This is a genomic window from Cupriavidus sp., from assembly GCF_057315035.1.
Window position 1 is genome coordinate 1 of sequence record NZ_DBHKYV010000040.1, and the last position, 57,146, is coordinate 57,146.

Below are 57,146 nucleotides of genomic sequence, written 5' to 3' on the forward strand. Positions count from 1 at the left end.
TCACGGCCTGCATGCGCAAGGTTCTGACGATCCTGAACACCATGGTCAAGACTGGTGAGCGGTGGGAGAACAGACTGCCCACCTGATCCGGCGCTATTGCGCGCCCGGCGGCGGCGCACCACAAGCCCTGGTTATGCCCTTGGTGGTCTCCCCTCTCCCGCACGGCGGGAGAGGGGCGGGGGAGAGGGCTGGCGGTGCAAGCCGAGACAGGTCGCAATTTGAACCTCATGCCCTCACCCCCAACCCCTCTCCCGCGCTGCGGGAGAGGGGAGCTGGTCACGACCCTGTCAAGCGTCGGCTGACCGTGAGCCGCACGAAGTCGTTGACACGGTTGCTCTCCCGCGCTGCGGGAGAGGGGAGCAAAACAATGCCTTAGCGAATCACTACGCCGCGTGAATTGATGATCGTCATCTCGACGAATTTCGAACCGACGTGGTTGTCCGGACCGAACTGGACGATAAAGCCGCCGAGGTCGACGTTGCGCATGCTTTCCATCGCCGCCACGAAGCGCTCACGCGTGAGGTCCTTGCCGCTACGGCGCAGCCCTTCCACAAAGGCCTTGGCGGCGATAAAGCCTTCGATGCTGGCGTAGTCGAATTCATTCTGCTTGCCGGCTGCCTGCAGCAGGCGCAGGTATTCACGCACCACCGGCAGCGTGGCGTTGCCCGGATGCGGCATCACCTGCGAGATGATCACGCCGCTGCCTTGCGGACCCACTTCCCTGGCCAGCGCCTGCGTGCCCACAAACGACACGTTGTAGAACTGTCCGCTATAGCCGCGGCGCAGTGCTTCCTTCACGAATGCACCAACGGTGCGGTACGCGCTGATCAGGACCACGGCATCGGGCTTGGCCTTCATCGCGCCCTGCATTGCGTCGCCGATTTCCACCGTGTTGCGGATCACGTTTTCCTGCGCCACGAGCTTCACGCCGCTGTCGGCCGGCAGGGCCTTGATTGCGTGTTCGATGCCTTCGATGCCGGCGCGGCCGTAGGCATCGTCGTTGTAGACCACCGCGACGCGCTTGAGGCCCGTGGTGTGGATCTGGCGCACGATGGCGGCCGTTTCCTGGTCATAGCCCGCGCGTACGTGAAACACGTAGCGGCTGTGCGGTTCGCGCAGCGATTGGGCACCCGTGAATGGTGCAAAGAACGGCACGCGTGCCTGGTTCACCAGCGGCATGACCGCCTGGCTGGTTGGTGTACCCACATAGCCGAACAGCGCGAAGACGCGATCTTCCTCGATCAGCTTTTTGGTGTTCTTGATGGCATCGTCTGGTTCGTAGGCGTCATCGAGCGCCTTCAGTTCGATCTTGCGGCCCAGCACGCCGCCCTGGCTGTTGATGTAGTCGAAGTAAAGGCGCGCCCCGGCATTCATCTGCTTGCCCAGTACTGCCGTGGGGCCGCTTAGCGCTGCCGACTGTCCCAGCAGGATGGTGTCGTTAGTGACGCCGGCCTCGGCGGCCGTGGTGTTGGCGGCGAAGGCGGCGCCAGGTACGCCGCAAGCCACGATGGCGGATGCCATCAGCAGGCCGACGACACGCCGGCGCTTGACCCCAGATGTGAAACCCATGTGAATCCCCGTCAAAAATCCGTAAAACGTTTCTTGTTTCTTGTTGCTTCTGTGCTGCTTTCGGACCCCGCATCCCCTGTCCGGTCTTGTGCCGGTAAGGGATCCCGGCCCCCAGGGCCGGGCAGTCTGACTGGGAGTCGGACTGCGCCGGCACATCATAATCGAATACAATCGGAGCCAAACGATTTCTCCCGGTCCGGAATCTTCGGACGAGGCCGTGGCGCCACAGTCACGCCGTTGACAACGGCGCCAGCCCGTCCGGCCGCTTTCATGCCCGTACCGGGCGCCCCCCACCAGCTGAACTGCCTGCCGATACCATCATGGCTACCCGCATTGTCCGTGCCGCCTGTCCCCACGATTGTCCCGATACCTGTGCGCTGCTCGTCACCGTCGAGGACGGCCGCGCCGTCAAGGTGGTGGGGGACCCGCAACACCCGGGTACCCAGGGTGTGTTGTGCACCAAGGTGTCGCGCTATACCGAGCGCACCTATCACGCGGATCGCCTGCTGACGCCGTTGCGTCGCGTCGGCAAGAAGGGCGAAGGCAAGTTCGAGCCGATCACGTGGGACGAGGCTCTCGACGAGATCGCGACGCGGTTGTCGGGCATTGCCGCGCGCAATCCAGAGGCCATCGTGCCCTACAGCTATGCCGGCACGATGGGTCTGGTGCAGGGGGAAAGCATGGCGGCGCGCTTCTTCCACAAGCTCGGTGCATCGCTGCTCGATCGCACGATCTGTGCCAGTGCCGGCGCCACGGCGCTGCGCTATACCTATGGCGCGAGTGTCGGCATGGACATGGAGCATGTGGCCGATGCGAAGCTGGTAATCATCTGGGGCGGCAATCCGATTGCCTCGAACCTGCATTTCTGGACGCGCGCCCAGGAAGCCAAGCGCCGCGGCGCCACGCTGGTGGCAATCGATCCGTACCGTTCGCTGACGGCCGAGAAGTGCCATCGCCATATCGCGCCGATGCCGGGCACCGATGGTGCGCTGGCGCTGGCGATGATCCACATCCTGATTCGCGACGGCTTGCTCGACCACGACTACATCGCGCAGCATACGGTGGGCTTCGATGCGCTACGCGAGCGTGCCAACGAGTTTGCACCGGCCAAGGCGGCGGAAATCTGTGGCGTACCGGTCGAGGACATCGAATGGCTGGCGGGTTTGTACGGCCAACTGGCGGTCAAGGAACGGCAGCCGGTGGCCATCCGCCTGAACTACGGCGTGCAACGCGTACGCGGGGGTGGCCAGGCCGTCCGTGCGGTGGCATCGCTGCCGTCGCTGGTGGGCGCGTGGCGCCATGCGGCCGGCGGACTGCAACTGTCCACCTCGGGTTTCTTCCCGGTCGATAACGCGGCACTGCAACGGCCCGATCTGCTGCCGACCTGGCCGCGCATGCCGCGTACCGTGAACATGAGCACGATCGGCGATGCGCTGCTCGATGATGGCTCCACCGGCAATGGTCCCAGGATCGAGGCCGTGGTGGTCTACAACAGCAATCCCGTGGCGGTCGCGCCGGAATCGGTCAAGGTGGCCGAAGGCTTTGCACGCGAAGACCTGTTCACGGTGGTACTCGAGCATTTCCGTACCGATACGGCCGACTATGCCGATATCGTGCTGCCGGCCACCACCCAGCTCGAACATGTGGACGTGCACAAGGCGTACGGCCATACCTATTTCCTGGCCAATAACCAGGCCGTCGAGCCGTTGGGCCAGGCACTGCCGAACACCGAGATTTTCCGCCGGCTGGCCGCGCGCATGGGTTTCACGGAAGCGTGTTTTGCCGACAGCGACGACGCCATTGCCGGGCAGGCCATCCTGCGTGATGACAAGCGTGCCGAGGGCATCAGCTGGGACACGCTGAAGGCCCAGGGCTGGCAGAAGCTGAACATCGGCGCCGCGCCGTTTGCCAACGGCGGCTTCCCGTCGCCATCGGGCAAGTGCGAGTTCTATTCGGAAGCGATGGCGCGCGACGGCCTCGATCCCGTGCCGGCCTATGTGCCGCCGTATGAGACACCGACGTCCGCGCCCGAGCTTGCCGCGCGCTACCCGCTGGCCATGATCTCGCCGCCGGCGCGCAATTTCCTGAACAGCTCGTTCGTCAACATCGACAGCCTGCGGTCCACCGAAGGCGAGCCGCATCTGGACATTCATCCGCAAGATGCGGCCGCACGGGGCATCGTCCATGGCGATCTGGTGCGCGCCTGGAACGATCGCGGCAGCATGCAGGCACGCGCACGGGTCACCGATCGGGCGAAGCAGGGCCTGGTGGTCGGGTTGTCGATCTGGTGGAAGAAGCTTGCGCCGGACGGCAAGAATGCCAACGAGCTGACCAGCCAGCGTCTGACGGACCTGGGCCGCGCGCCCGTTTTCTATGACTGCCTCGTGGAAGTGGAGGCAGTACGGGCGGAGGTCCTGGCCTCATGACGCGGCGGCCGGCTCGCTGGCGCTTCGCCGGTATCCTCGCGATACTGGGCGTTGCGGCGCTGGCGGCCGGCTGCGATACCGTCGGCTACTACTACCAGTCGATTGGCGGCCATCTGGGCGTGATGGCTTCGGCCACGCCGATTGACGATGCGATTGCCACGGCCAATGGCGCCAACGATGCCCGACTGGCGCAGCGGCTGGCGCTGGCACGGCGCATCCGCGACTACGCCTCGCGTGACCTGAAGCTGCCCGACAATGGCAGTTATCGCCGCTACGCCAATCTGCATCGCCCCTATGTGGTGTGGAGCGTGTTCGCCACGCCCGAGTTGTCGATGGAGCTGCGCAAGTGGTGCTTCCCGATCGTTGGCTGCATCACCTACCGCGGTTACTACGATCCGGTCGATGCCGAGCAATACGCACAGGGTTTGCGGCGCGACGGACTCGAGACCTACGTGGCGGGCATTCCGGCGTATTCCACGCTGGGTTACTTCGACGACCCGCTGCTGAACACCTTTGTCTACCAGCCCGAGGGCGAACTGGCGCGGCTGATCTTTCACGAGCTGGCGCACCAGGTGGTGTATGTGCGCAATGACACCGCGTTCAACGAGTCATTTGCCACGGCCGTGGAAGTGGCCGGTGTGGAGCGCTGGCTGGCCCAGGAAGGCTCGGCCGATGCACGCGCGAGCTACAAGATCTACGATGGCCGGCGCCGTCAGTTCCGCACGATGCTGCTCAGGACGCGCGACAAACTCGTGACGCTATACAAGTCACCGCTCGATGACGAAGGCAAGCGCCAGGGCAAGGCGCGCATCTTCGACGAACTGCGCCAGGAATATGCCGCGCTCAAGGTCGAGTGGGGCGGCTACTCCGGTTACGACCGCTGGTTCGACCAGCCACTGACCAACGCCCATCTGGCCGCCGTGGCTACCTATCAGCAATGGGTGCCGGCGTTCACTGCACTGCTGGCGCAGTCCGATGGCAACTGGGAGCATTTTTATGCCGCCGCGCGCAGGATCGGCGACCTGCCGCCGGCCGAGCGCGATGCCGCGTTGCGCAAACTGGCACCGCCAGCCACCGAAGTGACGCCGCTTACCGCGAGCGGCAGCCCTGCATCGGATACGGCCAAGCCGTAGTCATACCGCCGGATACACGGGAGTTTCCCGATGGTAGCGCGCGTCCCGCATGCGAAAATGGCGGCCATGTCTCATGCCCCCCGAAAACCCGGTCATCCGCCGCGCGCCACCGAAGCCGCCACGCTAAGCGAGGACGGTCCCGCGCGCTTGCACGTGGCCGAACGCCAGGAAGCGCGACGCCGGCAGATCCTGGATACCGCCGCCCAGCTGTTCTACAGCAAGGGCTATCCGGGCATGACGATGAACGACCTGTGCCGGGCGCTGGGGGTGACCAAGCCGGCGGTCTACTATTACTTTGCCGACAAGTACGAGATCTTCGACATCCTGTGCCGGGAGTCGGCGCAGACCTGCCTGCCCGTGATTCGCGAGACCGCCGACGCGGCACTACCGGTGCGCGAACGCCTGCACGCCTGCCTGCTCGAGATGGCGCGACGCTGTGTCAGGTGCCATGTGGCGGCGGCATTGAGCTTCCGCGACAACCAGTACCTGAAGCCCGATACCGTGACCTGGCTCAATAGCATGGCACGCGATTTCTACCGCGACCTGTATGGCCTGCTCGAGGAAGGGCGCGTGGCCGGTGTGTTTTCGTTCGGCGATGCGCGGGTGACGGCCCATTCCATGGGCGGTGTGATCGGCTTCATGTACACCTGGCATGAGCCCGGACGCATGGATCCGGAAACGCTGGCGCAGGAACTGGCGCAGAACATGATGAAGCTGGTGCTGCCAGGCTGAACGTCGTCCAGAACGTCAGGGTATTCCCTTGATCCTGTCTAAGGGTGGCGCATAATCCACGATTTCCACGGTCAAATTCGTGGAGGACTTCGTCTAACGGGAGTCTAACGGGTTGTCTTGGGAGGGGACGCGCGTTTAGCATCTCCAAAAAATCGAACGACCATTCAGAAATTCAGGAGACGGTATGGAAAAGCTGTGGCTGAAACATTATCCGGCAGGCGTACCGGCAGAGATCGACGCCAGCCAGTTCCGTTCGCTGGCCCAGTTGCTCGAGCATTCGTTCCATACCTACGCCGATCGCCGCGCGTTCATCTGCATGGACAAGGCTGTCACCTATGGCGAACTGGACCAGCTGTCGCGCCAGTTCGCGGCATGGCTGCAGTCGCGCGGCCTGCGTCCCGGGGCGCGCGTTGCCATCATGATGCCGAACGTGCTGCAGTACCCGGTGGTGCTGGCCGCGGTGCTGCGCGCCGGTTTCGTGGTGGTCAACGTCAACCCGCTGTACACGCCGCGTGAACTCGAGCACCAGCTCAAGGACAGCGGTGCCGAAGCCATCGTCATCCTGGAGAACTTTGCGTCGACGCTGCAGGCGGTGCTGCCGGCCACGCCGGTCAAGCATGTGGTAATGGCCAGCATGGGCGACATGCTGGGCGGCCTGAAGGGCAGCATCGTCAATTTCGTGGTGCGCAACGTCAAGAAGATGGTGCCGGCGTGGGAACTGCCCAACTGCGTGCGCTTCAACGACGTGCTGGCCGAAGCGCGCGGCATGGAGCTGAAGCCCGTGAACACGGGCCCTGACGATATCGCGTTCCTGCAATACACGGGCGGCACCACGGGCGTGTCGAAGGGCGCGACGCTGCTGCACCGGAATATCGTCTCGAACGTACTGCAGTCCGAAGCGTGGATGCAGCCGGCGCTGGCCAAGGGCGCGCATATCGACCAGGTGATCACGATCACCGCGCTGCCGCTGTACCACATCTTCGCGCTCACGGTCTGCTGCCTGCTGGGCATGCGCAGCGGCGGCCTGAGCATCCTGATTCCGAATCCGCGCGATATCCCGGGCTTTATCAAGGAACTGCAGAAGTACAAGTTCAATATGTTCCCGGCGGTGAACACGCTCTACAACGCGCTGCTGAATCATCCGGACTTTGCCAAGGTCGACTGCTCGGGCCTGCGTGTTGCCAATGGCGGCGGCATGGCCGTGCAGGAAGCGGTGGCCAAGAACTGGCTGGCCAAGACCGGTTGCCCGATCATCGAAGGCTATGGCCTGTCGGAGACCTCGCCGTCGGCCACCTGCAATCCGACCGACTCCGATGCGTTCTCGGGCACCATTGGGCTGCCGTTGCCATCCACCGAAGTGTCGATCCGCGATGACGATGGCAACGAATTGCCGCTGGGCCAGCCTGGCGAAATCTGCCTGCGCGGGCCGCAGGTGATGGCAGGCTACTGGAACCGGCCGGACGAGACCGCCAAGGTCATGACCCCCGACGGGTTTTTCAAGACCGGCGATATCGGCGTGATGGACGAACGCGGCTACACGAAGATCGTCGACCGCAAGAAGGACATGATCCTGGTGTCAGGTTTCAACGTGTACCCGAACGAAGTCGAGGGCGTGGTGGCCGAATGCCCCGGCGTGCTCGAGGTAGCCGCCGTCGGGGTGCCGGACCAGCACTCGGGCGAGGTGGTCAAGCTGTTCGTGGTCAAGAAGGATCCGGCGCTTTCGGAGGCCGACGTGATCGCGTTCTGCAAGGAACGCCTGACTGGCTACAAGCGTCCGAAGTACGTCGAGTTCCGCACCGAACTGCCGAAGACCAACGTCGGCAAGATCCTGAGAAGGGAATTGCGGGATAGCCGGAAAGCGGCTTGATGGTTTGTGTGTAGTGTTTTGGCTCCCCTCTCCCGCGTGCGGGAGAGGGGCTGGGGGAGAGGGCCAGCCGTTCAAGCTGAGACAGGTCGCAATTTGAACCTCATTGCCCTCTCCCCCGACCCCTCTCCCGTTTCACGGGAGAGGGGAGGCAACAATCGGTATTCCAGGACGCTTAACACTCGTTCGACGGTGCCATCTGTGGCTGGGTTGCTCCATCGGGATAGACCAGCCGAACACAGGTACCCGTTTCCAGCCCGGGAGCTGCGGGGCCGTTGACCTGTGCCACCGTGCCATCGGTGGTGCGGACCTTGTACTGGTACAGGTCCATCTGCGCAGGGGGCTGCGGCCGGCTGAACAGCCGTGTCAGGTCGACCGAGAAACCCATGCCGACACCCCCGCCACCGCCTCCACCGCCAGCCACGCCTCCAACACCTACGCCATAGCCGCCATAACTGCTGCCCTGCGGAATGTCGACGCGCGACAGGAACGTTTTCTCCGTGACGCGGCCCAGCTTGACCGTGGCATTGAGCGGGGTGACCTGCGGCCCGGCAGGCGTGCTGCTGCAAGCGGCAAGCAGGGCCGCGAGCAGGGCTGGCATGAGGCGAATGGCAATACGTGTCATGGCGTGGTCAGGCTGGCCTTGAGTCGGCCCAGCAGGCGGAAGAGTGCGCGTCGATCTGTTTCGGCAAGGCCCGAGAACAATTGTTCCACCCAGCTTTCATGAGCACGGGCCATATGCGAGAAGGCCTCGCGTCCGGCCGGCGTCAGGCGGATCAGGTAGGCACGGCGGTCGGTGGGTAGCGCTTCGCGTGTGACCAGGCCTTCCTGCTGGAGCTGATCGGTGATGCCGGTGACATTGCCGCCCGTCACCATCATGCGGCGTGACAGCTCGCCCATCTTGAGTCCTTCGGGATGGCGGTCGAGTTGCGACATCAGGTCGAAGCGCGGCAACGTTACCGCAAAGTCCTGGCGCAGGCGCGAGCGGATATCGCCCTCGATCAGCGTGGTGCAGGTAAGCAGACGCAGCCAGAGCCGCAACGCCTCGTGATCCGATTCGCCGGCACTGGTCTCCAGATCGACCGGTGCGGCGTCGGCGGGGCTGCTGGCGGGGGAAGGATTGGGCATCGTGATTCGGGCAGCTTGAACATTTGATGCCTCAAGTATATGCGCTGCCCGGCCTTGGGTGACTAGTCCACCTTGGCGCCCGAATCCTTGACCACCTTGGCCCATTTGGTGTGCTCGGCGCGAATGAACGCGGCGAACTGCTCGGACGTATTGCCGACCGGGTCGGCGCCCTGGGCAAGCAGCCGCTCGCGCACCGCCGGCGTGCCCAGGCTCTTTGCCACTTCCTGCTGGATACGCTGGACGATCTCATGCGGCGTGCCGGCCGGCGCCAGCATGCCGAACCAGGAGCTGGCCTCGAAACCGGGCAGGTTGGCCGCTTGCGCCACTGTGGGCACGCCGGGCAGGGCCGGCGACGGTTTGGCGCTGGTTACGGCAAGCGCCTTGAGCTTGCCGGTCTTGATCAGTTGCATCGAGGACGGCAGGTTGTCGAACATCACCTGCATCGTGCCGCCGGCCAGGTCGGTCAGCGCGGGGCCGCTGCCGCGATACGGGAAATGAACCATGAACGTTTTGGTCTGGGTCTTGAACAGCTCGCCAGCCAGGTGGATCGAGGTGCCATTGCCGCTCGATGCCATGTTCAGCTTGCCCGGATTGGCGCGTGCGTAGGTGATCAGGTCATTGACGCTGTTGATCTTGTTCTGCGCGGCAAACGCCGGATTGACCACCAGTACGTTGGGCACGGCGGCCACCTCGGTGATCGGTACGAAATCCTTGATCGGATCGAACGGCAGCTTGCCATACAGCGACTGGTTGATACCGTGCGTACCAACCGTGCCCATCAGCAGCGTGTAGCCATCGGGGGCGGCCTTGGCGACGATATCCGAGCCGATATTGCCGCCCGCGCCGGGTTTGTTGTCGACCACCACGTTCCAGCCCGGCAGCTTCGACAGTTCGGCCGAAACGGCCCGCGCCATGATGTCGGTGGTGCCGCCCGCCGGGAAAGGCACGACCAGACGGATCGGCTTGGTCGGGTAGGCATCGCTGGCCTGGGCCGACGCGATGGCCAGCGGGCTGAGGGCGATCGACAGAAGCAGCGCGACGGCGTGCCGGCGACGGTGGTGCATGGCAATGTCTCCAGATGGATGGCGGCCGGTTGTTCCGGTCTGCAGGCCATTCTAGTCGGGCCCGCGCCACTTCGCGGATGGGGTGAAACCCGTTGAGACATTCAGGCAGAGGTCATGAAAAAAGGCGCCCGCAGGCGCCTTGAAGAAAGGAACAATGCCGGTCCGCCGCTTAGAACTTGTGGCGAATACCCACTGCCACGCCCACCTGGCTGTTCTTGCCCTGTTGCAGGAAGTAGCCGTTGGCGAAGCTCACCGCCGACGTGTCGAAGTTCAGGCCGGAATTCTTGACGTAGCCGGCCGTGAAGTAGACGTCGGTACGCTTCGAGAAGTTGTAGTCGGCCACGAAGCTGATCTGCCACGGGTTGGCCGGATTGTTCGAGGCCAGGGCCGGGCCACCCGCCGTCGGATTCGGGGCGCGCAGTTGGGTGATGTCGTCGTAGAAATACGCCAGCGTCAGGCCCAGCGGCGCGGTGACCTGATAGTTCAGGCCAATCCAGTAGTAGTTGTCGCGCTGCAGTTCGGTACCGTCGGCGCCGGTGACGCGGCCGTAGCGGTAACCTGCCATCAGCTTGGCCGGACCCCAGGTATAGCTGCCCGCCGTACCAATCTTGCGCGAACGGCCGGGAGAGCCGATCACGGTCGTGGGGCGCCATTCGTCGTACGCCACGGTCAGGCCGAACGGGCCGCTCAGGTACAGCAAGCCGGCGCCACCGCCCGCGTTGTTGTTGAAGTTGCCCGGCACTTCGCCCGAACCACCACCCGCCAGCGCCGTCGTGCCGATGGCGGCCACGCCCGTGCCGAAGCTCCAGTGGGCTTCAGCCGTAACCGGGCCAACCACGGCCGTGTACTTGACGGTGTTGTCCGAACGGAAGTTCGTGCCCAGCTGCGCAACCACCGGCTCATAGAGCGTGGCATAGCCGGTCGGCGAGAAGTTCGCGAACATGTCGAACATCGTCGTGTACTGGCGGCCGAAAGTCAGGCGGCCCACCGTATCGCTCTGCACGCCCACGAAAGCCTGGCGACCGAACAGACGGCCACCTTGCTGCGAGCGGCCATCGTCAAGGCCGAAACCGCTTTCCAGCACGAACAACGCCTTCAGGCCGCCACCGAGGTCCTCGGTGCCACGCAGGCCCCAGCGCGAGCCGGACAGGCCGCCACCGGTCTGCAGGCCGACGCGGCTGCCGCCGCCCGCTGCGGATTGGGGAATCCCGCTCGCGTTGGCGGTGGTGCCCAATCCGGGGGCCAGGTGGTTGTTGTATTCAATCGGCATGTCGACGACGCCGTACAGAGTCACGCTCGTCTGCGCGTTTGCAGCAGTGGCAAACGCGCTCATCGCGGCAAGCGCGAGTAGCGATTTTTTCATGCTGGGTGATCTCCACTTAAGAATTATTAGTTGAAACGCGGCGGGACCTCCTGTCAGCCCTCTTCATCCCGACGCGCTTGACTTCCTTGGAAGCTGCCGATCACTCTAGCAAAAGCGGTATTCTTTTGACCCTGTGGTAAACGTCTTGTCTGGTTTTCACAACTCAGGGTTATTGGGTACCCGGCCGTAGTGCCGCCACGCCTGCGCCGGAGATCGGGCGGACCTGCACAAAGCGGCACGGGTACAATGCGGGAAATCCCGAGGCGCGTTCGAGGCGATGCTCTATTTTTCAGTGGGGCAGGCCAGCGATGCGCCGGCAGACCTTCCATTGACACGCATGGATACGTTGATCCGAGAATTCGATGTCGCATTGCGCGCGATTGCCGGCGCGACCCGCGCCGACCGCGCCAATCCCGCAGACCGGCTGACGCCTGATACAGAGCAGATGAGCGTGGAAGAACGCCGCCATGTGGCCGGTCTCATGCGCATCAACCATGTTGGCGAGGTATGCGCGCAGGCCCTGTACCAGGCGCAGAAGCTGACCGCGCGCAGTGCGCCGGTGCGCGCGCAGATGGATGCCGCGGCGCGCGAAGAAGAAGACCATCTCGCATGGTGCGCCGAGCGCCTGCGCGAACTGGGCTCGCGTCCAAGCCTGCTCAATCCGGTCTGGTATGCCGGCGCATTTGCGATCGGCTTCCTTGCCGGCCGCGCCGGTGACCGGATCAGCCTGGGCTTCGTGGCGGAAACCGAGAGCCAGGTCGAGCATCACCTGACCGGTCACCTCGACCGACTGCCCGCGGCCGATGGGCGCTCGCGCGCGATCCTCGAGCAGATGCGCGACGACGAGGTGCGCCACGGCGATGCCGCACGCGATGCCGGGGGCGTACCGCTGCCGGGGCCGGTACGCGCGCTGATGCGGGCCGCTTCGAAGGTCATGACCACGGCTGCCTATCGCATCTGAACTGCCTATCGCATCTGAAGCATCTGAATGACGCGGTATTGAACAATGGCGACGAGCGTCCACGCATCGTCGCCATTCTCATTTTTAGGAAGTATCTGAACACTGCCTCGCGCGGTTGTGGAAAACCGCCGCCAGCCCTTGTTCGGACGGGGCTGACGGCAAAACGTTGTATCCTTCCCCACGGCGCGGAACTGATTGCAGATCGCGTTGCCGGCAGTATGCCCTCCGATAGTTCTCAGGTGGTTTCTCTGCATTCCTCCCCAAGTTATTCATTTCATTAAGGATTCACGTTAACGGTGCGTGAAGTTGACGCGCTAAGTCTTTGTTCTGATTAAAAAATCCCTGTTTTTCGCCCGATGGCGAGCCTTGACCGGCCAAAACGCTTCCTCTAAAGTGGGAAATAGTGTGAGGAAGTGTATTTTTGTGTGTTGAATCGGACTGTCTCTGCGATCATTCGCATGAGGTTGACCGGTTGCGGACGAGGACGAATCGACCTGCCGACGGGGCAAGATGCCGGCGGTTACCGGGGGAAAGAGCTTGTTTCAGGGAGCATCGGCGCTGTCGCTCGATGCCAAGGGCCGGATGTCCATTCCGGCCAGGCACCGCGAGGCGCTGCAAACGCAGGCCGAGGGCCGGGTGACGCTGACCAAGCACCCGGATGGCTGCCTGTTGCTCTTTCCAAGGCCCGAATGGGAGATTTTCCGCGGCCGCATTGCGGCACTGCCAATGGATGCCCACTGGTGGAAGCGAATCTTCCTCGGCAACGCCGCCGACGTGGAAATGGATGGCGCAGGCCGCGTGCTGATTGCACCGGAACTGCGCAGTGCCGCCATGCTCGACAAGGAAGTGATGCTGCTCGGCATGGGCAGTCATTTCGAAGTCTGGGATGCCGCGACCTACGCCGCCAAGGAACAGGCTGCGATGGCGCAAGGCATGCCGGACGCATTGAAGAATTTCTCTTTCTGAAGAGGTCATGACCCCTACCGAATTGCCGGGGACCACCGCCCTGCGCCATCGCACCGTGTTGCTGGACGAGGCCGTCGACGCGCTCGTCTGGCGGCCCGACGGCGCCTACGTGGACGGCACCTTCGGAAGAGGTGGCCACAGCCGTGCCGTACTGGCGCGGCTGGGGCCGGCCGGCACCCTCGTCGCCTTCGACAAGGATCCGGCAGCAATCGCAGAAGCGGGCACCATCAAGGATGCCCGCTTCTCCATTGAGCATGCGAGCTTTGCGGAAATGGGAGATCGGCTGAGCGGCCGGCCTCCCGTGGCTGGCGTGCTGCTCGACCTGGGGATCAGCTCGCCCCAGATCGACGAAGCGGCGAGGGGTTTTTCCTTCCGCTTCGAGGGCCCGCTGGACATGCGCATGGACACCACGCGCGGCGTCACCGCCGCCGAGTGGCTTGCACAGGCGGACGAGCACGACATTGCCAGGGTGATACGAGACTATGGGGAAGAACGGTTTGCTGTACAGATTGCAAAGGCGATTGTTGCTCGCCGGCGCGAACCCGGCGATGGCGGACCAATCGCCACTACTTCAGACCTTGCCGCGCTCGTGGCGAAAACCGTCAAGACTCGCGAGAAGGGCCAGGACCCTGCGACCCGCACCTTTCAAGCTCTACGGATTCACGTCAATCAAGAGCTTGAGGACCTCGAAAGAGGTCTGAAGGCAGCGTACGAACTGCTGCAGGTCGGAGGCCGCCTTGTTGTGATCAGCTTTCACTCGCTCGAGGACCGCATCGTCAAGCGGTTCATGCAGGCGCACGCGCGGCCCCAGCAGGATGCCGATCCCGCGTTGCGCCGCGCGCCGTTGCGTGCGGCTGATCTGCCGCAGCCGACGATGAAGCTGCTGGGCCGCTTCAAGCCCGGTACCGAGGAGGTGGCCGAAAATCCGCGCGCACGGTCCGCCGTGATGCGCGTGGCCGAGAAACTCGGAGTGGCGCCGGCATGAACCGCCTGACCTTCTTCCTGCTGTTCGCATTGATGCTGTGTGCGCTGTCGCTGGTCAGCGCGCAGCACCAGGCACGCACGCTGTTCGTGGCGCTGGAGCGCGCGCAGTCCGAGGAGAAGCAGCTCGATATCGACTGGTCGCGCCTGCAGTACCTGCAGAGTTCGCTCAGCAAAAGCGCGCGCATTGCCGATGCGGCACGGGCGCAGCTCAAGATGTCGCCGGCCCTGGCCGGCCGCACGCAATACCTGCAGGGCGTGGTGCTGCCGACCACGCCGCCCGATGCCGAACAGGTTGCCGGAGGCGCAAGCAAATGAGCCTGGCCCGCCCGAGCCTGAACCGTGCCCGCACCGCCAGCAAGTCGCGCGGCGGAGAGGCTGCGCGTCCGCGTACCGGCCAGTTCTCGGCCAGCCCGGTGCTGGGGCTGCGCTTGCCGATGTGGCGCTCGAAGTTCGTGGTGTTCCTGATGTTCGCCGCATTCGTGGCGCTGGCCGGGCGTGCCATGTGGATCCAGGGACCGGGCAACCAGTTCTATGAGATGGAGGGCAAGAAGCGCTTCCAGCGCACGCTGGAACTGCCCGCCACGCGTGGCAAGATCCTGGACCGCAATGGACTGGTGCTGGCCACCAGCCTGCCGGTCAAGGCGATCTGGGCCGTGCCGGAAGACGTGCCGAACGATCTCGATCCGCAGCGCATGCGGCAGCTGGCCAAGCTGCTCGACATGTCGGAGAAGGAACTGCGCGCCAAGCTCAACGAGGACAAGAGCTTTGTTTACCTGAAGCGGCAGGTGTTGCCCGACGCGGCGGACAAGATCGCGGCGCTCAAGGTGGAGGGCGTCCACCAGACGCGTGAATACAAGCGCTTCTATCCGGAAGGCGAGGCGATGGCGCACATCGTCGGCTTTACCAATGTCGAGGACAAGGGCCAGGAAGGCGTGGAACTGGCGCGCGAAGGCGTGCTGGCCGGCCGTCCGGGCGCGCGGCAGGTGATCAAGGACCGCCTGGGCCGCGTGGTCGAGGACGTCGGCATCCTGAAGACGCCGCGCGACGGCGAGGACATGCAGCTGTCGATCGACGCCAAGATCCAGTACCTGGCCTACAACGAGGTCAAGGCCGTGGTCGAGCGCAACAAGGCCAAGGCCGCCAGCGCGGTGGTGCTCGATGCGCAGACCGGCGAGGTGCTGGCACTCGCCAACTGGCCAACGTACAACCCCAACGACCGCAGCCGCCTGTCGGGCGAACAGCTGCGCAACCGCGTGCTGACCGACACCTTCGAGCCCGGCTCGATGATGAAGCCGATCACGATTGGCCTGGCGCTGCAGCTGGGCCGCGTGACCCCGGCGACCACGGTCGTCACCACGGGCAAGTTCAATTTCGAAGGCGCCACGATCTCCGATACCCACAACTACGGCACGCTCACCGTGGGCGGCGTGATCCAGAAGTCGAGCAATATCGGCACGACCAAGATCGCGATGATGATGAAGCCGCAGGAAATGTGGGACATGTTCACCAGCGTCGGCCTGGGCCAGGCGCCCAAGATCGGTTTCCCGGGCGCGGTGGCTGGCCGCGTGCGTCCTTTCAAGAGCTGGCGCCCGATCGAACAGGCCACCATGTCCTATGGCTACGGCCTGTCGGTGTCGCTGTTCCAGGTGGCTCACGCCTATACGATCTTCGCCCATGACGGCGAGTTGATCCCGGTGTCGATGTTCAAGACCAACGGTCCGGTAAGCGGCGAGCGCATCCTGTCGCCGCAGGTGGCACGCGAAGTGCGCGGCATGCTGGAAACGGTGACCGCGCCCGGCGGCACCGCGCCGGAGGCCCAGGTGATGGGCTATCGCGTGGGTGGCAAGACCGGTACCGCCTACAAGCACGTGGGCCGCGGCTACGACCGCAGCAAATACCGTGCGTCGTTTATCGGCCTGGCGCCGATGTCGAATCCGCGCGTGATCGTGGCGGTCAGCGTCGACGAACCCACCGCCGGCAGCCACTACGGTGGCGCGGTTGCCGGTCCGGTGTTCTCGGCGATCACCGGCGGCGCGCTGCGCTCGCTGAATGTGCAGCCCGATTCGCCGATCCGGCAACTGATGGTGACCGACAAGGTGCCAGAGAGCGAACCATGGAGCGCCTCGCCATGACGGCCAAGCCGCTGCTCCCGCTCGAAGTCTCCGCCCAGGCCAGCAACGCGCTGGCCTGGCTGCGTACGCACGCCCCGGCCGGCGCGAAGCTGACCGGCGATACGCGCCGCCTGCAACCGGGCGATGTGTTCTTTGCGTACGTGCTGGGCAACGAACGCCTGGCCACCGATGGTCGCCCGCATATCGACAAGGCGCTTGCCGCCGGCGCATCGGCCGTGATCTACGAAGCCGATGGCTTCGACTGGCCGCACGGCGAGGCGGTGCCCCACCTGGGCGTGGCGCAGTTGCACGCATTGGCCGGCCCGATCGCGGCCGGCTGGTACGGCATCGGCGCACGGCCGCTGGTGGTGACCGGCATCACCGGCACCAATGGCAAGACTTCGTGCGCGCAATGGCTGGCGCGTTTGCTGCAGGCCACTGGCACGCGCTGCGCCACGATCGGCACGCTCGGAACGGGCTTCCCGGACGCGCTCAAGGCCACCGGCTTTACCACGCCCGACGCGGTGCAGTTGCAGGCCAGCCTGGCCGAGCTCAACGATGCCGGCGCGCAGGCCGTTGCCATGGAAGTGTCGTCGCACGGCCTGGAGCAGGGTCGCGTCGCCGGTACCGGGTTTGCCGTGGCCGTACTGACCAACCTGACGCAGGATCACCTCGACTACCACGGCACGATGGCCGAGTACGAGGCCGCCAAGGCGCTGCTGTTCCAGTGGGATGGCTTGCGCGCCGCCGTGATCAACCGCGACGATGCGATGGGTGCGCGGCTGCTGGCCGGCAACGCTACTGCGGTAAGCGCATCGCAGGTCATTGAATACGGCATCGACGGCCGCGCCGGTGCTTCGGCCGCGCGAGGCCAGTGGCTGCGCGCCACCGATGTCCGCGCCACCGCGACCGGCACCGCATTCCATGTCGACGGCAGCTTTGGCAGCGCCGATGTGATGACGGCAATGATCGGCACGTTCAACGTGAGCAACCTGCTGGCCGTGCTCGGCGCCGCGCTGGCGCAAGGCGTGGCCTGGAATGCCGCAATCGCGGCACTGCGCACGCTGGCGCCGGTCGATGGCCGCATGGAGCTGTTCGGCGGCCACGACGCGCCTTTGGCCGTGGTCGACTACGCCCACACGCCCGACGCACTGGTGCAGACGCTGAACGCGCTGCGCCCGGTTACCGCCGCCCGCCAGGGCAGGCTGTGGTGCGTGTTCGGCTGTGGCGGCGACCGTGACGCCACCAAGCGCCCGCTGATGGGCGAGGTGGCCGAGCGGCTGGCCGATGAAGTGGTGCTGACCAGCGACAACCCGCGCAGCGAGGATCCGCGCGACATTCTCGAACAGATTGCCGACGGCATGCAGGACCGCAGTCGTGTCCGCCTGATCGAGGATCGCGCTGCCGCCATTCTTTATGCAATCAAGCACGCCGCCCCGGCCGACGTGGTGCTCGTGGCCGGCAAGGGCCATGAATCCACGCAGGAAATCCAGGGCCGCAAGCGTCCATTCTCGGACCGCGAACATGTGCGCCTGACCCTGGGCACGCGAGGGGTGTCGGCATGAACGGACACCAGATGACGAATTTGCAGCAAGCCGCCGGCTGGATGGCCGGCGCACGTATTTCCGGCGATGCCTCGCGGGTTTTCTCGCGCGTGCATACCGATAGCCGTACCGTGGAACCGGGCGACCTGTTCGTGGCGCTCAAGGGCGAGCGGTTCGATGCGCACGATTTCCTGGCCGATGTGGTGGCGCGCGGCGCCGCCGCCGTGCTGGTGAGCCGCGACATTGACCTCGACGTGCCGGCGCTGATCGTGCCCGATACCCGTATCGGGCTCGGCGAGCTGGCCGCGGCATGGCGCCGCCAGTTCACGCCACCGACGGTGGCCGTGACCGGCAGCAATGGCAAGACCACGGTCAAGGAAATGATCGCGGCCATCTTTGCCGCGGCGGCAGGGGAGAGCAATCGCCTGGCCACCGGCGGCAACCTGAACAACGACATCGGCCTGCCGCTGACCGTGCTGCGCCTGCGCGCGCACCACAAGCTGGCGGTGCTGGAACTGGGCATGAATCATCCGGGCGAAACGGTCTACCTGGCCGCTATCGCCCAGCCGACCGTGTCCGTGATCACCAACGCCCAGCGCGAGCACCAGGAGTTCATGGTCAGCGTCGAGGCGGTGGCGCATGAGCATGCAAGCGCGCTTGCCGCGCTGCCGGCCGATGGCGTGGCGGTGTTCCCGCTCGATGCCGAGAGCGGCGGCGAACATGCCGCGATCTGGCGCAATGCGGCCGGCGCACGGCGCGTGCTGGCGTTCGGTACCGATGAATCGGCCGACGTACGCGCCACGGTATCGCTCGACGACGGCGTGCAGGTGTTGCACGTTACGGCCCCGGGCCAGACGTTCGATGTGCGCCTGCAACTGCTGGGCACGCACAACGTACGCAATGCGTTGGCCGCCACGGCCTGTGCGTTGGCGGCAGGGGTCGCGGTCGACGCGATCCAGCGCGGCCTGGCTGGCTTCACGGCGGTGAAGGGCCGCCTGCAGGTCAAGCACACCGCGGCTGGCACGGTGGTGATCGACGACACCTACAACGCCAATCCGGATTCCATGCGCGCCGCCATCGACGTACTGGCCGGCTTTGCCGCGCCGCGCCTGCTGGTGCTCGGCGACATGGGCGAGGTGGGCAACCAGGGGCCGGCGTTCCACGCCGAGATCGGCGCCTACGCACGCGAGCGTGGCATCGAGACGCTGTGGGCAATCGGGGAACTGGCGCCGCATGCGGTGCAGGCCTTTGGCAATGGCGCGCATCATTTTGCGCAGGGCGAAGACCTTGCGCAGGCGCTGCAGCAAGACAGGGAGGGCGTGGTGGCTGGTGCGGCTGCCGTGCTCGTGAAGGGATCGCGCTTCATGCGCATGGAACGTATGGTCGATGCGCTGGTCGCATCACCTTCCGCTCATTAAAGAAAAGACAAAAGATGTTATTGGCTCTGGCCCAGTGGCTGCAAAACGATTACAGCTTCCTGCGGGTCGTCAACTACCTGACTTTCCGCGCGGTGATGGCCAACCTCACCGCGCTTGTGATCGGCCTCGGTTTCGGGCCGTGGGTGATTCGTCGCCTGGCCGAACTGAAGATCGGACAGGCTGTGCGCACGATCGGTCCGCAGACGCACCTCGTGAAGTCAGGCACGCCAACCATGGGCGGCGTGCTGGTGTTGATCTCGATCGCGATTTCCACGTTGCTCTGGTGTGACTGGGGCAACCGCTTTATCTGGGTGGTGTTGCTGGTCACGCTTGGCTATGGCGCGATCGGCTGGGTCGACGACTATCGCAAGGTCGTGTATCGCGATCCGCGCGGCATGTCGAGCCGCGAGAAGTTTTTCTGGCAAACCTTGATCGGGCTGGTGGCCGCGGTGTATCTGGCGTTCTCGGTTTCCGAGGCCAGCAACGTGCGTGTGTGGAGCCTGTTCCTGAGCTGGATCGAAGGCGGCATGTTTGCCGACGTGCCTTACAAGACCAACCTGATTGTCCCGTTCTTCAAGGAAATCAGCTACCCGCTGGGCGTGACCGGCTTCATCGTGCTGACCTACCTGGTGATCGTGGGATCGAGCAACGCCGTGAACCTGACCGATGGCCTGGACGGGCTGGTCATCATGCCGGTGGTGCTGGTGGGTGGCGGACTGGGCGTGTTTGCGTACGTGATGGGCAGCTCGGTGTACAGCAAGTACCTGCTGTTCCCGCATATTCCGGGCGCCGGCGAACTGCTGATCTTCTGCTCGGCGATGGCCGGGGCGGGGCTGGCGTTCCTCTGGTTCAACGCACACCCGGCGCGCGTGTTCATGGGCGACGTGGGCGCGCTGGCGCTGGGCGGCGCGCTGGGCACGATCGCGGTGATCGTGCGCCAGGAGATCGTGCTGTTCGTGATGGGCGGCATCTTCGTGGTGGAAACGCTGTCGGTGATGCTGCAGGTCACGTGGTTCAAGTTTACGAAGAAGCGTTATGGCGAAGGCCGTCGCCTGTTCCGCATGGCGCCGCTGCATCACCATTTCGAGCTCGGTGGCTGGAAGGAAACCCAGGTCACGGTGCGGTTCTGGATCATCACGATGCTGCTGGTACTGATTGGCCTGTCATCGCTGAAGCTGCGCTGACCCGGGCTGAACGACTGAAGCTCAATTGAATAACTGACGGACTCTACAGGCAGGTAATCGAAGTGTTTGGCGCGTTGCAGAAACCTCATGTGCTGGTACTTGGCCTCGGCGAATCGGGGCTGGCCATGGCACGCTGGTGCGGCCTGAACGGCTGCCGCCTGCGTGTGGCCGACACGCGCGAGGCACCCGCCAATCTTGGCTTGCTGCAAGGCGAGCATGCCGCGGCGCAATTTGTTGGCGGTCCGTTTGCGCCAGGCCTGCTCGACGGTATCGGGCTGGTGGCGATCAGCCCCGGCCTGTCGCCGCTGGAACCTGATACCAAGGCGCTACTCGAGGCAGCGCAAGCACGCGACATTCCGGTCTGGGGAGAGATCGAACTGTTCGCGCAGGCGCTTGGCTACCTCGAGGCGACCTCGGGTTATGCCCCGCGGGTGCTGGCCATTACCGGCACCAACGGCAAGACCACTACTACCGCATTGACCGGCCGCCTGGTCGAGCGCGCGGGCAAGACCGTCGGCGTGGCCGGCAACATCAGCCCGTCGGCGCTGGACAAGCTCTCGGCATGCATTGCCAGCGCCACGTTGCCCGATGTCTGGGTGCTGGAACTGTCGAGCTTCCAGCTTGAGTACACATTCTCCCTGGCGCCGCACGCGGCGACTGTGCTGAACATCACACAGGACCATCTGGACTGGCACGGCGGCATGGAGGCCTATGCGGCAGCCAAGGCGCGCATCTTCGGCCCGGCCGACAAGGGCTGCGTGCAGGTGCTGAACCGCCAGGACGGCATGACGATGGCCATGGCGCGCCAGGGTGCTGCATCGATGACCTTCGGTACCGACCTGCCTGAAACGCCGGGCAGCTTTGGGGTGCTGCGCGAAGGCGGCATGCCTTGGCTGGTACTGGCCGAACCGGACAGCGAGGCCGATGCCGAGCAGAAGCCGCGCCGCCGCAAGAAAGATGAAGTGGTGGACCAGGCCGTGCCGGTGCGCCACAAGCGCCTGATGCCGGCCGATGCGCTGCATATCCGCGGCATGCACAACGCCACCAACGCGATGGCCGCGCTGGCGCTGTGCCGCGCGATCGACCTGCCGATGAGCGCGTTGCTGCACGGACTGCGCGAGTACCGCGGCGAGCCGCACCGCGTGGAGTGGGTGGCCACGATCGACGAGGTCGAGTACTTCGACGACAGCAAGGGTACCAATGTGGGTGCCACGGTGGCTGCGCTGAACGGGCTGGACAAGCGCGTGGTGCTGATCGCCGGTGGCGAGGGCAAGGGTCAGGACTTTTCGCCGCTGGCCACGCCGGTGGCCCAGTACGCGCGTGCCGTGGTGCTGATCGGCAAGGATGCCGGCGCGCTGCGCGAGGCGCTGGCTGCCACCGGTACGCAGCTCATCGATGCGGGCTCGCTCGAGGAGGCGGTCGAGCAGTCGGCCCGCCTGGCCGAGTCCGGTGATGTCGTATTGCTGTCGCCGGCCTGTGCCAGCCTGGACATGTTCCGCAACTACGTCCATCGCGCGCAGGTGTTCCGCGGCGCCGTGGAAGAACTGGCTTTGTCCCGGGGGATCATGCCATGAGCGACTCGCAGGTCAAGCGTAGCGGATTCATCGGCGCCACCATCGGCAATGCCTGGGGTGGCCTGCGTGACGCGGTGTCGGGCGTCAAGCCGACCCGTTCCCGCATGATGGAGTACGACCAGCCGCTGCTGTGGGTGGCGATCGTGCTGCTGACGTTTGGCCTGGTGATGGTCTATTCGGCATCGATTGCGCTGCCCGACTCGCCGCGCTACGCCAACTACCGCGAGGCCCACTTCCTGGTGCGCCACGCATTCGCACTGTTTATCGGCCTGTCGATGGGCCTGGTGGCGTTCCAGATCCCGGTCAAGGTCTGGGACAAGTACGCCCCGAAGCTGTTCATCATCGCGCTGGTGCTGCTGGTGCTCGTGTTGGTGCCATTTGTCGGCAAGGGCGTGAACGGCGCGCGGCGCTGGATTCCGCTCGGGGTCATGAACTTCCAGCCGTCGGAACTGATGAAGCTGGCGGTGGTGCTCTACGCCGCCAACTACACGGTGCGCAAGCAGGAATGGATGCAGAACGTGTCCAAGGGCTTCCTGCCGATGGGCGTGGCCGTGGTGGTGGTGGGCATGCTGCTGCTGCTGGAACCGGACATGGGCGCGTTCCTGGTGATCGCGGCCGTGGCCATGGGCATCCTGTTCCTGGGCGGCATCAATGGCAAGCTGTTTGCGGGACTGGTCGGCGTGGCGGTGGGCGCGTTCGGCCTGCTGATCACGGCGTCGCCCTGGCGGCGCGAACGGATCTTCGCATACCTGAATCCGTGGGAAGAAGCCAACGCACTGGGCAAGGCCTACCAGCTCACGCACTCGCTGATTGCCTTCGGCCGTGGCGAATGGACCGGCGTGGGCCTGGGCGGCAGCATCGAGAAGCTGCACTACCTGCCCGAAGCGCATACCGACTTCATCCTGGCCGTGATTGGCGAGGAATTCGGCTTTATCGGCGTGCTGGTGATGATCGTGCTGTTCTACTGGCTGGTGCGCCGCTGCTTCAATATCGGGCGCACCGCGCTGCAGCTCGACCGCACGTTCGCCGGCCTCGTGGCCAAGGGCATGGGCGTGTGGATCGGCTGGCAGACCTTCATCAACATGGGTGTGAACCTGGGCCTGCTGCCGACCAAGGGACTGACTTTGCCGCTGGTCAGCTACGGTGGCTCGGGCATCCTGATGAACTGCGTGGCACTGGCGATCGTGCTGCGGATCGACTATGAGAACCGGGTGATGATGCGCGGAGGCAAGGTATGACCGCGCGTACGTTGCTCGTCATGGCTGGCGGCACCGGGGGCCACGTGTTCCCGGGGCTGGCGGTCGCGCACGCGCTGCGCGACGAGGGCTGGCGCGTGGTCTGGCTTGGCAATCGCGCGGGCATGGAAGCCACGCTGGTGCCGAAGCACGATATTCCGATGGAGTACATCCAGTTCGGTGGACTGCGCGGCAAGGGCCTGGTGACCAAGTTGCTGCTGCCGCTGAACCTGCTGCGCGCATTCTGGCAAAGCATGGGCGCGCTGCGCCGGGTGAAGCCCGACGTGGTGCTTGGCATGGGCGGCTATATCACGTTCCCGGCCGGCATGATGGCCTCGCTGCTGGGCCGTCCGCTGGTGCTGCACGAGCAGAACTCGATTGCCGGACTGGCCAACAAGGTGTTGGCCAAGGTCGCCGATCGCGTACTGTGCGCGTTCCCGGATGCGCTGCCGGACAGCGAATGGACTGGCAATCCGGTACGGGCCGAACTGGCAACGATTCCGGCGCCCGAGTCGCGCTACGACCATCGCACCGGCCCGCTGCGCATCCTGGTGGTGGGCGGCAGCCTTGGCGCGGCGGCGTTGAACGACGTGGTACCGAAGGCGTTGGCGTTGCTGCCCGAGGCTGGACGGCCGGTGGTGAAGCACCAGGCCGGGGCCAAGCAGATCGACCAGCTGCGCGCGAACTACGCGGCGGCGGGCGTGGCCGGCGAGACCGTGCCATTTATCGACGACATGGCGGCGGCCTATGCCGACGCCGACCTGGTCATCTGCCGTGCCGGTGCGATGACGGTTTCGGAAGTGGCGGCCGCCGGTGTGGCCGCGCTGTTCGTGCCGTTCCCGCACGCGGTGGACGACCATCAGACCACCAATGCGAAGTTCCTGTCGAAGCAGGGCGCCGCGTTGCTGGTGCAACAGAACGAATTGACCGCGCAAGGGCTGGCACAAACGATCGCCGGCCTGGACCGCGTTCAACTGAAGGACATGGCGCGCGCTGCGCGCAGCCTGGCCAAACCGGAGGCAACCCGGCGCGTCGCCGAGATCTGCCGCCAGATGGCGGGTGACAAGTGAAACCGATTCAATGAAGCATATCGTCAAGAACATCCATTTCGTAGGTATCGGCGGGGTCGGCATGAGCGGCATCGCCGAGGTCCTGCTGAACCTGGGCTACAAGGTCTCCGGCTCCGACATGGGCAGCAATGCTGCCACGCGGCGCCTGGCCTCGCTCGGCGCACGCGTTTGCCACGGCCACGATGCCGCCAACGTGGAAGGCGCCAATGCCGTGGTGGTATCCACCGCGGTGAGCAATGACAACCCCGAAGTACTGGCTGCACGGGCCAAGCGCATTCCCGTGGTGCCGCGCGCCGTGATGCTGGCCGAGCTGATGCGCCTGAAGCAGGGCGTCGCGATTGCCGGCACGCATGGCAAGACCACCACCACGAGCCTGGTGGCTTCGGTGCTGGCCGAAGGCGGGCTCGATCCCACGTTCGTGATCGGCGGCCGCCTCAATTCGGCTGGCGCGAATGCACGCCTGGGTACCGGCGACTTCATCGTGGCCGAGGCCGATGAATCCGATGCGTCGTTCCTGAACCTGTTCCCGGTGATGGAAGTCATCACCAATATCGACGCCGACCACATGGACACCTACGGGCACGACTTTGCCCGGCTCAAGCAGGCGTTCGTGGAGTTCACGCAGCGCCTGCCGTTCTATGGCATCGCGGTGCTGTGCGTCGATGATCCGAACGTGCGCGAGATCCTGCCGTTCGTGTCCAAGCCCGTGGTGCGCTACGGCTTTGCCGAGGATGCCCAGATCCGCGCGATCAATGCGCGGGCCGTCGATGGCCAGATGCATTTCACCGTGCTGCGCCAGCTGAATGGCCACGCCGAGCCGCCGCTGGACATTGTGCTGAACCTGCCCGGCGACCACAACGTGCAGAACGCGCTGGCCGCGATCGCGATTGCCACGGAACTGGAAGTACCGGATGCCGCCATCGTGAAGGCGCTGCGTGAATTCCACGGCGTGGGCCGCCGCTTCCAGCGCTACGGCGAGGTGGCCACGCCCGACGGCGCCGGCACCTTCACGCTGGTTGATGACTATGGTCACCATCCGGTGGAAATGGCCGCCACGCTGGCCGCCGCGCGCGGCGCGTTCCCTGGCCGCCGCCTGGTGCTGGCGTTCCAGCCGCATCGCTTCACGCGGACGCGCGACTGCTTCGAGGATTTCGTAAAGGTGCTTGGTACCGTCGACGCACTGCTGCTGGGCGAGGTCTACGCCGCCGGCGAGGCGCCGATCGTGGCGGCCGACGGGCGCGCCATGACCCGCGCGCTGCGGGTGGCCAACAAGGTGGAACCCGTTTTTGTCGAACAGATTGAAGACATGCCGCAGTCGATCCTGAATGCCGTGCGACCTGGCGATGTGGTCGTGACGATGGGCGCCGGTTCGATCGGCGCCGTACCGGGACAACTGGTCTCGCACCAGACCGGAGGCCAGCAATGAGCTTCGTGGCCAATCCCAATATCGATCCGAAATCGCTGGGCAAGGTTGGCGTGCTGCTGGGCGGACGCTCGGCCGAGCGCGAGATCTCGCTGATGTCCGGCAACGGCGTGCTGGCGGCGCTGCAGGCGCGCGGCGTGGATGCCCATCCGTTCGACCCGGCGCTGCAGTCGGTGGCCGAACTGGCCGCGGCAAAGTTCGACCGCGTTTTCATCGCGCTGCACGGCCGTTACGGCGAGGACGGCACGATGCAGGGCCTGCTCGAACAGCTGGGCGTGCCCTATACGGGTAGCGGCGTGCTGGCTTCGGCGTTGTCCATGGACAAGCAGGCAACCAAGCGGTTGTGGATGACGCACGGCCTGGCCACCCCGCGCTTTGCGATGCTGCACGCCGACACCGATTTCGACGCAGTGGTCAGGGATCTTGGCCTGCCGCTGATCGTCAAGCCGGCCCGCGAAGGCTCGTCGATCGGCCTGACCAAGGTCACAGCCGCGGACCAGATGCGCGACGCATTCGAGAAAGCGGCAGGGCTCGATGCCGACGTCATTGCCGAGACGTTCATCGACGGCGCCGAGCTGACTTGCCCGGTCGTGGGCGAGGGTTCGACAGCCGAAGCACTGCCGGTAATCAAGATTGTCGCGCCCGAGTCGAACTACGACTATCAAAATAAGTACTTTACTGACGTTACCCAATACCTGTGCCCCTCAACTTTGCCTGAGGCGCTCGAGAACGAAGTGCGCGCCCTGGCGGTCGAAGCATTCCGCGTATTGGGCTGCCGTGGCTGGGCCCGTGCCGACGTAATGCTGACACGCGATGGCAAGCCGTACCTGCTTGAAATGAATACGTCCCCGGGCATGACCAGCCATTCGCTCGTGCCGATGGCGGCGCGTGCGCAGGGCATCAGCTACGAGGACTTCGCGATGCAGGTGCTGGCCCTGGCCACGCTCGACCTGCATCCGAACGAACACTGGAAACCCGAGTAACCGCAAGACAACCGGCAATACGCCTGACTGACGAACATGTGGCAAAACGCGCGCCTGCTTAACCTGATCGCCTCAGCGCTATACGCGCTGGTGGCGCTCATGGCGCTCGGCGCCGGCCTGCTGTGGCTGGCGCAACGGCCTGTGTTCGCCATCACCCATGTGGAACTGACATCGATGGGTGGCGGTCAGTTGCGGCACGTGAATGCGCCGAGCGTACGCGCCAATGCGCTGGGCAAGCTGTCGGGCAATTTCTTCACGCTGGATCTCAACGCCGCGCGCCAGGCTTTTGAATCGGTGCCGTGGGTGCGCCATGCCAGCGTGCGGCGCGAATGGCCGAACGGCCTCGCGGTGCAGGTGGAAGAGCACGAAGCCCTTGGCACCTGGGGCGGCGCGGACAGCGGCAGGCTGATCAACACCTATGGCGAGGTGTTCGTGGCCAATACCGCCGAGGCCGAAGAGGATGCCCAGCTGCTGGCGCTGGACGGGCCGCCGGACAGCGAGGAAGACGTGGTCGGGAAGCTCGAGATCATGCGTGAGTGGTTCAAGCCGATCAAGGTCGAACCGCTGGCGGTGGCGTTGTCGGGGCGCTATGCGTGGCGCGCCAGGTTGTCCAACGGCATGGTGATCGAGTTCGGGCGCGAGCAGACCGACGAGGACCGGACGGCGATGGAAGCGCGGGTCAAGCGCTTCGTGGCGTCGTGGCCGCAGCTGACGGAGCAATGGGGCAAGCAGATCGAGTATGCCGATCTGCGCTACCCGAACGGTTTCGCGATCCGCACGGCCAGCGTGCGCTTCCTGACCGATGCGCAGGCAGCCGCCGCAGCCAAGGCCGCGGCCAAGGCGGCGGGCGCGGCAACCCCACAGGCGGCTTCGGCCGGTAACACCAACAACAATCCGACGCGACTCAAGAGTAAGAACGCGGAGAAAACTCGATGAGCAAGGAATACAAGGACCTACTGGTCGGTCTCGATATCGGCACCTCGAAGGTGGCGGCCGTGGTGGCGGAACTGCGCCCCGACGGCAGCTATGAGGTCATCGGGATGGGCCAGTCCGAGTCCAAGGGTCTGAAGAAGGGGGTCGTGGTCAACATCGAGGCCACCGTGCAGTCGATCCAGCGTGCGCTGGAGGAGGCCGAACTGATGGCCGACTGCAAGATTGCCGAGGTGTTCACGGGCATCGCCGGCAGCCACATCCGCAGCTTCAATTCCAGCGGCATGGTGGCAATCAAGGACAAGGAAGTCACGCAGACCGACGTGGCCCGCGTGATCGAAACCGCCAAGGCGGTGAATATCCCGACCGACCAGCAGATCCTGCACATCCTGACGCAGGAATTCATCATCGACGGCCAGGAAGATGTGCGCGAGCCCATCGGCATGAGCGGCATCCGCCTGGAAGTGAAGGTGCATATCGTCACTGGCGCGGTCAGCGCGGCCCAGAACATCGTCAAGTGCGTGCGCCGCTGCGGCCTGGAAGTGCACGACCTGATCCTGCAGCCGCTGGCATCGAGCCTGGCCGTGCTGACTGAGGACGAGAAGGAACTGGGCGTGGTGCTGGTCGATATCGGCGGCGGCACCACCGACATCGCCATCTTCAGCGAAGGTGCGATCCGCCATACGGCGGTGATCCCCATTGCCGGCGACCAGATCACCAACGATATCGCCATGGCACTGCGCACGCCGACGCCGGACGCCGAGGATATCAAGATGCAGTACGGCATCGCCAAGCAGGCGATCGCCGATCCGGAAGACATGATCGAGGTGCCTGGCGTAGGCGACCGCGGCACGCGCACGCTGAGCCGCCAGGCGCTGGCCGCGGTGATCGAGCCGCGTATCGAGGAACTCTATTCGCTGGTGCACCAGGTGGTGCGCGAATCGGGTTACGAGGAATTGCTGTCGTCGGGCGTGGTGATTACCGGCGGTACGGCGATGATGCCGGGCATGGTGGAACTGGGTGAGGACATCTTCCTGAAGCCCGTGCGAGTGGGTGTGCCCGAGTATCGCGGCAACCTGCACGAGGTGGTGAAGAGCCCGCGCTATTCCACGGTGATGGGTTTGCTGCAGGAAGGCTGCGTGCAACGCATGCGTGGCCGCAAGGTGGCCGTGCAGAGCGGGCAGGTCAAGCAGGTATGGACCCGCATGAAGGAATGGTTTGTCGGCAACTTCTGATGCCGGAATGTGTCAGCTAGGTTTGGCGCAACGTATTTCAAACGGTTTTATTGGCTAGTAGTTCTTTGATGGTTTTTTGTTCAGAAACCAAGGGTTGCGGCGGGGAGGCTGCAGCGTTTGGGGACTGATTCTTCTCGGAGGCAGTGATGGACTTTGACATGATCGAAACGGAGATTCAGGACGGCACCATCATCAAGGTGGTGGGCGTGGGTGGCGCGGGCGGCAACGCCGTGCAGCACATGATCAGCCGTGGTGTGCAGGGCGTGGAATTCATTTGCATGAACACCGACGCCCAGGCACTGAAGCGCTCGACGGCGTCGCGCGTCCTGCAGCTCGGCAATTCGGGTCTGGGTGCCGGCGCCAAGCCGGAAGTGGGTCGCAACTGCGCTGAAACGGCGCGCGAGCAGATTGCCGATTCCCTGCGCGGTGCGCACATGGTCTTCATCACTGCCGGCATGGGCGGCGGTACCGGTACCGGTGCCGCGCCGATCGTGGCGCAGGTGGCCAAGGAAATGGGCATCCTGACCGTGGGCGTGGTCAGCAAGCCGTTCGAGTTCGAAGGTGCGCGTCGCGCCAAGGTGGCCGAACATGGTTCGAGCGAGCTGGAGTCGTCGGTGGATTCGCTGATCGTTGTGCTCAACGAGAAGCTGTTCGAAGTCATGGGCGACGACGCCGAGATGGACAAGTGCTTCCAGTGCGCCGACGACGTGCTGCATAACGCCGTGGCCGGCATTGCCGAAATCATCAATGTCGACGGTCTCGTGAACGTCGACTTCGAAGACGTGAAGACGGTGATGGGCGAGCAGGGCAAGGCCATGATGGGCACGGCGACCGTGTCCGGCGTGGACCGCGCCCGCCTGGCGGCCGAGCAGGCCGTGGCCAGCCCGCTGCTGGAAGGCGTGGACCTGTCCGGCGCGCGTGGCGTGCTGGTCAACATCACGGCCAGCCGTTCGCTGAAGCTGTCGGAAACCAAGGAAGTCATGAACACGATCCGCAGCTATGCCGCGGAGGATGCGACCGTGATCTTCGGTACGGTGTACGACGATTCGATGAGCGACGCGCTGCGCGTGACCGTGGTGGCCACGGGCCTGGGCCGTTCGGCCAAGAAGCAGCAGCCGATGACGCTGCTGAAGACCGGCACGGACAACATCCCGGTGCAGATGATGGCAGGCCTGACCGCTGCCCCGTCGCATGCCGCGCCGGACTACAGCAACCTGGATACCCCGGCAGTGTGGCGCAGTTCGCGTGAGTCGGCATCGGCCCACGTGGCGGCGCTGCAGGAGAAGGGTGTGGACACGTACGACATCCCGGCCTTCCTGCGCAAGCAGGCAGACTGAGTGGGCGCCGGCAGGGCAGCGGCAACAGTCGCGCGCCTGGCAGGTTGTTCAAGGTCCGATCCGCGTCGCCCGAGCGCTCCCTATCCGCTCGGCCAACGCCTGGACTGACGCAACCCGTCAGCGTGCCCGGCTGTGCTGTGCCCGTGCCATACGTAGTCCATCGCATCCCGTTGCCGGGGTAGGCAGGCCATCGGCCGCCTCCCCGGACTGGTTTCCCGCCCCCCCGGTTGCGGGATGTCTCCGTCCGCGCGGCGCGTCTATCCAGACGCGCCGCGTGGCGTTTCCAAGGCAAGGTATTTCCTGCTGCACCTGCGATCCGTCCCGCTTGGTTGCGACGGCATCCGCCCCTATGATGCATGCAGGGTTTTTCCTGAGAGGACAGATTTCCATGATCGCAGTTGGCCAGCGCGTCCCGGACGCCACGTTGTACGAGTTCTTTGAAACCGAAGCCGGCGGATGCTCGCTGGGTCCCAATGCGTTCCCGGTTGCCGAACTGGTCAAGGGCAAGAAGATCGTCGTGTTCGGACTGCCCGGTGCGTTCACGCCGACCTGCTCGGCCAAGCACGTGCCCGGCTACCTGAAGCTCAACGACGCGCTGCGCGCCGCTGGTGTGGACGAAGTCTGGTGCCACTCGGTCAACGACGCGTTCGTGATGGGGGCCTGGGGCCGTGAGCAGAAGGCCGGCGGCAAGGTGCGCATGATGGCCGATGGCGCGGCGCAATGGGCCAAGGGCCTCGGTCTGGACCAGGACTTGAGCCAGCGCGGACTTGGTGTACGGGCCAAGCGCTATGCCATGGTGATCGACGACGGTGTGGTCTCGCACCTGTTTGTCGAGGAGCCGGGCGAATTCAAGGTCAGCAGCGCCGAAGCTGTATTGGAAGCGTTGCGCGCCTGACACGAAGCGTGTCTGTTAAGTGGCTTATTGGGCTCTCCATTAACAATGCCTAACACCCCGACACAAAGTGGTGCAGCGCAATACACCGAGTGGTGGTAGTATCGCGTTATTGGTTTTTAAGCCCAATAGCTTTTAATAATAGTTGAGGCCGTCATGCTCAAACAGCGCACTATCAAATCCCTGGTGAAGACGGTCGGCATTGGTTTGCACTCGGGTCGCAAGGTGACGCTGTCGCTGAGGCCCGCTCCCGCCGATGCCGGCATCGTCTTCACCCGCGTCGACCTGCCGGAACCGGTGGAGATTCCCGCCGCCGCCTCGGCCATCGGCGATACGCGCCTGGCTTCGGTGCTGCAGAAGAACGGCGCGCGCGTTTCCACGGTCGAGCACTTGATGTCGGCTTGCGCCGGTCTCGGTATCGACAATCTCTATGTCGATGTGGACGCCGAGGAAATTCCGATCATGGACGGCAGCGCCGCGTCGTTCGTGTTCCTGCTGCAGTCGGCCGGTATTGAAGAGCAACCGGCGGCCAAGCGCTTCATTCGCGTAAAGAAGGCCGTCGAAGTGCGCGAGGGCGACAAGCTGGCCCGGCTCGAGCCGTTCTTCGGTTTCAAGCTCGCGTTCACGATCGACTTCCGCCATCCGGCTGTCGACAAGACCGGCCAGACGTTCTCGATCGATTTTGCCGACACCAGCTACGTGCGCGAGATTGCCCGTGCCCGTACGTTCGGTTTTGCCCATGAAGTGGAAGCGCTGCGCGAAATGGGCCTGGCCCGTGGCGGTAGCCTCGACAATGCGATCGTGCTCGACGAGCACCGCATGCTGAACAACGAGGAACTGCGCTATGGCGATGAGTTCGTGCGCCACAAGATTCTCGACGCCATCGGCGACCTGTACGTGGTGGGCCATCCGCTGATCGGCTCGTACATCGCCCACAAGTCGGGCCATGGCCTGAACAACCAGCTGCTGCGTGCGCTGCTGGCGGACCAGGAAGCCTACGAATTCGTAACCTTCGACAAGGTCGAGGAAGCCCCGGTGGCTTTCCTGCCGCAGGTGCAGCCAGCCTTCGCCTGATCGACGTCAAGCATCAAGCAAAAACCCCGCGACTCGCAAGAGCGCGGGGTTTTTTAGTCTGGTACTTGTAGCCGTTGTTATGCGCACCCCTCGCCCACGCAGTGGGAGAGGGGTGGGGGAGAGGGCAAAGCGGTTCAAAATGCGACCAACGCATCTTGATGCGCTGGCCCTCTCCCCCGGCCCCTCTCCCGCGTTGCGGGCGAGGGGAGCAAATCAACACACCCTACCGATCTACCGATGCCGGGCCAGCAAGGCCTCCACCGCATCCCGCAATGGCGATGCCTCGAGGTTGTGGGCAAGCTCATCCATGCTTTGCAGTCCGTTGGCAGGGATGTTCGCACCACGCGGCTTGCGCTCAACCGGACCGGTGTCCCAGTCTGCGCGGCCTACCTCGGGTTGTACCCGCACACGGATTGCAGTAACCTTCGAGCCACGTTGTTGCAACCGGGAAAGTAGTGTCGGCACCACCTGTCGAACCCGCGCCGCCGCCGCGCCATGGGCGGCCAGCAACAGCAGCGTCTGCTCCGTTTGCGGTCCCCGGCCGTCGGTCTTGATACCGGCAACGGCAATCCCGGCCCGCATTGCTGGTGGCAGCAGCGCAAAGACTTCCGCTTCCAGTGACGCCAGTTGCCGTGCCGTCTGCATCAGTGCAGAAACCGGCCCGGCCTTGGCCAGCCAGTCGTTGAGTGGCTTGGCTGAAGGTGTCTGGAAAGCGTGGTGGGTGAACAAGCGCATGCACGCATTCTAGCGCGCAATCCCTGCCCGTCCGAGAGCCGGGATGCGATGCCTGCATGCACACCGGAGCCGTGTGGCTCCGTCTTGGGGATGGGAAGGTCATGCAAATCATCGTGCTGCATCCGCGCGAGCCGCGGGTATTCCGTTTTCAGTTGACACGCGTGCGCGTGACGCTGCTCGCCATTGCGCTTTGCCTGTTGGTGGCGGCCGCTTCGTCGGGACTGACGTGGCTGGTGGCGCGCAACCAGGCGGCGCCCGAACTGTCGCGCCAGGCACGCGACAATACTTACCTGCGTGAGAACCTTGCCGTGATGGCTGCCCACCTGGGCGAGCTGCAGGCCCGCATGGTGCGACTCGACGCACTCGGCGAACGGGTCTCCGGCATGGTCGGGATCGCGCCCCAGGAGTTCGATTTCCGCCATCGCCCGGCACGCGGCGGCCCGGCCAGCCCGGCGTTGTCCAGCGACCTGACGCTGCCCGAACTGCGCGACGAACTTGCGCGGCTGGGCGAGCAGGCCGACCATCGCGCCGACTATTTCGATGTCATCGAGACCGCACTGATGGACCGGCTACTACGCGAACGCCGCCAGCCCAGCGTGATGCCGGTGGCAGCGGGCTACGACGGATCGGGCTTCGGCACGCGTCTCGACCCGTTCACTGGCCGGCGCACCCGGCACGAAGGCGTGGACTTTGTCGCGCCATCCGGCACACCGATCCTGGCTGCAGCGGGTGGCGTGGTGGTGGCATCCGAATGGCATCCCGAGTACGGCAACATGATCGATATCGATCACGGCGACGGGCTCAAGACACGTTACGCGCATGCGTCGAAAGCGCTGGTAAAGGCAGGTGACCTGGTGCGCCCGGGCCAGCTGATCGGGCGAGTGGGCAGTACCGGCAGGTCCACGGGCGCACACCTGCATTTCGAGGTGCATGTGAACGGCATACCGCGCAACCCGGGCGCATTCCTGAGCGCGGCGGCGCCTGCGCCCGCCCAGGCACCGCTGGCGGCCGCGCCGGTACCCACGGACCGCTCGGCGATTCGCTGAACCCCACACATGGGGGCAATGCGGAACATTGAAGCTGGCCCGGCTGTCCCAACCTGCTGAGCACGCCGCCAGGCAACTGGACCAGGCATGTTGCACATGTGCAGAATCTGTGCTGGCAACACGCCCGGTCAGGACATCGGCACATGATAAACTCGGCGTTTCGCGCCAATCTACCCATACCTCGTGCTGGTCCTGCCCAGGCAGGGCGTCAGCGCAGGTGAAAGCACTCGATGATCACGGGCCTTCTCAAGAAAGTCTTCGGCAGCCGCAACGAACGGCTGATCAAACAATATCTTCGCACGGTCGTGCAGATCAACGCGTTGGAGCCGAAGTTCGAAGCGCTTTCGGACGACGAGCTGCGTGGCATGACCGAGACGTTCCGTCAGCGCCACGCGGGCGGCGAATCGCTTGAAGCGCTGCTTCCCGAGGCCTTTGCCGTCTGCCGCGAGGCCAGCAAGCGCGTCATGAAGATGCGCCATTTCGACGTCCAGATGATCGGCGGCATGGTGCTGAACGACAACAAGATCGCCGAAATGCGCACCGGCGAAGGCAAGACGCTGACCGCCACGCTGGCCGTGTACCTCAATGCATTGACCGGCAAGGGCGTGCACGTGGTGACGGTGAACGACTACCTGGCCCAGCGCGATGCCGAGTGGATGGGGCGCCTGTACAACTTCCTGGGCCTGTCGGTGGGTGTGAACCTGTCGCAGATGCCGCATGACCAGAAGCAGGTGGCCTACAACTCGGACATCACCTACGGCACCAATAACGAGTTCGGCTTCGACTATCTGCGCGACAACATGGTCTACGACCCGTCGCAGCGCGTGCAGCGGCCGCTGCACTACGCGATCGTCGACGAAGTGGACTCGATCCTGGTCGATGAAGCGCGTACGCCGCTGATCATCTCGGGTCAGGCCGAGAACCAGACCGACCTCTACCAGCGCATGAACGGCATTCCGAAGCTGCTGGAGCGCCAGATCGGCGAGGAAAAGGCGGACGGCACCGGCGTCGAGAAGCCGGGCGACTACTACGTCGACGAGAAGGGCCATCAGGTCTACCTGACCGAGGCCGGCCACGAGAAGGCCGAGCAGATCCTGGCCGCCCAGGGCCTGATCAGCGAGGGCGAGTCGCTCTACGCGCCGCAGAACATCACGCTGATGCATCATCTGTACGCTGCCCTGCGTGCGCAAAGCCTGTTCCATCGCGACCAGCACTATGTGGTGCAGAACGACGAAGTGGTGATCGTCGATGAATTCACGGGCCGCCTGATGACGGGCCGCCGCTGGTCCGACGGCCTGCACCAGGCCGTGGAAGCCAAGGAAGGCGTGACGATCCAGCAGGAAAACCAGACGCTGGCCACGATCACGTTCCAGAACTACTTCCGCATGTACGAGAAGCTGGCCGGCATGACCGGTACAGCCGACACCGAAGCCTACGAATTCCAGGAAATCTACGGCCTGGAAGTGGTGGTGATCCCGACCAACCGCCAGGCCCAGCGCAAGGACCTGCAGGACCAGATCTACAAGACGTCGAAGGAGCGCTACGACGCCGTGGTACGCGATATCCGCGACTGCTTCGAGCGCGGCCAGCCGGTGCTGGTGGGTACCACGTCGATCGAGACTTCCGAATACCTGTCGGACCTGCTGAACAAGGAAAAGCTGCCGCACCAGGTGCTGAACGCCAAGCAGCATGAGCGCGAAGCCGAAATCGTGGCCCAGGCAGGCCGTCCGAAGATGATCACGATCGCCACCAACATGGCCGGCCGTGGTACCGACATCGTGCTTGGCGGCAATGTCGAGAAGCAGTCGGGCTTTATCGAAGCCGACGCGGGCCTGTCGGATGCCGAGAAGGCCGCGAAGATCGACCATCTCAAGAACGAATGGCAGTCCCTGCACGAGCAGGTCAAGGCGGCCGGTGGCCTGCATATCGTGGGTACCGAGCGTCATGAATCGCGCCGGATCGACAACCAGCTGCGCGGCCGTGCCGGCCGCCAGGGTGACCCGGGTTCGTCGCGCTTCTACTTGTCGCTGGACGACCAGTTGCTGCGTATCTTTGCCGGCGACCGCGTGCGCGCGATCATGGAACGCCTGAAGATGCCAGAGGGCGAGCCGATCGAGGCCGGTATCGTGACGCGCTCGATCGAATCGGCGCAGCGCAAGGTGGAAGGCCGCAACTTCGATATCCGCAAGCAGCTGCTGCAGTACGACGATGTGTCCAACGACCAGCGCAAGGAAATCTACAAGCTTCGTAACGACGTGCTCGAAGCCCAGGATGTTGGCGACATGGTGGCCAACCTGCGTGAGAGCGTAATCATCGAACTGTTCCGCGACCATGTGCCTGCGGAGAGCATGGAAGAGCAGTGGGATATCGTCGGCCTGGAGCAGCGCCTGCGTGACGACTGGAGCCTGGAAGTACCGCTGGCCAAGACCATCGAGGGCGCGCAGAGCATCGAGGACGATGAACTGCTGAACCTGATCCTGTCGACGGCGCGTGAGACCTACGACGCCAAGGTAGGCCAGGTAGGCCGCGAGTCGTTTGCCGGCTTCGAGCGCTCGGTGATGCTGCAAAGCATCGACACCCATTGGCGTGAACACCTGGCCGCGCTCGATCACCTGCGCCAGGGCATTCATCTGCGCGGCTACGCGCAGAAGGATCCGAAGCAGGAATACAAGCGCGAGTCGTTCGAACTGTTTGCGCGCCTGCTCGACGTGATCAAGAGCGAAGTCACGCGCGTGGTGTTCAACGTGCAGATCCAGTCGCCGGAGCAGCTTGAACAGGCGTCCGAGCAGATCGAGGAAGGTCTTTCGCACCTAGAGAACGTGCAGTACAAGCATGACGAGTTTGCCGAAGGTGCCGAACCCGTGGAGCGCGCGTCGCCGCGCAGCAGCACGGCAGCCGCCGCGATGGCGGCCATGGGCGGCGGCGATGTGGAATTCGCCGGCATGCCCAAGGTTGGCCGCAACGATCCGTGCCCGTGCGGATCGGGCAAGAAGTTCAAGCAGTGCCACGGCAAGCTGAGCTGAACGCAAGCCGCAACTGCCGGTGAGCGTGCGGATGTGACGCACGACACCGACCATGTACCAGGACATGCCCGCTTGATCTGTGTATCAAGCGGGCATGTTCGTCAGATGCACCAGAGATCAGAGACGATCAGAGAATTCGAGGAAACGAACATGCCCGTGAACCTGCCACTGCCCCAGGCAGAAAACCTGAAATCCGTCGCTGGAGTCGAACTCGGCTGGGCCGAGGGTGGCATCCGCAAGGCCAATCGCAAGGACGTGCTCGTGGTGAAGGTGGCCGAGGGCAGCACGGCGGCTGGCGTGTTCACGCAGAACCGTTTTTGCGCGGCACCGGTCCAGGTCTGCCGCGAGCATCTGGCCGCGGGCGCAGGCATCCGCGCACTCGTGGTCAACACGGGCAATGCCAATGCGGGTACCGGTGAGCCGGGCCTGGCCGCGGCGCGCGCCACCTGCGAAGCGCTGGCGAAGCAGCTCGGTATTGCCGCGAACCAGGTCTTGCCGTTTTCGACGGGCGTGATCCTGGAGCAATTGCCGGTGGATCGCCTGACCGCCGCGCTGCCGGCGGCAATCGCCAATGCGCGCGCCGATAACTGGCTGGCCGCCGCCGAATCGATCATGACCACCGATACGCAGCCCAAGGCGGCATCGCGCACGGTGCAGATCGACGGCAAGACCGTGACGCTGTCGGGTATCAGCAAGGGTGCCGGCATGATCCGCCCGAACATGGCAACGATGCTCGGCTTTATCGCCATGGACGCCGCCGTGGCCCAGCCGGTGCTGCAGAAGCTGGTGGCGCATGCGGCCGACCACTCGTTCAACAGCATCACGATCGATGGCGATACGTCGACCAATGACTCGTTCGTGCTGATTGCCTCGGGCAAGTCGGGTGCCAATGTCAGCACCGCCGAAGGTCCGGCGTTCGAAGCGCTGCGCGATGCGGTGACCGCACTGGCCCAGGAGCTGGCGCAGATGATCGTGCGCGATGGCGAAGGCGCCACCAAGCTGATGACGATCCGCGTCGAAGGCGGCAAGGATGTGGCCGAGTGCCGCCAGATCGCCTATGCCGTGGCGCATTCCCCGCTGGTCAAGACTGCGTTCTATGCGTCGGACCCCAATCTTGGCCGCATCCTGGCGGCAATCGGCTATGCCGGTGTGAACGACCTCGATGTCGACCGCGTGAACCTGTGGCTCGACGACGTCTGGGTGGCACGCGATGGCGGCCGCAACCCCGAGTATCGTGAAGAAGACGGCCAGCGCGTGATGAAGCAGGCCGAGATCACCGTCCGTATCGCCCTGGGCCGTGGCAATGCCGAGGCCACCGTGTGGACCTGCGACCTCTCGCACGACTACGTGTCGATCAACGCCGACTACCGTTCGTAATTCGAAAAGAAGCGCCCCATGTCCGATCTTGCTACCCGCCTCGATGGTTTCCTTGCCCGTCTTGAACAATGGCTGCCGCCGGAATTGACCGACGCGGACTGGAAGGAGGCGGTAGCGTTTCGCTGGCGCAAGCGGCAAAGCCTGTTTGGCAATATCGGCTATCTGCAGGCAATTCGCCAGTTGCCGCCGATCCATCTGAACGATCTGAAGAACATTGATCGACAGAAGGATTCGATCGTGGCCAATACGCGGCAGTTCGTGAAGAACCTGCCCGCCAACAACGTGCTGCTGACCGGCGCGCGTGGCACCGGCAAGTCGTCCCTGATCAAGGCGATCCTGAACGAATTCGTGCAGGATGGCTTGCGTCTGGTGGAAGTCGACAAGGACGATCTGGGCGACCTCGGCGATATCGTTGAAAAACTTGCATCGCGTCCGGAACGCTTCGTGGTTTTCTGCGATGACCTGTCGTTCGAGGAAGGCGAATCGGGCTACAAGTCGCTGAAATCGGCGCTCGACGGCTCGGTGGCGGCGCAATCGGACAACGTGCTGATCTATGCCACGTCGAACCGGCGCCATTTGTTGCCCGAGTACATGAAGGACAACGAGACCTACCACCACACGGCCGATGGCGAGATCCATCCGGGCGAGGTGGTGGAAGAGAAGATCTCGCTGTCGGAGCGCTTTGGCCTGTGGCTGTCGTTTTATCCGCCGAAGCAGGATGAGTACCTGGCCATCGTGGGCCACTGGCTCTCGCATTTCGGTTGCACGCCGACCGATATCGAGGCGGCGCGCGGTGATGCACTGGTGTGGGCCCTGGAGCGCGGATCGCGCTCGGGTCGCGTGGCGTGGCAATTTGCGCGCGACTGGGGTGGCAAGCATGGCAAGCCGTTCATTGCGGACAAGGAATAATCGGGCATGACTGGTCAGGTGGAAACCGTGACAACGGCCGACGGGCAGACGCGCAAGGTCACCGAAGTGGCGGTTGGCGTAATGATCCAGCCCGACGGCCGTTTCCTGCTGGCACAGCGCCCGGCGGGCAAGCCGTACGAAGGTTACTGGGAATTCCCGGGCGGCAAGCTGGAGCCGGGGGAGTCCGTGGAGGCCGCGCTGGCGCGCGAGCTGCACGAGGAGCTCGGGCTCGATATCGTGCACAGCGAACGCTGGCACACGCTGGAACATGACTATCCGCATGCCTATGTGCGGCTGTATTTCTGCAAGATCACCGACTGGCGCGGCGACCCGGTCGGCCGCGAAGGCCAGGCGTTTGCGTGGCAGGCGGTGCCCGTGGATGTGGGGCCGCTGCTACCGGCGACGATCCCGGTCGTCGACTGGCTGGCCGAGGAATCGCGCGGCAGCTGAATGTAGTAAGAAAAGCCCGGCTTTGGCCGGGCTTTTTTTTTGCAACCAACCAGCCAACCAACACGAATCAGGAGGCTCAATGCAACGTGTCGATCGTATCGATGACGCCGTTTCGCTGCCCGAACTGACGCTACGGGGCATCATCCTTGGTGCCTTGATCACGGTGGTCTTCACCGCTTCCAATATCTATCTTGGCCTCAAGGTCGGGCTCACGTTCTCGTCGGCGATCCCGGCCGCCGTGATCTCGATGGCCGTGCTGCGACTGTTCCCGCGCGCGAACATCCTTGAGAACAATATGGTGCAGACGCAGGCATCGGCTGCCGGCACCTTGTCGTCGATCATCTTTATCCTGCCGGGCCTGGTCATGCTGGGGCACTGGCAGGGGTTTCCATTCTGGCAGACGCTGGCGATCTGCGCGGCCGGGGGCATGCTGGGCGTGATCTTCAGCATTCCGCTGCGCCATGCGATGGTGGTGCAGAGCGATCTGCCATACCCCGAAGGCGTGGCGGCAGCCGAGATCCTGCGCGTGGGCAGCGCCGGCCAGGATGCCACGGGCAAGCAGCAGGCAACCGGCATGGCCGACCTGCTGGCCGGTGGGGTGGCTGCGGGCCTGTTCAGCTTTGCGGCGGGCGGCCTGCGCGTACTGGCTGAAGGCGCGAACGCGTGGTTCGCGGTGGGCGCATCGGTGGTACGGCTGTCGATGGGATTTTCGCTGGCGCTGGTGGGGGCGGGCTATCTGGTCGGCATTGTCGGCGGGCTGGCCATGTTGCTTGGACTGGTGCTGACCTGGGGCATCGCGGTGCCGTGGCTGACCGCGGTGACTCCCATGCCGTCGGGCGCGACGTTGCAGAGCTTCGGCACGTCGGTCTGGAGCTCGCAGGCACGCTTTATTGGCGCTGGCACGATTGGCATCGCGGCGATCTGGACGCTTGGCACGTTGTTCAAGCCGATGGTGCAGGGCGTGCGGGCCTCGATGGGAGCCCTGCGCGGCGGTGCGGCTGGCCCGGGCGGTCAGATGCCGCGTACGCAGCGTGACATGCCGGCGCTATGGATCGGCGTCATCACGCTGGTGCTGCTGGTAGTGCTGGCGCTGACATTTGCCCATTTCCTCGCACCTGCGCCGCTCAAAGCCAGCGCGCAGTGGAGGCTTGTCGCTTGCGCGGTGCTGTTCGCATTCGTGTTCGGCTTCCTGGTGGCTGCCGCGTGCGGTTACATGGCCGGGCTGGTCGGCTCGTCGGCCAGTCCGATTTCGGGGATTGGCATCATTGCCGTGATTCTGGTCTCGCTGCTGATCCTGGGCCTGGGCACGCTCGATGGCCTGCTCGATACGCCTGCCGGCGGCAAGTTTGCGATCGCGCTGGCGATTTTCACCACGTCGGCCGTGGTGGCCGTGGCGTCGATCTCGAACGACAACCTGCAGGACCTGAAGACGGGCTGGCTGGTGGGCGCCACGCCGTGGCGCCAGCAGGTTGCCTTGCTGATTGGCTGTGTGGTCGGCGCGGCGGTGATTCCGCCAGTGCTTGAACTGCTCTACAACGCCTATGGTTTTGCCGGCGCATTGCCGCGCGCGGACATGGATCCCAACCAGGCACTCGCGGCACCGCAAGCCACGCTGATGACCGCGATTGCGACCGGCATTTTCACGCATCAGCTTAACTGGACCATGATCCTGATCGGCGTCGCCCTGGGCGTGGTGCTGATCTCGATCGACGAGATGCTGCGCAGGCGCGGCGGGACGGCGCGCCTGCCGGTGCTGGCCGTGGGTATTGGTATCTACCTGCCGCCGACGATCAGTTCGGCGCTGGTGGTGGGGGCGGTGTTGTCGTGGTGGCTGTTGCGCATGGAACGGCGACGCGCCGAAGCACGTGGCGACGACGTGAGGACCGTGCTCGATCACGCCGAACGGCGCGGCACACTGCTTGCGTCGGGGCTGATCGTCGGGGAAAGCCTGGTTGGCGTGGCATTGGCCGCGGTGATCGGCCTGTCGGGCAAGGAGGCACCGCTGGCGCTGGCCGGAGAAGGGTTTGCCGTCACGGCCCAATGGCTGGGTCTGGCTGCTTTTATTGCCGTGTGTATCGGATTCTGCCGCCGCGTGCTGGCGGCGCGGTGACTATGTGTTTGGGAGAAAATCCTCAGCTAGTCGTCTTCATCCGCCGGCAAATCCGGCGATGGGGTTTCGTCCGGCTTGCCGCCAATCACGTATTTTTCGGCGGCCCATGCGCCGAGATCGATCTGCTTGCAGCGATCGGAGCAGAACGGGCGGAACTTGTTTTCCGGCACCCAGGCTACATCCTTGCCACAGGTGGGACATTTGACGACGGCGGGCATCTGGGACTTCAGAAATTACAGAGCTTGAGCAGGAACGGAATGTCGGCGTCGACGGAGCGCGGTCGCATGTCGCCGTCCTGCTGGGTAAAGCGGACCCAGAGCATGTACTTGTTGGCGCTCATCTCGGGGATAAACGCCAGCAGCGACTCGTCCAGGTAGACCTGCATCAGCTGATAGCTGCGGCCCGAGAGCATTTGCTGATAGCTGCCGCCCGTTGCGATCACCTTGCCGCTTTGGCCAGATTCGCGCAGCAGGCGCAGCACGATCATCGCGCCCATGCGCAGCGAGGCCAGCGGTCGCGCCCACTTGAGGATATCGGCGCGCCGATCGTCGGCGGGCCGATGTTGCCAGGCAAAGTAGGCGGGAAGATCGAATTCGCAAGTGCCGCCGGGAATGATGGCGCGGCTGCGGATGCTGGTCAGCCACTCGTTGTCGGTCAGCAACTGGCCGGCCTTGCCAACGGTCTGGTTCAGCGCGGCGATGCCTTGCTCGATCTCGGTGATGACGCTGACCAGCGCATCCTGGTCGATCTGCGGATTCGCGCGCAGCGGGGCCAGGGCCTGGCGCTGGCGCTCGAGTTCCTTGATCAGGTCGGTCTTGAGATCGGCACGCCCGGCCACATCGATGATCTCGAAGATCGTGGTGATGGCAACGTGGTGCTGTAGCGGATGTTCCTGCCCGAGGAAATAATCCAGCCGATCGAACAGGTCTTCCAGGCGCAGGAGCGTCCTGATGCGTTCGTTGAAAGGATATTCGTACAGGATCAAGTCGGTATCCGGTGCTGCGCGCCGTGGCGGCGGTTCATTTCGGGCAAGGGCGCTTGTGCGGCCCGGTGCCGGTTTCCTCTGTGCAATGGTCGCGTTCGAGTCGCGGCGCAAGGGCCGAACATCATCACGCGTTGCACATTTGCATTTGCCGGCATGTTTCAGCGCATTCTATGCGAGTCGGGCCCTGAGGACAAATCGAATCTGCCCCGAGCGGCGTACGCGGGGCGTCACGCATGCGAACGGATGCGCCCGCAACGCCTATGCGCCGGTCTGTGCGGCCGACAGCTTGCGATACTGCACATCGAGCCGCGCCACTTGTGGTGCCAACGCGTCGGGTGGACCATCGTTGTCGATCACATCGTCGGCCACGGCCAGCCGCGCGGCGCGCGTGGCCTGCTTCTGCATGATGGCCTGAACCTGCTCGCGCGTGAACCCGTTGCGTGACATCACGCGCGCCACCTGGGTCTCCTCGTGGCAATCAACCACCAGCACGCGGCCAACACGCGCGCGCCAGCTGCCCGATTCCACCAGCAGCGGCACGACGTAGATCAGATAGGGATGTTGCCCTGCGGCGCGAATCGCGGCCGCGCGGGATTCGGTCAGCTGGCGGATCAGCGGATGGGTGATGCCTTCGAGCCTGGATTTGGCCGACGGATCGGAAAACACCAGCGCGCGCATCGCGTCACGGTCCATCGCGCCATCGGGCCGCAGGCAACCGCTGCCAAACGCCTGTACGAGCGGCTCGATCGCGGCGCCGCCGGGCGCGGTGATTTCATGGGCAAGCAGATCGGTATCGATCAGCGCGGCGCCGTGCGCGGCAAACATGTCCGCGACGCGCGTCTTGCCTGAGCCGATACCACCAGTAAGGCCGATTTCCAGCATGGGGCAACAGTCGTTCCATTGGCGAATGCCGCCAACGATACCAGCTTTGCGCCGCCGGTCGGCGCGCGTGTGGACCTGGCTAGTGCTGGCTAGCGCTGGCTAGTGGCCGGCCACCAGTCCCAGCGGTAGGACGTCCGGGCCGAAGAACAGCACCAGCAGGCCCGCGCCGGCAATATACGGGCCAAACGGGAACGTGGTCTCGCTGCCCTTGCGCTGGACGAGCAACATTGCGCCGCCGATCACGGCGCCCACGATCGACGACATCAGGATCAGCGCCGGCAACGCCTGCCAGCCGAACCAGGCCCCCAGCGCGCCCATCAGCTTGAAATCGCCGTAGCCCATGCCTTCGCGGCCGCGCACGAGCTTGAAGACCCAGTAGACACTCCACAGCACCAGGTAGCCGGCCGCCGCACCGATCACGGCGTCGGCCAGCGGCGCAAACCACCCCTGCAGGTTCAGCAGCAAGCCCAGCCACAACAGCGGCAATGTGATCTGGTCTGGCAGCAACTGCGTATCGGCATCGATCATGAACAGTGCCACCAGCGCCCAGATCATGGCAATCGCCGCCAGCGCCTGGACGGTCGGGCCGAAGTGCCACATTGCCAGCGCGCTGAGCACGCCCGTCACGGCTTCCACGAGCGGGTACCGAATCGAGATCGGCGCCTTGCACGACGAGCACTTGCCGCGCAGGAACAGATAGCTGATGACTGGAATGTTTTCCCAGCTGGCAATCCGGTGCCCGCAGTGCGGGCACGCCGAGCGGGGCACCATGAGGTTGTAGCGCGCGGGATGCGGCAATGGCTCGCCGCGGACTTCGGCAATGTAGTTGGCCTCGTCGTAATCCATCATCTTCGGCAGGCGATGGATCACCACATTGAGGAAACTACCCACCAGCAGGCCCACCAGGCCGGCCGCCGCTACCAGGAAAGCCGGCGGCAGGGCCGCCAGCGTTGCCAGGGTGGCGGCGCCACCTGGTCCGAATACAGCTTGCATGCGTCACACCATCCGTCGTTAGACCACCTGGCCCAGCTTGAAGATCGGCAGGTACATGGCCACCACCATGCCACCGATCAGCACCCCCAGGATCACGATGATCAGCGGCTCGATCAGGCTCGAAATGGCCGCCACGGCATCGTCCACCTCGCGCTCGTAGAACTCGGCCACCTTGAGCAGCATGTTGTCCAGCGCACCGGATTCCTCACCGATCTGGGTCATCTGCAGCACCATGTTGTCGAACACGTGCGTGGCCTGCATGGCGTTGGTCAGGCTGGTACCGATGCGCACGGCCTGTTCGATTTCGCGGGTCGCGTCATAGTAGAGCCAGTTGCCAGCAGCACCGGCCACCGATTCCATCGACTCCACCAGCGGCGTGCCCGCCGCGAACATGGTGGCCAGGGTACGGGTCCAGCGCGCGATCACGGCCTTGCGGAACAGGCTGCCGAAAATCGGCATCTTCAGCAGTGCCTTGTCATGCCAGCGCTGCACTTTCTCCGATGTCTTGCGCGCGCGGAAGTAACCGATGATTGAGAAGACCGGGATGCCGATGATCAGGTACCAGTACTCGACAAAGAAGTCCGACATGCCGATCACGACCTGGGTTGGCGCGGGCAGGGCGGCGCCAAAGCTCGAGAACACGCCCTTGAAGGCCGGGATCACGAAGATCATCAGCACCACGGTCACCGCGAAGGCCACGGTCAGCACCGCGATCGGGTAGATCATCGCGGACTTGATCTGGCTCTTCAGCGCGATGCTCTTTTCCATATAGAGCGACAGCCGCTCTAGCAGCGCATCGAGAATACCGCCTTGCTCGCCGGCGTCGATCAGGTTGCAGTACAGCGTGTCGAAGTACTTGGGCTGGCGCCGGAACGCCGTGGCCATGCTGCTGCCGGCCTCGATATCGAAGCGGATGTCATTGAGCAGCTGCGTGAAATTCGGGTTGGCGTGGCCGCGCGCGATGATGTCGATCGACTGCAGCAGCGGAATGCCCGCCTTGAGCATGGTCGACAACTGGCGCGTGAAATACGCAATGTCCTTCTCGGTAATCTTCTTGCCGCGCGCCGCCTTGCGCTTCTTCATCTTGACGACGGTCAGGCCCTGCTTGCGCAAGGTGGCCGTGACCTCGGCCTGGCTCTCGGCGCGCTGCTCGCCCTTGAACGCCTTGCCCTTGCGGTCCTTGGCTTCCCACTCGAAGATGTATTGCGTGGGCGCTTTCCGCCCTGATTTGGCCCGTGACGGCGCTGCCGTCCGGGCGCTCGCCGCTGGTGCGCGCGTCGCCATGATATGACCCCCGACTATGACAATTTATGACTATTGTTTTTGCGTCGCCGGCATGTCGATGCTGGCGCCGTTCGCGCGGCCTTCCCGTTCGCAGTACTGGCCCGGCCGCGCGCCTGGTCAGTCCCGTTTCAAACCGTCTTCTGTATTGCCTGTTGCGTGTTGCGTGTTGCCTGTTGCGCTAGTTATTCGTAGTCGCCAATACCTCTTCCAGCGACGTGACGCCCTGCTTGACCTTCTTCAGGCCGGCTTCGCGCAACGATAGTACGCCATCCTTGCGGGCCTGTTCGGCAATCTGCAGTGCGGTACCGTGCGACAGGATGATCTGTTGCATGGCTTCCGTGATCGGCATGACCTGGTAGATACCGCAGCGGCCCTTGTACCCGCTGCCGTTGCAGCGCTCGCAGCCCACCGGGTGGTAAGGCTGCCAGCTTCCATCGGTATCGGCCTCCGTGAAGCCCGCGTCGATCAGCACCTGCGGCGCCAGCTCGCCCGCGCGCTTGCAGGTGCAGAGCCGGCGCGCCAGCCGCTGTGCCGTGATCATCAGCACTGACGACGCGATATTGAACGGTGCCACGCCCATGTTCATCAGGCGGGTCAGCGTGGTAGGCGCATCGTTGGTGTGGAGTGTGGACAGTACAAGGTGGCCGGTCTGCGCGGCCTTGATCGAGATGTCCGCGGTTTCCAGGTCGCGGATTTCGCCGACCATGATGATGTCCGGATCCTGCCGCAGGAACGACTTGAGCGCCGCCGCGAAGGTCAGGCCCGCCTTGTCGTTGACGTTGACCTGGTTGATGCCCGGCAACTGGATTTCCGCCGGGTCTTCGGCCGTGGAAATATTGATGTCGCCCTGGTTCAGCATGTTCAGGAACGTATAGAGCGACACGGTCTTGCCGCTGCCGGTCGGGCCGGTCACCAGCACCATCCCGTAGGGGCGCTTGATGACTTCGAGCAGCAATGCCTTCTGCTCGGGCTCGTAGCCAAGCTGGTCGATATCGAGCTTGTCGGTCGACGAATCGAGAATCCGCATCACGATCTTCTCGCCAAACAGCGTGGGCAGTGTCGAGACGCGGAAATCGATGGCCTTGTCGATCGTTTCCTTGCTGTCCTTGTCCTTGGGGACCGAGATCAGCAGCTTCATGCGACCGTCCTGCGGGACGCGCTTCTCAGAGATGTCCAGGCGCGACAGCACCTTGATGCGGGTGGCGACCTTGTCGCGGATGTCGAGCGGCGGGCGGGCAACCTCCTGCAGCACGCCATCTACGCGGAAGCGGATGCGATAGAAGAACTCGAACGGCTCGAAGTGAAGGTCCGAGGCGCCACGATTGAACGCTTCGTTCAGCAACTTTTGCAGGAAGCGCACCACGGGCGCGTCGTCGATCTCGTTGCCCGGACCCTTGCGTGCCGCGGCAGCGGCGCTCGGGTCGTACTCGATCATTTTCTGCGCGGTAGGGGTGACCGGCGACACGTTCTTGAGCGTGCCGATCGCTTCGCCAGCGGACCGTACATGCTTCATGAGCTTGTCGTGCTCGACCACCACCGTTTCCACCGGCAGGTTGAACTTCTGGCGGATGACCTCGACACCGGCCTGGTTGGCCGGATCGGACATGGCGACGAGCAGCCGGTTTTCACGCCGGCCCAGCGGCAGCAACCGATGCGCGTGGAACTCGCGATTGCCCGCCAGCGCAGGCGGCACGCGGTTGAGGTTGTATTCGGACAGGTCGAGCAGCGGCAACTGGTACTTGTCGGCGGCGAAGATCGCCACGTCGTGCGCGGACATCGTGCCACTGCCGATGATTTCGTCGATCAGCTGAGTCTTCTTTTCCCGCGCAGATTGTTCCAGCTGGGCAAGCAGCGCTGGCGCGATCCGGCGGCTCTGGGCAAGCGCGAGGCCTAGTGTCATGGCGAAATACTGTGCAAGGTGCGCAGGCTGCCGGTGGGGTGACAACAACGGCGGGCGGCGCGGTTGACTGCGGCGGGATCGTGCGGGGCGAGGGTCCCGGATCGAGGCAGTTTGCCGCCGGGGTCACTTTTTGTAAAGCCAGCCCGCGCGCGCGTTGGCGTTTGCGCGACACGGCTGCAACCCTACTTGCGCGGGGGCGGGGTTCCGGTGCTAGGCGATGGGTGTTCTGGGTGCGAGGAGGGGGGCGAAAGAGAAAGGACATTCGCAATGCGCCGCCCCAAAGCAAAAAGCCGAATCAAGTTTCCTTGATTCGGCTTTTCTGAAATCTGGTCGGGGTGAGAGGATTCGAACCTCCGGCCTCTACGTCCCGAACGTAGCGCTCTACCAGGCTAAGCTACACCCCGATTTCTCTCGCTGCCTGATTAAGCTTCGTCAGCAGCAAAGAAGAAAAGTTTAACAGCGTTTCCAGCGGATGGGAAGGCCTGCCTCAAGAAAATGCATGCGGTGCCGTCGCACTTGGCCAGCTTCTTCGTCAGCTCTGGCGTTGCAGCGAGAACTCGCACAGTTCGATCAGCGTGTTCTTGAGCGGTGAATCCGGGAATTGCATCGCGGCCTTCTCGGCGGCTTCGGCTTCGCGTTGTGCGGCGGCGAATGTCACATCGAGCGCGCCGCTGGCGTGGATTGCCGAGAACACCGCGTCGAAATGCTCGGTGCCGCCTTGCACGATGGCATCGCGCGCCAGTTCGCGCTGCTCGCGCGTGCCATGCTCCATCAGGTGCAGCAGCGGCAGTGTGGGCTTGCCTTCGCGCAGGTCGTCGCCGGCATTCTTGCCCATCTGCTCGGCGCTGGCCGTGTAGTCGAGCATGTCGTCGATCAGCTGGAACGCGGTGCCGATGCGGCGGCCATATTCGGCGGCGGCTTCTTCCATGGTGGCGTCGGCGCCGGCCAGGACGGCGCCGAGTTGCGACGAGGCCTCGAACAGCTTGGCAGTCTTGTAGCGGATCACCTGCAGGTAACGCTCCACGGTGACGTCAGGGTCGTGCATGTTCAGCAGCTGCAGCACTTCACCTTCGGCAATCACGTTGGTGGCGTTGGAGAGAATCTCCATGATGCGCATGCTGCCGGCTTCCACCATCATCTGGAAGGCGCGCGAATACAGGAAGTCGCCCACCAGCACGCTTGCCGCATTGCCGAACACCGCGTTGGCGGTCTGCCGGCCGCGGCGCAGTTCCGATTCATCGACCACGTCATCATGCAGCAGCGTGGCGGTGTGGATGAACTCCACCACCGCGGCCAGTTCGTGATGGCGATGTCCCTCATAGCCGAATGCGCGAGCGGACAGCAGCAGGATCACCGGGCGCAGGCGCTTGCCGCCGGCGCCGATGATGTACTCGCCGATCTGCTCGACCAACGGGACTTCCGACGACAGGCGTCGGCGAATGACAGCGTCAACGGCGCGCATGTCGGCAGCGACCGGGGCAAGCAAGGCAGTGGCGGAAGACTGGGACAAGATCAGATCACCGTTTCGCAAAACCGGAGGATTATATGCGATGCGCGTGCGCGTATGACGGTCGGCAAGCGCGGTTGGAAGGGAAACTCTGGGTTTCGGGGCATGCGGCGGCACACCTATAATGCGGGCATGGACAAGCCCACCGTATCTCGCCGGCATGTCCGCCGCACCGCCCTGTGGGTGGCTTTTGCCGCCCTGGCCGGGTTCCTGCTGGCCGACTTGACCTGAGCTTCGCGCACCGCTGGGTGCGTTACCCGCCGCAGCGCTGCCTTCGGCAGGTATCTTGTTGTTTCCTTTGCGATTTTCCGTAAACCGGTCTATAATCGCCGGTTCTTTCGGTCGCGTTCTCTATGCGCACCGTCTGCGGCGCATGAAACGGCGCCGGCTCCGGGTTTCCGGGGCAGCATTCATCGTTTCAATCAATACATCGAGAGGTTCGACAATGTACGCGGTCGTAAAAACCGGCGGCAAGCAATACAAGGTTGCTGCTGGCGAAAAACTTAAAGTAGAACAGATACCGGCTGACATTGGCGCAGAAATCACGCTGGACCAGGTGCTCGCAGTGGGCGCCGGCGACCAAATCAAATTTGGTACGCCGCTGGTTAGCGGGGCTTCCGTCAAGGCTACCGTTATCGCCCAAGGTCGTCACGACAAGGTGAAGATCTTCAAGATGCGCCGTCGCAAGCACTACCAGAAGCGTCAGGGCCATCGTCAGAATTACACCGAACTGCGCATCGAAGCCATCGTTGCCTGAGCATTGCTCGGATACAGGCTTTTAACGCAATAGGTCAACAGGAGTAAGACATGGCACAGAAAAAGGGCGGCGGTTCCACGCGGAACGGCCGTGATTCGGAATCGAAGCGTCTGGGTGTGAAGGTGTACGGTGGCCAGGCCATCAACGCCGGCGGCATCATCGTTCGTCAACGCGGCACGCGCGTTCACGCTGGCGACAACGTGGGTATCGGCAAGGACCACACGCTGTTCGCTCTGGTGGACGGCCACGTGCAGTTCGCCGTCAAGGGCGCTGCCAAGAAGCAGCAAGTCAGCGTCGTTCCGGCGGCCTGATAACAGCCTTTGCAGCATGAAGGCCCCGCATACGCATGCGGGGCTTTTTTCATTTGAAAACGCTACCAAAACGATGCTGGCATCGTTGCGCGGCCTTGCCGTACCATTCGTACTGTCACCGGCCCGCACGCCTGTCCAGAGCAGCCTTGCCTCGTTCTGGTAGCGTTTTCGGTCAGCCCCGGGCTTGCCGAAATCACCACGGAAAACCAACATGAAGTTCATTGACGAAGCCCGTATCGAGGCGATCGCCGGCAACGGCGGCAACGGAAGCGCTTCAATGCGGCGCGAGAAATTTGTGCCCTTCGGTGGCCCCGACGGCGGTGACGGCGGCCGCGGCGGCAGCGTGTTCGCGCAGGCCGACCGCAATATCAATACGCTGATCGACTTCCGCTACGCCAAGAAGCACGTGGCCAAGAACGGCGAAAACGGCCGTGGCGCCGACTGCTACGGCGCCGGCGGCGAGGACATCACGCTGCGCATGCCGGTGGGCACGCTGATTGCCGACATGGATACCGGCGAAATCATCGCCGACCTGACCGAACACGGCCAGGTCGTGTGCCTGGCCGAAGGCGGCATGGGCGGCTGGGGCAATCTCCATTTCAAGTCCAGTACCAACCGCGCGCCGCGCCAGCAGGTCGACGGCAAGCCGGGCGAGCGCCGCATGATCAAGCTCGAACTCAAGGTGCTGGCGGACGTGGGCCTGCTGGGCATGCCCAACGCGGGCAAGTCCACGTTCATCTCGCACGTATCGAACGCGCGACCCAAGGTGGCCGATTATCCGTTCACCACGCTGCATCCAAACCTGGGCGTGGTCCGCGTCGACCATGAGCAATCGTTCGTGATTGCCGACATTCCCGGCCTGATCGAAGGCGCGGCCGAAGGCGCCGGCCTGGGTCACCAGTTCCTGCGTCACCTGCAGCGCACCGGGCTGCTGCTGCATATCGTGGATCTGGCGCCGTTCGACGAAAACGTGGATCCGGTGGCGGAGGCCAAGGCCATCGTCAACGAACTGAAGAAGTACGACGAGACGCTCTACGACAAACCGCGCTGGCTCGTGCTGAACAAGCTCGACATGGTGCCCGATGACGAGCGTGCCGCCCGGGTGAAGGATTTCATCAAGCGCTACAAGTGGAAGGGGCCGGTGTTCCATATCTCGGCGCTGACCGGCGAGGGCTGCCGCGAACTGATCTACGCGATCAAGGACCACCTGGCCGCGCTCAAGGCTGAAGAGGCCGCCGCGCTGGCCGAGCCCGATATCCGCCTGGACGACCGCCTGCACAACGTCGATCGGGACGATACCCAGGCGTAGCCCAGACATAATTCCGCACAATAACCACGGCTCCCGGAGACAGGAAACTCGCCATGCAATCGGTCATCGCCCAGGCAAAACGTATTGTCGTCAAAGTGGGTTCGAGCCTGGTTACCAACGACGGCAAGGGGCTGGACCACGACGCCATTGCGCGCTGGGCCGCCCAGATTGCCAAGCTGCGCGGCACGGGCAAGGAAGTGGTGCTGGTAAGTTCCGGCGCGATTGCCGAAGGCATGCAGCGGCTGGGCTGGGCGCGCCGGCCGAAGGAAATCCACGAGCTGCAGGCCGCCGCGGCTGTCGGCCAGATGGGGCTGGCGCAGGTGTACGAGAGCCAGTTCGGCCGCTACGGTATCCGCACCGCGCAGGTGCTGCTGACGCACGCCGACCTGGCGGATCGCGAACGCTACCTCAATGCCCGCTCCACGCTGCTGACGTTGCTGTCGCTGGGCGTGGTGCCGATCATCAACGAGAACGACACCGTGGTCACCGACGAAATCAAGTTTGGTGACAACGATACGCTTGGCGCGTTGGTCACGAACCTGATCGAAGGCGACGCGCTGGTGATCCTGACTGACCAGCGTGGCCTGTACACCGCCGACCCGCGCAAGGATCCCAACGCCGAATTCGTGCACGAGGCGCTGGCCGGTACGCCCGCGCTCGAGGCGATGGCCGGCGGCGCAGGCTCGTCCATTGGCCGTGGCGGCATGCTGACCAAGATCCTGGCGGCCAAGCGCGCGGCAAAGTCTGGCGCGCATACCACCATCGCTTCCGGGCGTGAGCAGGATGTGCTGGGTCGCCTGGCTAACGGCGAGGCCATCGGCACGCAGTTGCTGGCGCCCACGGGCCGGCTAACCGCGCGCAAGCAATGGATGGCTGACCATCTGCAGCTGCGTGGCCGGGTGGTGATCGACGCCGGCGCCGTGGAGAAGCTGACTGGTGGCGGCAAGTCGCTGTTGCCGATCGGCGTCACGGAAGTGCAGGGCGAGTTCGCGCGCGGCGAAGTGGTTGCCTGTGTCGATGACGCCGGACGCGAAGTGGCGCGTGGCATTACCAACTATTCGAGCGCGGAGGCACGGCTGATTGCCCGCAAGCCTTCGTCGGAGATCGAATCGGTGCTGGGGCATCTGAACGAGCCCGAACTGATCCACCGCGACAATCTGGTGCTGGTCTGACGTATCAGGCATGAGGAAGCAAAAACGGCGAGTTCCCTTGGGAAACTCGCCGTTTTTATTTGCCGATGCCGTATCGGCTGGCCATCAGATCATCAGACGATCAGTTCATCAGGTCAGCGGCTCGGCGCGTACGCCTTGAGATCGTAGATCAGCTTTGCCGGCTTGCCCGCCACGGTGCGACCGTCGCAGAAGTAGTCCGTCGCCAGCGTTGCCGCGTAGGCATTGCGGGCGCGGGTCGGCATGCGTTGCCACAGATCGCGGTCCTCGCCCAGGTTCGGTACCCAGGCCGAGGCGCCCTTCGGCAGGGTTGCATAGATCCGTCGTTCGAACGCATCGCAGCGCATCCCTTCGTAGCTGACGTTGCGGCCGCCGCCATCGCTGGTGATGACCACGGTATAGCGCACGACGTTGTCGGCACCAACCGAAATCGACTTGGGATCCACTGCAAACCGGAAATTCGCGGAATCGTTGACCGTGAACGGAATCAGGTCTTCGTCGCGCGGAAACGCCGGCAGCGTCATCTCGCCTTCCTTGAAAGGCTTGTCCTCGAACGGGTTGAGCCAGGCGCTGTCGGCCTTTTCCTCTTCCACGGGCATGCCCTTGCCGGTGGTCTTGCATCCGGCAAGCGTCAGGCAGGCCATTGCCAACAACAGGCCGGCGCGAATGCCCCGGCCGCTGAAACTAGTCATCAGAACTCCGTTCGGTGGTTGCCGGACAGGCCGGCGAAGCAGGCGATGTGGCCGTCGCTTCCGGCGCGGCCGCCTGCATGGTAGCCGATGCCGCGTATGCGTCGGTCGTTTCCGCGGTGGCAACCGCGGGCTGTGGCGACGGCGCTCGCACGCCGTCACCGTGCCGGCCATGCCCGCCATGGTGGTGGCCGTACGGGCTCAGCGGCACTCGCGTGCGGTTCAGGAAGCGCGACAGTTCGGTCAGCGCCAGCTGGTAGACATCGCGCTTGAACTCGATGACCGCGTCCAGCGGCACCCAGTACTCGCTCCAGCGCCAGGCATCGAACTCGGGGTGGTCCGAGGCGCGCAGGTGGATGTCGCAGTCGCGACAGACCATGCGCAGCAGGAACCAGATCTGCTTCTGGCCTTTGTAATGGCCGCGGATCTCGCGGCGGATGAACTTGTCCGGCACCTCATAACGCAGCCAGTCGCGTGTGCGACCGACAATCCTGACGTGCTCCGGAAGCAGGCCGACTTCTTCTTGCAGCTCACGGAACATGGCCTGTTCCGGCGTTTCGCCGTACTTGATGCCACCTTGCGGAAACTGCCAGGAGTGTTCGCCGATTCGCTTGCCCCAGAAAACCTCGTTACGTGCGTTGATGAGGATGATGCCGACGTTCGGGCGAAAGCCTTCACGATCGAGCATGACTGCACCTCGAATCCTTTAGAATTACGTCGATTATAAAGGATGCGCGCGCGTCGGCCTGTCAGCGGGGATGCTGGTTTTCCCGAGCAAATGGGCAGTTTCAGGCGCGTCCTACCCAATGGAAGCCCATGGCAGCTGCGTGCGTGGTGTGGTCGGAACGACCCGCCGCGCCCGGCCTTACGAGAAAGCAACGGATGAAAGCCTCGCAATTCTTCATTTCCACCCTCAAGGAAGCTCCCGCCGACGCGGAAATCGTGTCGCACAAACTGATGATGCGCGCCGGCATGATCAAGAAGCTTGGCGCCGGCATCTACAGCTACATGCCGATCGGGCTGCGCGTGATCCGCAAGGTGGAGAACATCGTTCGCGAGGAAATGAACCGCGCCGGCGCCGTGGAACTGCTGATGCCGGTGGTCCAGCCCGCCGAGCTGTGGCAGGAAACCGGCCGCTGGGACAAGATGGGCCCGGAGCTGTTGCGCTTCAAGGATCGCCATGAGCGCGATTTCGCGATGCAGCCCACGTCCGAGGAAGTGGTGACGGACATTGCCCGCAGCGATATCCGCAGCTACAAGCAGCTGCCGGTCAACTTCTACCAGATCCAGACCAAGTTCCGTGACGAGCGCCGTCCCCGCTTTGGCATCATGCGTGGCCGTGAATTCACCATGAAGGACGCGTACTCGTTCGACCGCGATACCGACGGCCTGAAGCAGTCGTACCAGAACATGTACGACGCCTACGTGCGCATTTTCGAGCGTTTCGGCCTGGAGTTCCGTGCCGTGGCGGCTGACAACGGCGCCATCGGCGGTTCGGGCTCGCACGAGTTCCACGTGATCGCCGATACCGGCGAAGACGCCATCGTCTACTGCCCCACGTCGGACTACGCGGCCAACATGGAGGCTGCCGAAGCGTTGCCGCTGCTGGCGCAACGCGCCGCGCCGGCCGAGGAACTCAAGCAGACGTCGACGCCCGAGAAGGCCAAGTGCGAGCACGTCGCCGAATTCCTGAACATTCCGCTGGCACGTACGGTGAAGTCGATCGTGCTGGCTACCGACGGCGACGCCGGCACGCAGATCTGGCTGCTGCTGATCCGTGGCGACCACGAGCTCAACGAGGTCAAGGCGTCGAAGGTGGCCGGCCTGGCCGATTTCCGCTTTGCCACCGAAAACGAGATCGTCGATGCATTCGGCTCGCCCCCGGGCTACCTGGGCCCGATCGGCACGAAAAAGCCGGTCAAGGTGGTGGCGGACCGTACCGTCGCCAATATGAGCGACTTCTGCTGCGGCGCCAACCTGCGCGACTACCACTACACCGGCGTGAACTGGGGGCGCGACCTGCCCGAGCCCGAGGTGGCCGACCTGCGCAATGTGGTGGCCGGCGATGTGTCGCCGGACGGCAAGGGCACGCTGGAAATCTGCCGCGGCATCGAAGTGGGCCATGTGTTCATGCTCGGCACCCGCTATTCGCAATCGATGAACTCCACGTTCCTCGATGAAAACGGCAAGACCCAGCCCATGCAGATGGGTTGCTACGGTATCGGCGTGACCCGGATCCTGGGCGCCGCGATCGAGCAGAACTACGACGAGCGCGGCATCATCTGGCCGGCCGCCATTGCGCCGTTCGCGGTGGTGGTGTGCCCGGTCGGCTATGACCGCAACGAGGCCGTGAAGGCCGAGGCGGACCGGATCCATGCCGAACTGCTGGCCGCTGGTGTCGATGTGATGCTGGACGACCGTGGCGAGCGCCCCGGCGTGATGTTTGCCGACTGGGAACTGATCGGCGTGCCGCACCGGGTGGTGGTTGGCGATCGTGGCCTCAAGGAAGGCAAGGTCGAATACCAGGGCCGTCGCGATGCCCAGGCCACCCCGGTGGCCGTGGCCGACGTGGTTGCGCACGTGCGCGGCCTGCTGGCCAACTGACCGTCCGTTGAACGCCATGGCTGCCGGCTTGCCGACCTCCCGCCGCTCGCGCGGCTTCAATTGCCGGTCGGCGCTGGCCGGCGGGCTGCTGTGTACCGTGCTGGTTACGGCGGCGCACGCCGGCGCGCAAAAGGAAGAAGCCCTGGCCGATTCCGTACGCGGCGCGCTGGCCGCGGCCATTGCCGACAACCGGCCAGTGCGCCCGAGCTTTGTGTCGGGCTCCGAGAAGCTTGGCTACCTGAAATGGCTGGGCGAGATGTCGCGGCGGCTCGAAGCGAAGCTGCCCGACCCACAGGTGCGCGTGGAACTGATCGAGACGGTCTACTACGAGGCCAAGCGGGCTGGCCTGGAGCCGTCCCTGGTATTGGGCCTGGTGCAGGTCGAGAGTGGCTTTCGCAAGTACGCGATCAGCTCGGCCGATGCCCGTGGGCTGATGCAGGTGATGCCGTTCTGGGTACGCGCCATTGGCGATAACGACACGCGCAAGCTGTTCCATCTGCAGAGCAACCTGCGCTATGGCTGCACGATCCTGCGCCACTACCTCGATCGCGAAAACGGCGACCTGTTCCTGGCACTGGGCCGTTACAACGGCAGCCGGGGGCGTCCCGAGTATCCCAATGCGGTACTGGCAGCGTGGAAGCGCTGGCAGTACTCCGAGGCTACGGTGACGATTGCCGGCGATCCCGATGGCGGTGCACCGGCCGCGACTGCCCCGGCGCGCCGCACGTTGCCGCCGGAATCACCTGCTCGCAACCCGTTCTCGCCGCAGCGTCTGGCCAATCCGTCATGACGCGTGACCCTCGCGCAGGCTATTGCGCTTCGTCGCCGGAACTGGAGCAATGGCTCGCCCGGCATATCGAGCAGGGTTTCGATGCCGAGTCGCTGGTGCTGTCGATGCTGCGCTCG

The 57,146-nt window shown here is 64.3% G+C and carries 50 protein-coding genes and 1 tRNA gene (1 of these 51 running past the window's edge); 35 read left to right on the forward strand and 16 right to left on the reverse strand.

Annotation, left to right across the window (positions count from 1 at the left end; translation table 11 throughout):
- Positions 1-372 precede the first annotated feature (372 nt).
- Positions 373-1,569: an ABC transporter substrate-binding protein gene (locus ACO550_RS32015; RefSeq protein ID WP_315596432.1), complete on the reverse strand. Its 1,197-nt coding sequence runs from the start codon at positions 1,567-1,569 to the stop codon at positions 373-375.
- Positions 1,570-1,889: 320 nt separating this feature from the next.
- Between ACO550_RS32015 and ACO550_RS32020 the strand changes: the two genes are divergently transcribed.
- The 4 genes from ACO550_RS32020 (at position 1,890) to ACO550_RS32035 (ending at position 7,727) form a co-directional block, all read left to right on the forward strand.
- On the forward strand, positions 1,890-3,995 hold the full coding sequence (locus ACO550_RS32020; RefSeq protein WP_315596431.1) for a molybdopterin-dependent oxidoreductase: 2,106 nt from the start codon (positions 1,890-1,892) through the stop codon (positions 3,993-3,995).
- Positions 3,992-5,128, forward strand: a complete 1,137-nt coding sequence (locus ACO550_RS32025; RefSeq protein WP_315596430.1) for an aminopeptidase — start codon at positions 3,992-3,994, stop codon at positions 5,126-5,128. Before ACO550_RS32020 ends, ACO550_RS32025 begins: the two co-directional genes overlap by 4 nt.
- A 66-nt stretch (positions 5,129-5,194) precedes the next feature.
- Positions 5,195-5,860, forward strand: a complete 666-nt coding sequence (locus ACO550_RS32030) for a TetR/AcrR family transcriptional regulator (protein ID WP_315596429.1) — start codon at positions 5,195-5,197, stop codon at positions 5,858-5,860.
- A 184-nt stretch (positions 5,861-6,044) separates the two neighbouring features.
- Entirely contained in the window at positions 6,045-7,727 is a 1,683-nt protein-coding gene (locus ACO550_RS32035) for a long-chain-fatty-acid--CoA ligase (protein WP_315596428.1), read from the forward strand.
- Positions 7,728-7,899: 172 nt separating this feature from the next.
- Here ACO550_RS32035 and ACO550_RS32040 read toward each other — a convergent pair whose 3' ends face one another.
- From ACO550_RS32040 to ACO550_RS32055, 4 genes are all read right to left on the reverse strand, one after another.
- Positions 7,900-8,349, reverse strand: coding sequence for a hypothetical protein (locus ACO550_RS32040; RefSeq protein ID WP_315596427.1), 450 nt, complete (start codon positions 8,347-8,349; stop codon positions 7,900-7,902).
- Entirely contained in the window at positions 8,346-8,852 is a 507-nt protein-coding gene (locus ACO550_RS32045; RefSeq protein ID WP_315596426.1) for a MarR family transcriptional regulator, read from the reverse strand. Before ACO550_RS32045 ends, ACO550_RS32040 begins: the two co-directional genes overlap by 4 nt.
- Positions 8,853-8,914: 62 nt before the next feature.
- The gene (locus ACO550_RS32050) at positions 8,915-9,916 is read right to left on the reverse strand and encodes a tripartite tricarboxylate transporter substrate-binding protein (protein ID WP_315596425.1); all 1,002 of its coding nucleotides are present in this window, start codon (positions 9,914-9,916) and stop codon (positions 8,915-8,917) included.
- Positions 9,917-10,085: 169 nt separating this feature from the next.
- A complete protein-coding gene (locus ACO550_RS32055) occupies positions 10,086-11,279 on the reverse strand; it encodes a porin (RefSeq protein ID WP_315596424.1) in 1,194 nt (397 codons plus the stop codon).
- Between the two features lie 337 nt (positions 11,280-11,616).
- Between ACO550_RS32055 and coq7 the strand changes: the two genes are divergently transcribed.
- From coq7 to lpxC, 18 genes are all read left to right on the forward strand, one after another.
- Positions 11,617-12,240: a 2-polyprenyl-3-methyl-6-methoxy-1,4-benzoquinone monooxygenase gene (gene coq7 / locus ACO550_RS32060; RefSeq protein ID WP_315596436.1), complete on the forward strand. Its 624-nt coding sequence runs from the start codon at positions 11,617-11,619 to the stop codon at positions 12,238-12,240.
- Between the two features lie 537 nt (positions 12,241-12,777).
- Positions 12,778-13,206, forward strand: coding sequence for a division/cell wall cluster transcriptional repressor MraZ (gene mraZ, locus ACO550_RS32065; protein ID WP_137923385.1), 429 nt, complete (start codon positions 12,778-12,780; stop codon positions 13,204-13,206).
- 7 nt (positions 13,207-13,213) lie between these two features.
- Positions 13,214-14,191: a 16S rRNA (cytosine(1402)-N(4))-methyltransferase RsmH gene (rsmH, locus tag ACO550_RS32070; RefSeq protein WP_315596423.1), complete on the forward strand. Its 978-nt coding sequence runs from the start codon at positions 13,214-13,216 to the stop codon at positions 14,189-14,191.
- Entirely contained in the window at positions 14,188-14,505 is a 318-nt protein-coding gene (ftsL, locus tag ACO550_RS32075) for a cell division protein FtsL (protein WP_315596422.1), read from the forward strand. The genes rsmH and ftsL overlap by 4 nt, the downstream gene beginning before the upstream one ends.
- Complete coding sequence (locus tag ACO550_RS32080) at positions 14,502-16,322, forward strand: penicillin-binding protein 2 (protein WP_315596421.1); 1,821 nt, start codon at positions 14,502-14,504, stop codon at positions 16,320-16,322. The genes ftsL and ACO550_RS32080 overlap by 4 nt, the downstream gene beginning before the upstream one ends.
- A complete protein-coding gene (locus ACO550_RS32085) occupies positions 16,319-17,866 on the forward strand; it encodes a UDP-N-acetylmuramoyl-L-alanyl-D-glutamate--2,6-diaminopimelate ligase (protein WP_315596435.1) in 1,548 nt (515 codons plus the stop codon). The genes ACO550_RS32080 and ACO550_RS32085 overlap by 4 nt, the downstream gene beginning before the upstream one ends.
- The gene (locus ACO550_RS32090) at positions 17,863-19,263 is read left to right on the forward strand and encodes a UDP-N-acetylmuramoyl-tripeptide--D-alanyl-D-alanine ligase (protein WP_315596420.1); all 1,401 of its coding nucleotides are present in this window, start codon (positions 17,863-17,865) and stop codon (positions 19,261-19,263) included. The genes ACO550_RS32085 and ACO550_RS32090 overlap by 4 nt, the downstream gene beginning before the upstream one ends.
- A gap of 14 nt (positions 19,264-19,277) precedes the next feature.
- Positions 19,278-20,447 carry a phospho-N-acetylmuramoyl-pentapeptide-transferase gene (gene mraY / locus ACO550_RS32095; protein WP_315596419.1) on the forward strand — a complete coding sequence of 390 codons (1,170 nt, stop codon included), beginning with the start codon at positions 19,278-19,280 and terminating at the stop codon, positions 20,445-20,447.
- Positions 20,448-20,509: 62 nt separating this feature from the next.
- Positions 20,510-22,021, forward strand: coding sequence for a UDP-N-acetylmuramoyl-L-alanine--D-glutamate ligase (gene murD / locus ACO550_RS32100; protein WP_315596418.1), 1,512 nt, complete (start codon positions 20,510-20,512; stop codon positions 22,019-22,021).
- Complete coding sequence (gene ftsW / locus ACO550_RS32105; protein WP_315596417.1) at positions 22,018-23,259, forward strand: putative lipid II flippase FtsW; 1,242 nt, start codon at positions 22,018-22,020, stop codon at positions 23,257-23,259. The genes murD and ftsW overlap by 4 nt, the downstream gene beginning before the upstream one ends.
- Positions 23,256-24,326, forward strand: coding sequence for an undecaprenyldiphospho-muramoylpentapeptide beta-N-acetylglucosaminyltransferase (gene murG, locus ACO550_RS32110; RefSeq protein ID WP_315596416.1), 1,071 nt, complete (start codon positions 23,256-23,258; stop codon positions 24,324-24,326). The genes ftsW and murG overlap by 4 nt, the downstream gene beginning before the upstream one ends.
- 10 nt (positions 24,327-24,336) lie before the next feature.
- The gene (gene murC / locus ACO550_RS32115; protein ID WP_315596415.1) at positions 24,337-25,752 is read left to right on the forward strand and encodes a UDP-N-acetylmuramate--L-alanine ligase; all 1,416 of its coding nucleotides are present in this window, start codon (positions 24,337-24,339) and stop codon (positions 25,750-25,752) included.
- Entirely contained in the window at positions 25,749-26,732 is a 984-nt protein-coding gene (locus ACO550_RS32120) for a D-alanine--D-alanine ligase (protein ID WP_315596414.1), read from the forward strand. Before murC ends, ACO550_RS32120 begins: the two co-directional genes overlap by 4 nt.
- A gap of 36 nt (positions 26,733-26,768) precedes the next feature.
- Positions 26,769-27,668, forward strand: a complete 900-nt coding sequence (locus ACO550_RS32125) for a cell division protein FtsQ/DivIB (RefSeq protein WP_315596413.1) — start codon at positions 26,769-26,771, stop codon at positions 27,666-27,668.
- Complete coding sequence (gene ftsA, locus ACO550_RS32130) at positions 27,665-28,897, forward strand: cell division protein FtsA (protein ID WP_061955279.1); 1,233 nt, start codon at positions 27,665-27,667, stop codon at positions 28,895-28,897. Before ACO550_RS32125 ends, ftsA begins: the two co-directional genes overlap by 4 nt.
- Before the next feature lie 146 nt (positions 28,898-29,043).
- Positions 29,044-30,234: a cell division protein FtsZ gene (gene ftsZ, locus ACO550_RS32135; protein WP_315596412.1), complete on the forward strand. Its 1,191-nt coding sequence runs from the start codon at positions 29,044-29,046 to the stop codon at positions 30,232-30,234.
- Positions 30,235-30,622: 388 nt separating this feature from the next.
- Entirely contained in the window at positions 30,623-31,129 is a 507-nt protein-coding gene (locus ACO550_RS32140) for a redoxin family protein (RefSeq protein ID WP_315596411.1), read from the forward strand.
- Positions 31,130-31,282: 153 nt separating this feature from the next.
- On the forward strand, positions 31,283-32,200 hold the full coding sequence (gene lpxC, locus ACO550_RS32145) for a UDP-3-O-acyl-N-acetylglucosamine deacetylase (protein ID WP_315596410.1): 918 nt from the start codon (positions 31,283-31,285) through the stop codon (positions 32,198-32,200).
- A 231-nt stretch (positions 32,201-32,431) separates the two neighbouring features.
- Here the strand turns inward: lpxC and ACO550_RS32150 are convergent, their stop codons facing one another.
- Positions 32,432-32,935 (reverse strand): DciA family protein, encoded by a 504-nt coding sequence (locus ACO550_RS32150; RefSeq protein WP_315596409.1) that lies wholly within the window; start codon positions 32,933-32,935, stop codon positions 32,432-32,434.
- Positions 32,936-33,036: 101 nt separating this feature from the next.
- Between ACO550_RS32150 and ACO550_RS32155 the strand changes: the two genes are divergently transcribed.
- From ACO550_RS32155 to ACO550_RS32180, 6 genes are all read left to right on the forward strand, one after another.
- A complete protein-coding gene (locus ACO550_RS32155; RefSeq protein ID WP_315596408.1) occupies positions 33,037-33,981 on the forward strand; it encodes a peptidoglycan DD-metalloendopeptidase family protein in 945 nt (314 codons plus the stop codon).
- 230 nt (positions 33,982-34,211) lie between these two features.
- Positions 34,212-37,004: a preprotein translocase subunit SecA gene (gene secA, locus ACO550_RS32160; RefSeq protein WP_315596407.1), complete on the forward strand. Its 2,793-nt coding sequence runs from the start codon at positions 34,212-34,214 to the stop codon at positions 37,002-37,004.
- Between the two features lie 150 nt (positions 37,005-37,154).
- Positions 37,155-38,381 (forward strand): bifunctional glutamate N-acetyltransferase/amino-acid acetyltransferase ArgJ, encoded by a 1,227-nt coding sequence (gene argJ / locus ACO550_RS32165; RefSeq protein ID WP_315596406.1) that lies wholly within the window; start codon positions 37,155-37,157, stop codon positions 38,379-38,381.
- An 18-nt stretch (positions 38,382-38,399) separates the two neighbouring features.
- Entirely contained in the window at positions 38,400-39,290 is an 891-nt protein-coding gene (locus ACO550_RS32170; RefSeq protein ID WP_315596405.1) for a DUF815 domain-containing protein, read from the forward strand.
- 6 nt (positions 39,291-39,296) lie between these two features.
- Positions 39,297-39,740 (forward strand): NUDIX domain-containing protein, encoded by a 444-nt coding sequence (locus ACO550_RS32175; protein WP_315596404.1) that lies wholly within the window; start codon positions 39,297-39,299, stop codon positions 39,738-39,740.
- A gap of 79 nt (positions 39,741-39,819) precedes the next feature.
- Positions 39,820-41,850, forward strand: coding sequence for an OPT family oligopeptide transporter (locus ACO550_RS32180; protein WP_315596403.1), 2,031 nt, complete (start codon positions 39,820-39,822; stop codon positions 41,848-41,850).
- Positions 41,851-41,876: 26 nt separating this feature from the next.
- On the opposite strand, the gene ACO550_RS32185 is transcribed toward ACO550_RS32180, so the two are convergent.
- The 8 genes from ACO550_RS32185 to ispB form a co-directional block, all read right to left on the reverse strand.
- Positions 41,877-42,068 carry a DNA gyrase inhibitor YacG gene (locus ACO550_RS32185; RefSeq protein ID WP_315596402.1) on the reverse strand — a complete coding sequence of 64 codons (192 nt, stop codon included), beginning with the start codon at positions 42,066-42,068 and terminating at the stop codon, positions 41,877-41,879.
- An 8-nt stretch (positions 42,069-42,076) separates the two neighbouring features.
- Entirely contained in the window at positions 42,077-42,835 is a 759-nt protein-coding gene (zapD, locus tag ACO550_RS32190; protein WP_315596401.1) for a cell division protein ZapD, read from the reverse strand.
- A gap of 258 nt (positions 42,836-43,093) precedes the next feature.
- Entirely contained in the window at positions 43,094-43,717 is a 624-nt protein-coding gene (coaE, locus tag ACO550_RS32195; RefSeq protein WP_315596400.1) for a dephospho-CoA kinase, read from the reverse strand.
- 99 nt (positions 43,718-43,816) lie between these two features.
- On the reverse strand, positions 43,817-44,710 hold the full coding sequence (locus ACO550_RS32200) for an A24 family peptidase (protein WP_315596399.1): 894 nt from the start codon (positions 44,708-44,710) through the stop codon (positions 43,817-43,819).
- A gap of 18 nt (positions 44,711-44,728) precedes the next feature.
- On the reverse strand, positions 44,729-45,994 hold the full coding sequence (locus tag ACO550_RS32205) for a type II secretion system F family protein (protein ID WP_315596398.1): 1,266 nt from the start codon (positions 45,992-45,994) through the stop codon (positions 44,729-44,731).
- 178 nt (positions 45,995-46,172) lie between these two features.
- Positions 46,173-47,894: a type IV-A pilus assembly ATPase PilB gene (gene pilB, locus ACO550_RS32210; protein ID WP_315596397.1), complete on the reverse strand. Its 1,722-nt coding sequence runs from the start codon at positions 47,892-47,894 to the stop codon at positions 46,173-46,175.
- Positions 47,895-48,221: 327 nt separating this feature from the next.
- Positions 48,222-48,298: transfer RNA gene (locus tag ACO550_RS32215), tRNA-Pro, on the reverse strand.
- 128 nt (positions 48,299-48,426) lie between these two features.
- The gene (ispB, locus tag ACO550_RS32220; RefSeq protein WP_315596434.1) at positions 48,427-49,356 is read right to left on the reverse strand and encodes an octaprenyl diphosphate synthase; all 930 of its coding nucleotides are present in this window, start codon (positions 49,354-49,356) and stop codon (positions 48,427-48,429) included.
- 490 nt (positions 49,357-49,846) lie between these two features.
- On the opposite strand from ispB, the gene rplU reads away from it, so the two are divergent.
- The 4 genes from rplU (at position 49,847) to proB (ending at position 52,950) form a co-directional block, all read left to right on the forward strand.
- Positions 49,847-50,158: a 50S ribosomal protein L21 gene (rplU, locus tag ACO550_RS32225; protein WP_008647259.1), complete on the forward strand. Its 312-nt coding sequence runs from the start codon at positions 49,847-49,849 to the stop codon at positions 50,156-50,158.
- A gap of 50 nt (positions 50,159-50,208) precedes the next feature.
- Complete coding sequence (gene rpmA, locus ACO550_RS32230) at positions 50,209-50,469, forward strand: 50S ribosomal protein L27 (protein WP_061955320.1); 261 nt, start codon at positions 50,209-50,211, stop codon at positions 50,467-50,469.
- Positions 50,470-50,680: 211 nt separating this feature from the next.
- Positions 50,681-51,778 carry a GTPase ObgE gene (obgE, locus tag ACO550_RS32235; RefSeq protein WP_315596396.1) on the forward strand — a complete coding sequence of 366 codons (1,098 nt, stop codon included), beginning with the start codon at positions 50,681-50,683 and terminating at the stop codon, positions 51,776-51,778.
- A 53-nt stretch (positions 51,779-51,831) separates the two neighbouring features.
- Positions 51,832-52,950 carry a glutamate 5-kinase gene (proB, locus tag ACO550_RS32240; protein ID WP_315596395.1) on the forward strand — a complete coding sequence of 373 codons (1,119 nt, stop codon included), beginning with the start codon at positions 51,832-51,834 and terminating at the stop codon, positions 52,948-52,950.
- 113 nt (positions 52,951-53,063) lie between these two features.
- Here the strand turns inward: proB and ACO550_RS32245 are convergent, their stop codons facing one another.
- Together ACO550_RS32245 and ACO550_RS32250 are read right to left on the reverse strand one after the other, a co-directional pair.
- Positions 53,064-53,639: a CNP1-like family protein gene (locus ACO550_RS32245; RefSeq protein WP_315596394.1), complete on the reverse strand. Its 576-nt coding sequence runs from the start codon at positions 53,637-53,639 to the stop codon at positions 53,064-53,066.
- Positions 53,632-54,324 (reverse strand): RNA pyrophosphohydrolase, encoded by a 693-nt coding sequence (locus ACO550_RS32250; protein ID WP_315596393.1) that lies wholly within the window; start codon positions 54,322-54,324, stop codon positions 53,632-53,634. The genes ACO550_RS32245 and ACO550_RS32250 overlap by 8 nt, the downstream gene beginning before the upstream one ends.
- A 194-nt stretch (positions 54,325-54,518) precedes the next feature.
- Between ACO550_RS32250 and ACO550_RS32255 the strand changes: the two genes are divergently transcribed.
- The 3 genes in view from ACO550_RS32255 to ACO550_RS32265 are tightly spaced (at most 16 nt apart) and all read left to right on the forward strand, a layout consistent with a single transcriptional unit that may run on beyond the window.
- Positions 54,519-56,240, forward strand: a complete 1,722-nt coding sequence (locus ACO550_RS32255; RefSeq protein ID WP_315596392.1) for a proline--tRNA ligase — start codon at positions 54,519-54,521, stop codon at positions 56,238-56,240.
- Positions 56,241-56,256: 16 nt separating this feature from the next.
- Positions 56,257-57,030, forward strand: a complete 774-nt coding sequence (locus ACO550_RS32260) for a transglycosylase SLT domain-containing protein (protein WP_315596391.1) — start codon at positions 56,257-56,259, stop codon at positions 57,028-57,030.
- Positions 57,027-57,146, forward strand: the start of a protein-coding gene (locus ACO550_RS32265) for a 2OG-Fe(II) oxygenase (RefSeq protein WP_315596390.1). The gene runs 777 nt beyond the window's last position; 120 of the gene's 897 nt are visible here — the first part of the coding sequence; its start codon is at positions 57,027-57,029; its stop codon lies off the right edge, out of view. The genes ACO550_RS32260 and ACO550_RS32265 overlap by 4 nt, the downstream gene beginning before the upstream one ends.

Excerpts from the sequence above, each read along its gene's own strand:
- ACO550_RS32015 (WP_315596432.1), bottom strand. The coding sequence starts at position 1,569 with ATGGGTTTCACATCTGGGGTCAAGCGCCGGCGTGTCGTCGGCCTGCTG.
- ACO550_RS32020 (WP_315596431.1), top strand. The coding sequence starts at position 1,890 with ATGGCTACCCGCATTGTCCGTGCCGCCTGTCCCCACGATTGTCCCGAT.
- ACO550_RS32025 (WP_315596430.1), top strand. The coding sequence starts at position 3,992 with ATGACGCGGCGGCCGGCTCGCTGGCGCTTCGCCGGTATCCTCGCGATA.
- ACO550_RS32030 (WP_315596429.1), top strand. The coding sequence starts at position 5,195 with ATGTCTCATGCCCCCCGAAAACCCGGTCATCCGCCGCGCGCCACCGAA.
- ACO550_RS32035 (WP_315596428.1), top strand. The coding sequence starts at position 6,045 with ATGGAAAAGCTGTGGCTGAAACATTATCCGGCAGGCGTACCGGCAGAG.
- ACO550_RS32040 (WP_315596427.1), bottom strand. The coding sequence starts at position 8,349 with ATGACACGTATTGCCATTCGCCTCATGCCAGCCCTGCTCGCGGCCCTG.
- ACO550_RS32045 (WP_315596426.1), bottom strand. The coding sequence starts at position 8,852 with ATGCCCAATCCTTCCCCCGCCAGCAGCCCCGCCGACGCCGCACCGGTC.
- ACO550_RS32050 (WP_315596425.1), bottom strand. The coding sequence starts at position 9,916 with ATGCACCACCGTCGCCGGCACGCCGTCGCGCTGCTTCTGTCGATCGCC.
- ACO550_RS32055 (WP_315596424.1), bottom strand. The coding sequence starts at position 11,279 with ATGAAAAAATCGCTACTCGCGCTTGCCGCGATGAGCGCGTTTGCCACT.
- coq7 (WP_315596436.1), top strand. The coding sequence starts at position 11,617 with ATGGATACGTTGATCCGAGAATTCGATGTCGCATTGCGCGCGATTGCC.
- rsmH (WP_315596423.1), top strand. The coding sequence starts at position 13,214 with ATGACCCCTACCGAATTGCCGGGGACCACCGCCCTGCGCCATCGCACC.
- ftsL (WP_315596422.1), top strand. The coding sequence starts at position 14,188 with ATGAACCGCCTGACCTTCTTCCTGCTGTTCGCATTGATGCTGTGTGCG.
- ACO550_RS32080 (WP_315596421.1), top strand. The coding sequence starts at position 14,502 with ATGAGCCTGGCCCGCCCGAGCCTGAACCGTGCCCGCACCGCCAGCAAG.
- ACO550_RS32085 (WP_315596435.1), top strand. The coding sequence starts at position 16,319 with ATGACGGCCAAGCCGCTGCTCCCGCTCGAAGTCTCCGCCCAGGCCAGC.
- ACO550_RS32090 (WP_315596420.1), top strand. The coding sequence starts at position 17,863 with ATGAACGGACACCAGATGACGAATTTGCAGCAAGCCGCCGGCTGGATG.
- mraY (WP_315596419.1), top strand. The coding sequence starts at position 19,278 with ATGTTATTGGCTCTGGCCCAGTGGCTGCAAAACGATTACAGCTTCCTG.
- ftsW (WP_315596417.1), top strand. The coding sequence starts at position 22,018 with ATGAGCGACTCGCAGGTCAAGCGTAGCGGATTCATCGGCGCCACCATC.
- murG (WP_315596416.1), top strand. The coding sequence starts at position 23,256 with ATGACCGCGCGTACGTTGCTCGTCATGGCTGGCGGCACCGGGGGCCAC.
- murC (WP_315596415.1), top strand. The coding sequence starts at position 24,337 with ATGAAGCATATCGTCAAGAACATCCATTTCGTAGGTATCGGCGGGGTC.
- ACO550_RS32120 (WP_315596414.1), top strand. The coding sequence starts at position 25,749 with ATGAGCTTCGTGGCCAATCCCAATATCGATCCGAAATCGCTGGGCAAG.
- ACO550_RS32125 (WP_315596413.1), top strand. The coding sequence starts at position 26,769 with ATGTGGCAAAACGCGCGCCTGCTTAACCTGATCGCCTCAGCGCTATAC.
- ftsA (WP_061955279.1), top strand. The coding sequence starts at position 27,665 with ATGAGCAAGGAATACAAGGACCTACTGGTCGGTCTCGATATCGGCACC.
- ftsZ (WP_315596412.1), top strand. The coding sequence starts at position 29,044 with ATGGACTTTGACATGATCGAAACGGAGATTCAGGACGGCACCATCATC.
- ACO550_RS32140 (WP_315596411.1), top strand. The coding sequence starts at position 30,623 with ATGATCGCAGTTGGCCAGCGCGTCCCGGACGCCACGTTGTACGAGTTC.
- lpxC (WP_315596410.1), top strand. The coding sequence starts at position 31,283 with ATGCTCAAACAGCGCACTATCAAATCCCTGGTGAAGACGGTCGGCATT.
- ACO550_RS32150 (WP_315596409.1), bottom strand. The coding sequence starts at position 32,935 with ATGCGCTTGTTCACCCACCACGCTTTCCAGACACCTTCAGCCAAGCCA.
- ACO550_RS32155 (WP_315596408.1), top strand. The coding sequence starts at position 33,037 with ATGCAAATCATCGTGCTGCATCCGCGCGAGCCGCGGGTATTCCGTTTT.
- secA (WP_315596407.1), top strand. The coding sequence starts at position 34,212 with ATGATCACGGGCCTTCTCAAGAAAGTCTTCGGCAGCCGCAACGAACGG.
- argJ (WP_315596406.1), top strand. The coding sequence starts at position 37,155 with ATGCCCGTGAACCTGCCACTGCCCCAGGCAGAAAACCTGAAATCCGTC.
- ACO550_RS32170 (WP_315596405.1), top strand. The coding sequence starts at position 38,400 with ATGTCCGATCTTGCTACCCGCCTCGATGGTTTCCTTGCCCGTCTTGAA.
- ACO550_RS32175 (WP_315596404.1), top strand. The coding sequence starts at position 39,297 with ATGACTGGTCAGGTGGAAACCGTGACAACGGCCGACGGGCAGACGCGC.
- ACO550_RS32180 (WP_315596403.1), top strand. The coding sequence starts at position 39,820 with ATGCAACGTGTCGATCGTATCGATGACGCCGTTTCGCTGCCCGAACTG.
- ACO550_RS32185 (WP_315596402.1), bottom strand. The coding sequence starts at position 42,068 with ATGCCCGCCGTCGTCAAATGTCCCACCTGTGGCAAGGATGTAGCCTGG.
- coaE (WP_315596400.1), bottom strand. The coding sequence starts at position 43,717 with ATGCTGGAAATCGGCCTTACTGGTGGTATCGGCTCAGGCAAGACGCGC.
- ACO550_RS32200 (WP_315596399.1), bottom strand. The coding sequence starts at position 44,710 with ATGCAAGCTGTATTCGGACCAGGTGGCGCCGCCACCCTGGCAACGCTG.
- ACO550_RS32205 (WP_315596398.1), bottom strand. The coding sequence starts at position 45,994 with ATGGCGACGCGCGCACCAGCGGCGAGCGCCCGGACGGCAGCGCCGTCA.
- pilB (WP_315596397.1), bottom strand. The coding sequence starts at position 47,894 with ATGACACTAGGCCTCGCGCTTGCCCAGAGCCGCCGGATCGCGCCAGCG.
- ispB (WP_315596434.1), bottom strand. The coding sequence starts at position 49,356 with ATGCGCGCCGTTGACGCTGTCATTCGCCGACGCCTGTCGTCGGAAGTC.
- rplU (WP_008647259.1), top strand. The coding sequence starts at position 49,847 with ATGTACGCGGTCGTAAAAACCGGCGGCAAGCAATACAAGGTTGCTGCT.
- rpmA (WP_061955320.1), top strand. The coding sequence starts at position 50,209 with ATGGCACAGAAAAAGGGCGGCGGTTCCACGCGGAACGGCCGTGATTCG.
- obgE (WP_315596396.1), top strand. The coding sequence starts at position 50,681 with ATGAAGTTCATTGACGAAGCCCGTATCGAGGCGATCGCCGGCAACGGC.
- proB (WP_315596395.1), top strand. The coding sequence starts at position 51,832 with ATGCAATCGGTCATCGCCCAGGCAAAACGTATTGTCGTCAAAGTGGGT.
- ACO550_RS32245 (WP_315596394.1), bottom strand. The coding sequence starts at position 53,639 with ATGACTAGTTTCAGCGGCCGGGGCATTCGCGCCGGCCTGTTGTTGGCA.
- ACO550_RS32250 (WP_315596393.1), bottom strand. The coding sequence starts at position 54,324 with ATGCTCGATCGTGAAGGCTTTCGCCCGAACGTCGGCATCATCCTCATC.
- ACO550_RS32255 (WP_315596392.1), top strand. The coding sequence starts at position 54,519 with ATGAAAGCCTCGCAATTCTTCATTTCCACCCTCAAGGAAGCTCCCGCC.
- ACO550_RS32260 (WP_315596391.1), top strand. The coding sequence starts at position 56,257 with ATGGCTGCCGGCTTGCCGACCTCCCGCCGCTCGCGCGGCTTCAATTGC.